The organism is Altererythrobacter sp. B11, from assembly GCF_003569745.1.
Classification (GTDB): Bacteria; Pseudomonadota; Alphaproteobacteria; order Sphingomonadales; family Sphingomonadaceae; genus Croceibacterium_C.
On the sequence record NZ_AP018498.1, the window covers coordinates 284784 to 342454 of the forward strand.

49 protein-coding genes and 1 tRNA gene (1 of these 50 only partly in view) are annotated in these 57671 nt (G+C 65.7%); 26 read left to right on the forward strand and 24 right to left on the reverse strand.

Features of this window, described 5'->3' with window-relative positions; genetic code table 11:
* Positions 1-55 precede the first annotated feature (55 nt).
* On the reverse strand, positions 56-403 hold the full coding sequence (locus AEB_RS01295; protein ID WP_172592969.1) for a hypothetical protein: 348 nt from the start codon (positions 401-403) through the stop codon (positions 56-58).
* Positions 404-599: 196 nt separating this feature from the next.
* Complete coding sequence (gene ppk2, locus AEB_RS01300) at positions 600-1376, reverse strand: polyphosphate kinase 2 (protein ID WP_119081488.1); 777 nt, start codon at positions 1374-1376, stop codon at positions 600-602.
* A 93-nt stretch (positions 1377-1469) separates the two neighbouring features.
* Here ppk2 and argB point away from each other — a divergent pair, with 93 nt between their 5' ends.
* From argB to AEB_RS01330, 6 genes are read left to right on the forward strand one after another with little or no spacing between them, the layout of a single operon-like run.
* Positions 1470-2390: an acetylglutamate kinase gene (gene argB / locus AEB_RS01305; RefSeq protein WP_119081489.1), complete on the forward strand. Its 921-nt coding sequence runs from the start codon at positions 1470-1472 to the stop codon at positions 2388-2390.
* A 56-nt stretch (positions 2391-2446) separates the two neighbouring features.
* A complete protein-coding gene (locus AEB_RS01310; protein WP_331851750.1) occupies positions 2447-2731 on the forward strand; it encodes a YggT family protein in 285 nt (94 codons plus the stop codon).
* A complete protein-coding gene (locus AEB_RS01315; RefSeq protein ID WP_145985250.1) occupies positions 2715-3425 on the forward strand; it encodes a hypothetical protein in 711 nt (236 codons plus the stop codon). The genes AEB_RS01310 and AEB_RS01315 overlap by 17 nt, the downstream gene beginning before the upstream one ends.
* A 3-nt stretch (positions 3426-3428) precedes the next feature.
* On the forward strand, positions 3429-4049 hold the full coding sequence (locus AEB_RS01320; RefSeq protein WP_119081494.1) for a MarC family protein: 621 nt from the start codon (positions 3429-3431) through the stop codon (positions 4047-4049).
* A 45-nt stretch (positions 4050-4094) separates the two neighbouring features.
* The gene (locus AEB_RS01325) at positions 4095-5171 is read left to right on the forward strand and encodes a PAS domain-containing protein (RefSeq protein WP_119081496.1); all 1077 of its coding nucleotides are present in this window, start codon (positions 4095-4097) and stop codon (positions 5169-5171) included.
* A gap of 11 nt (positions 5172-5182) precedes the next feature.
* The gene (locus AEB_RS01330) at positions 5183-5539 is read left to right on the forward strand and encodes a response regulator (protein WP_119081497.1); all 357 of its coding nucleotides are present in this window, start codon (positions 5183-5185) and stop codon (positions 5537-5539) included.
* Positions 5540-5567: 28 nt separating this feature from the next.
* Here AEB_RS01330 and AEB_RS01335 read toward each other — a convergent pair whose 3' ends face one another.
* On the reverse strand, positions 5568-6182 hold the full coding sequence (locus tag AEB_RS01335; RefSeq protein ID WP_119081499.1) for an LON peptidase substrate-binding domain-containing protein: 615 nt from the start codon (positions 6180-6182) through the stop codon (positions 5568-5570).
* A 2-nt stretch (positions 6183-6184) separates the two neighbouring features.
* Positions 6185-7093 (reverse strand): tetratricopeptide repeat protein, encoded by a 909-nt coding sequence (locus AEB_RS01340; protein WP_119081501.1) that lies wholly within the window; start codon positions 7091-7093, stop codon positions 6185-6187.
* Positions 7094-7276: 183 nt separating this feature from the next.
* Here AEB_RS01340 and AEB_RS01345 point away from each other — a divergent pair.
* Positions 7277-7351 (forward strand) — tRNA-Gly (locus AEB_RS01345).
* A gap of 143 nt (positions 7352-7494) precedes the next feature.
* On the opposite strand, the gene AEB_RS01350 is transcribed toward AEB_RS01345, so the two are convergent.
* From AEB_RS01350 to AEB_RS01370, 5 genes are all read right to left on the reverse strand, one after another.
* Positions 7495-10386: a TonB-dependent receptor domain-containing protein gene (locus AEB_RS01350; RefSeq protein ID WP_119081502.1), complete on the reverse strand. Its 2892-nt coding sequence runs from the start codon at positions 10384-10386 to the stop codon at positions 7495-7497.
* 40 nt (positions 10387-10426) lie between these two features.
* A complete protein-coding gene (locus AEB_RS01355) occupies positions 10427-11791 on the reverse strand; it encodes an MFS transporter (protein ID WP_172592970.1) in 1365 nt (454 codons plus the stop codon).
* Between the two features lie 268 nt (positions 11792-12059).
* Positions 12060-12983 carry a LysR family transcriptional regulator gene (locus AEB_RS01360; protein WP_119081506.1) on the reverse strand — a complete coding sequence of 308 codons (924 nt, stop codon included), beginning with the start codon at positions 12981-12983 and terminating at the stop codon, positions 12060-12062.
* A gap of 62 nt (positions 12984-13045) precedes the next feature.
* On the reverse strand, positions 13046-14125 hold the full coding sequence (locus AEB_RS01365) for an aromatic ring-hydroxylating dioxygenase subunit alpha (RefSeq protein WP_119081508.1): 1080 nt from the start codon (positions 14123-14125) through the stop codon (positions 13046-13048).
* A gap of 237 nt (positions 14126-14362) precedes the next feature.
* Complete coding sequence (locus AEB_RS01370) at positions 14363-15211, reverse strand: oxidoreductase (RefSeq protein WP_119081510.1); 849 nt, start codon at positions 15209-15211, stop codon at positions 14363-14365.
* A gap of 49 nt (positions 15212-15260) precedes the next feature.
* On the opposite strand from AEB_RS01370, the gene AEB_RS01375 reads away from it, so the two are divergent.
* Entirely contained in the window at positions 15261-15860 is a 600-nt protein-coding gene (locus AEB_RS01375) for a TetR/AcrR family transcriptional regulator (protein ID WP_119081511.1), read from the forward strand.
* 281 nt (positions 15861-16141) lie between these two features.
* Here the strand turns inward: AEB_RS01375 and guaA are convergent, their stop codons facing one another.
* Positions 16142-17716 (reverse strand): glutamine-hydrolyzing GMP synthase, encoded by a 1575-nt coding sequence (gene guaA, locus AEB_RS01380; RefSeq protein ID WP_119081513.1) that lies wholly within the window; start codon positions 17714-17716, stop codon positions 16142-16144.
* A 237-nt stretch (positions 17717-17953) separates the two neighbouring features.
* Here guaA and AEB_RS01385 point away from each other — a divergent pair, with 237 nt between their 5' ends.
* From AEB_RS01385 to AEB_RS01405, 5 genes are all read left to right on the forward strand, one after another.
* On the forward strand, positions 17954-18274 hold the full coding sequence (locus tag AEB_RS01385) for a UrcA family protein (protein WP_119081514.1): 321 nt from the start codon (positions 17954-17956) through the stop codon (positions 18272-18274).
* Positions 18275-18638: 364 nt separating this feature from the next.
* Positions 18639-18938 (forward strand): UrcA family protein, encoded by a 300-nt coding sequence (locus tag AEB_RS01390; RefSeq protein WP_172592971.1) that lies wholly within the window; start codon positions 18639-18641, stop codon positions 18936-18938.
* A 170-nt stretch (positions 18939-19108) separates the two neighbouring features.
* Positions 19109-21616, forward strand: a complete 2508-nt coding sequence (gyrB, locus tag AEB_RS01395; protein WP_119084382.1) for a DNA topoisomerase (ATP-hydrolyzing) subunit B — start codon at positions 19109-19111, stop codon at positions 21614-21616.
* A gap of 140 nt (positions 21617-21756) precedes the next feature.
* A complete protein-coding gene (locus AEB_RS01400; protein WP_119081517.1) occupies positions 21757-22275 on the forward strand; it encodes a MarR family winged helix-turn-helix transcriptional regulator in 519 nt (172 codons plus the stop codon).
* A gap of 88 nt (positions 22276-22363) precedes the next feature.
* Positions 22364-24019, forward strand: coding sequence for a dihydroxy-acid dehydratase domain-containing protein (locus tag AEB_RS01405; RefSeq protein ID WP_119081519.1), 1656 nt, complete (start codon positions 22364-22366; stop codon positions 24017-24019).
* Positions 24020-24238: 219 nt separating this feature from the next.
* On the opposite strand, the gene AEB_RS01410 is transcribed toward AEB_RS01405, so the two are convergent.
* Entirely contained in the window at positions 24239-25735 is a 1497-nt protein-coding gene (locus AEB_RS01410; protein WP_197714464.1) for an FAD-dependent oxidoreductase, read from the reverse strand.
* A 232-nt stretch (positions 25736-25967) separates the two neighbouring features.
* Between AEB_RS01410 and AEB_RS01415 the strand changes: the two genes are divergently transcribed.
* Both AEB_RS01415 and AEB_RS01420 read left to right on the forward strand, forming a co-directional pair.
* Positions 25968-29093, forward strand: a complete 3126-nt coding sequence (locus AEB_RS01415; RefSeq protein ID WP_231958844.1) for a TonB-dependent receptor domain-containing protein — start codon at positions 25968-25970, stop codon at positions 29091-29093.
* A gap of 110 nt (positions 29094-29203) precedes the next feature.
* Positions 29204-29758 (forward strand): hypothetical protein, encoded by a 555-nt coding sequence (locus tag AEB_RS01420; protein WP_119081522.1) that lies wholly within the window; start codon positions 29204-29206, stop codon positions 29756-29758.
* Between the two features lie 14 nt (positions 29759-29772).
* Here the strand turns inward: AEB_RS01420 and AEB_RS01425 are convergent, their stop codons facing one another.
* From AEB_RS01425 to AEB_RS01450, 6 genes are all read right to left on the reverse strand, one after another.
* Positions 29773-30393 carry a hypothetical protein gene (locus AEB_RS01425; RefSeq protein ID WP_119081523.1) on the reverse strand — a complete coding sequence of 207 codons (621 nt, stop codon included), beginning with the start codon at positions 30391-30393 and terminating at the stop codon, positions 29773-29775.
* A gap of 124 nt (positions 30394-30517) precedes the next feature.
* Positions 30518-31006 carry a hypothetical protein gene (locus AEB_RS01430; protein ID WP_119081525.1) on the reverse strand — a complete coding sequence of 163 codons (489 nt, stop codon included), beginning with the start codon at positions 31004-31006 and terminating at the stop codon, positions 30518-30520.
* A gap of 161 nt (positions 31007-31167) precedes the next feature.
* Positions 31168-32769, reverse strand: coding sequence for a carboxyl transferase domain-containing protein (locus AEB_RS01435; protein ID WP_119081526.1), 1602 nt, complete (start codon positions 32767-32769; stop codon positions 31168-31170).
* The gene (locus AEB_RS01440; RefSeq protein WP_119081528.1) at positions 32766-33803 is read right to left on the reverse strand and encodes an alpha/beta hydrolase; all 1038 of its coding nucleotides are present in this window, start codon (positions 33801-33803) and stop codon (positions 32766-32768) included. The genes AEB_RS01435 and AEB_RS01440 overlap by 4 nt, the downstream gene beginning before the upstream one ends.
* The gene (locus AEB_RS01445; protein ID WP_231958845.1) at positions 33803-34840 is read right to left on the reverse strand and encodes an alpha/beta hydrolase; all 1038 of its coding nucleotides are present in this window, start codon (positions 34838-34840) and stop codon (positions 33803-33805) included. Before AEB_RS01445 ends, AEB_RS01440 begins: the two co-directional genes overlap by 1 nt.
* Before the next feature lie 67 nt (positions 34841-34907).
* Entirely contained in the window at positions 34908-36071 is a 1164-nt protein-coding gene (locus tag AEB_RS01450; RefSeq protein ID WP_119081531.1) for an acyl-CoA dehydrogenase family protein, read from the reverse strand.
* A gap of 145 nt (positions 36072-36216) precedes the next feature.
* On the opposite strand from AEB_RS01450, the gene AEB_RS01455 reads away from it, so the two are divergent.
* Genes AEB_RS01455 through AEB_RS01465 form a run of 3 tightly spaced genes read left to right on the forward strand, consistent with a single transcriptional unit; the run spans position 36217 to position 40021 of the window.
* Entirely contained in the window at positions 36217-37728 is a 1512-nt protein-coding gene (locus tag AEB_RS01455; RefSeq protein WP_231958846.1) for a sensor histidine kinase, read from the forward strand.
* On the forward strand, positions 37725-38492 hold the full coding sequence (locus AEB_RS01460; RefSeq protein WP_119081535.1) for an ATP-binding cassette domain-containing protein: 768 nt from the start codon (positions 37725-37727) through the stop codon (positions 38490-38492). Before AEB_RS01455 ends, AEB_RS01460 begins: the two co-directional genes overlap by 4 nt.
* Complete coding sequence (locus AEB_RS01465; RefSeq protein WP_119081536.1) at positions 38489-40021, forward strand: ABC transporter permease/substrate-binding protein; 1533 nt, start codon at positions 38489-38491, stop codon at positions 40019-40021. Before AEB_RS01460 ends, AEB_RS01465 begins: the two co-directional genes overlap by 4 nt.
* Here the strand turns inward: AEB_RS01465 and AEB_RS01470 are convergent.
* Both AEB_RS01470 and lgt read right to left on the reverse strand, forming a co-directional pair.
* On the reverse strand, positions 40018-41097 hold the full coding sequence (locus tag AEB_RS01470; RefSeq protein ID WP_231958847.1) for a class I SAM-dependent methyltransferase: 1080 nt from the start codon (positions 41095-41097) through the stop codon (positions 40018-40020). The genes AEB_RS01465 and AEB_RS01470 overlap by 4 nt on opposite strands.
* Positions 41098-41104: 7 nt before the next feature.
* On the reverse strand, positions 41105-42028 hold the full coding sequence (gene lgt, locus AEB_RS01475; protein WP_172592973.1) for a prolipoprotein diacylglyceryl transferase: 924 nt from the start codon (positions 42026-42028) through the stop codon (positions 41105-41107).
* A gap of 98 nt (positions 42029-42126) precedes the next feature.
* Between lgt and AEB_RS01480 the strand changes: the two genes are divergently transcribed.
* Both AEB_RS01480 and AEB_RS01485 read left to right on the forward strand, forming a co-directional pair.
* A complete protein-coding gene (locus AEB_RS01480; RefSeq protein ID WP_231958848.1) occupies positions 42127-44910 on the forward strand; it encodes a [protein-PII] uridylyltransferase in 2784 nt (927 codons plus the stop codon).
* A gap of 172 nt (positions 44911-45082) precedes the next feature.
* Complete coding sequence (locus AEB_RS01485) at positions 45083-46129, forward strand: rod shape-determining protein (RefSeq protein WP_119081538.1); 1047 nt, start codon at positions 45083-45085, stop codon at positions 46127-46129.
* A 31-nt stretch (positions 46130-46160) separates the two neighbouring features.
* On the opposite strand, the gene AEB_RS01490 is transcribed toward AEB_RS01485, so the two are convergent.
* The 3 genes from AEB_RS01490 to AEB_RS01500 all read right to left on the reverse strand — a co-directional run bounded on the left by AEB_RS01490 (position 46161) and on the right by AEB_RS01500 (position 48022).
* A complete protein-coding gene (locus AEB_RS01490; protein WP_172592974.1) occupies positions 46161-46514 on the reverse strand; it encodes a PilZ domain-containing protein in 354 nt (117 codons plus the stop codon).
* Between the two features lie 168 nt (positions 46515-46682).
* Positions 46683-47258: a hypothetical protein gene (locus AEB_RS01495; RefSeq protein WP_145985251.1), complete on the reverse strand. Its 576-nt coding sequence runs from the start codon at positions 47256-47258 to the stop codon at positions 46683-46685.
* Between the two features lie 101 nt (positions 47259-47359).
* Positions 47360-48022, reverse strand: coding sequence for a YggS family pyridoxal phosphate-dependent enzyme (locus AEB_RS01500; RefSeq protein ID WP_119081543.1), 663 nt, complete (start codon positions 48020-48022; stop codon positions 47360-47362).
* On the opposite strand from AEB_RS01500, the gene AEB_RS01505 reads away from it, so the two are divergent.
* Together AEB_RS01505 and AEB_RS01510 are read left to right on the forward strand one after the other, a co-directional pair.
* On the forward strand, positions 48021-48689 hold the full coding sequence (locus AEB_RS01505) for a thiamine phosphate synthase (protein WP_119081545.1): 669 nt from the start codon (positions 48021-48023) through the stop codon (positions 48687-48689). The genes AEB_RS01500 and AEB_RS01505 overlap by 2 nt on opposite strands.
* Positions 48671-51016: a DNA translocase FtsK gene (locus AEB_RS01510; RefSeq protein WP_119081547.1), complete on the forward strand. Its 2346-nt coding sequence runs from the start codon at positions 48671-48673 to the stop codon at positions 51014-51016. Before AEB_RS01505 ends, AEB_RS01510 begins: the two co-directional genes overlap by 19 nt.
* Here AEB_RS01510 and AEB_RS01515 read toward each other — a convergent pair.
* Positions 51013-52317 (reverse strand): class I SAM-dependent methyltransferase, encoded by a 1305-nt coding sequence (locus tag AEB_RS01515; protein ID WP_119081548.1) that lies wholly within the window; start codon positions 52315-52317, stop codon positions 51013-51015. The genes AEB_RS01510 and AEB_RS01515 overlap by 4 nt on opposite strands.
* Positions 52318-52490: 173 nt before the next feature.
* Between AEB_RS01515 and AEB_RS01520 the strand changes: the two genes are divergently transcribed.
* Entirely contained in the window at positions 52491-53105 is a 615-nt protein-coding gene (locus AEB_RS01520) for a hypothetical protein (protein WP_119081550.1), read from the forward strand.
* A gap of 45 nt (positions 53106-53150) precedes the next feature.
* Here the strand turns inward: AEB_RS01520 and AEB_RS01525 are convergent, their stop codons facing one another.
* Positions 53151-55574: a TonB-dependent receptor gene (locus AEB_RS01525; protein ID WP_231958850.1), complete on the reverse strand. Its 2424-nt coding sequence runs from the start codon at positions 55572-55574 to the stop codon at positions 53151-53153.
* A gap of 124 nt (positions 55575-55698) precedes the next feature.
* Between AEB_RS01525 and AEB_RS01530 the strand changes: the two genes are divergently transcribed.
* The 3 genes from AEB_RS01530 to ald form a co-directional block, all read left to right on the forward strand.
* The gene (locus tag AEB_RS01530) at positions 55699-56205 is read left to right on the forward strand and encodes a MarR family winged helix-turn-helix transcriptional regulator (RefSeq protein WP_145985252.1); all 507 of its coding nucleotides are present in this window, start codon (positions 55699-55701) and stop codon (positions 56203-56205) included.
* A gap of 100 nt (positions 56206-56305) precedes the next feature.
* Positions 56306-57538 carry an SGNH/GDSL hydrolase family protein gene (locus AEB_RS01535; RefSeq protein WP_119081554.1) on the forward strand — a complete coding sequence of 411 codons (1233 nt, stop codon included), beginning with the start codon at positions 56306-56308 and terminating at the stop codon, positions 57536-57538.
* A gap of 93 nt (positions 57539-57631) precedes the next feature.
* Positions 57632-57671, forward strand: partial view of an alanine dehydrogenase gene (ald, locus tag AEB_RS01540; RefSeq protein ID WP_119081556.1) — the beginning only. Its footprint extends 1076 nt past the window's final position; 40 of the gene's 1116 nt are visible here — the first part of the coding sequence; the start codon lies at positions 57632-57634; its stop codon lies beyond the right edge, outside the window.

The window sequence follows — 57671 nt, forward strand, 5'->3', positions numbered from 1 at the left end:
ACCCTGAAGGGCTCGGCCGGGTTTGCCCCGGCGGCCTTCAGGCAAGATCCTTCCGTCAGATTGTCAGCGGATTTTCTTGTTCGGACTCGTCATCCGGGGCCTGCGGTGCGGGCGACGGAGGCAGGGAATCCTCGTCGTCCCCAGGCGTCCAGGTATCCCCGGGCTGCTCGTCGCCAGGAGGCGGCGGCAAATCATTGGGGTCGACCGGCTGGGCCGGCTCCGTGGTCGGCGGCGGCGTGGTGGGATCGGCAGGCGGCGGCGGAGCCGGGTCGGTGGGCGGCGATGCCGGCGGGGGCGGCGCCTCGGGTCCGGGCGGCGGCGCGGGCGGGCCTTGCTGCGCGGTGGCGGCCGAAGCGCCGGCCATCAGCGCGGCAGCGAGCGTGGTGGAGATCAACAGGCGCATGATCAGGGTTCCTCTCTTATCGTTGTACCCCATGGAACGCCCGGCGGCCGGCAAAGGCGATCGCCCTTGCGGCAGGCGGCCCGGCGAAAACGGCAGGAAGAGGCCTGTCGCGCCCGGTTCATGCAGGGTTTATCGCGCGTTAACCTTTTCCGCCCCCCCTTGTCTGACGGCGCAACGGCCGGCCGCTGACAGGGCTCTATCGGTCGGGAAGCGGATATGAACGAATCGGCTGCAGAGCGCCGAAATGCTCCTTGAGTGGAGGATGATCCAGCGTCGGCCAGTCGATCGGCGTTTCCGCCACATAGGTTTCCGGCAGCCGGTCCAGCAGGTCGCGGATCAGCGTGAGGCGGCCGTGCTTCTGATCGTTGTAGTCAACCACGGTCCATGGCGCATAGGGCGTGTGCGTGGCGGCAAACATCGCTTCCCGCGCGCGGGTGTAATCGGCGTAGTGACTGCGCGCACGGGCATCGATCGGGGAGAGCTTCCACCGCTTCAGCGGATCGTCCAGCCTTTCGGCGAAGCGTTCCTCCTGATGTTCCTGGTCGCAGGCGAGCCAGTATTTGAACAGGCGAATGCCGTCATCCACCAGCAGCTTCTCGAAAATCGGCGCCTGATGAAGGAAGGCGGTCACCTCCTCCTCGCTGGCGAAACCCATCACCCGCTCCACGCCGGCGCGGTTGTACCAGCTGCGGTCGAACAGCACGATTTCCCCCGCGGCAGGCAGGTGGGGGACATAGCGCTGGAAATACCACTGGCTGCGCTCGTGCTCGTTGGGCGCGGGAAGCGCCACGGTGCGCAACTGGCGCGGGTTCACGCGATCCGCGATGGCCTTGATCGTGCCGCCCTTGCCCGCAGTGTCCCGCCCCTCGAAGAGGACACAGATCCGTTCCCCCTTGGCCTTGGCCCAGCGCGCCATGGCCACGAGTTCAAGCTCCAGCGGTTCGAGCAAATCTTCGTACAGCGAACGCTTCATCGCTTCCTCCAACACCAGGGGCCGGCGCCCGGTTCCGCCTACAGTGCGACGCAGCCTAGGCAGGCGCGGGCCGAGCGGCTAAGGCGCGTCGCCATGAGCGCCTCGCAAGATAAACAGATGCTGGCCAAGGCGGAAACGCTGATCGAGGCCCTCCCCTATTTCCAGCGCTATGCCGGGCGCAGCTTCGTGGTGAAATATGGCGGCCACGCCATGGGTGACCCCAAGGCGGCGCGCGATTTCGCCGAAGATGTAGTGCTGCTGAAGGCGGTGGGCATCAATCCGGTGGTGGTGCATGGCGGCGGCCCGCAGATCGGCGCGATGCTGAAGAAGCTGGGCGTGGAAAGCCGCTTCATCGACGGGTTGCGGGTGACCGACAAGGCCACGGCCGAAGTGGCCGAGATGGTGCTGTCCGGCGCGATCAACAAGGAACTGGTCGGCTGGATCGCGCAGGCGGGCGGCAAGGCGCTGGGCATTTCGGGCAAGGACGCGGGGCTCGTCACCGCCACCAAGGTCGCCCGCACCACCAAGGATCCCGACAGCCAGATCGAACAGGCGGTCGATCTGGGCTTCGTGGGCGAGCCGGACGCGGTGGACACCACGATCCTGGAAACCGCCAGCAAGGCGGGCATCATTCCGGTGGTGGCGCCGATCGGCGCAGGGCGGGACGGGCATACGTATAATATCAACGCGGACACCATGGCCGGTGCCATCGCCGCAGCGCTGGGCGCCGCGCGCCTGTTCCTGCTGACGGACGTGCCCGGCGTGCTCGACAAACAGGGCGAACTGCTGACCGATCTCACGCCCGCGGACATTGCCCGGCTGCGCGCCGATGGCACCATCAGCGGCGGCATGATCCCCAAGCTGGAAACCTGCGTGGGCGCGGTGGAAGCCGGCTGCGAGGCGGCGGTGGTGCTCGATGGCCGGGTTAGCCATGCGATGCTGCTCGAATTCTTCACCTCGCGCGGGGCGGGAACGCTGGTGCGGGCGGAAGCTCCGCCTTCGCGAGCGGCTTGAAAGGCGCGCGTGGGGTGGGCTAGGCAGTTCCACTGGCTGATAAAGGAAACGGCATCTTGATTACCCTCATCGGCGTTTTGAGCATGATCGTGAATGCGATCATCATCCTGGTGATTATCCAGTTCGTGATCGGGCTGCTTCTTTCCTTCAACGTGATCAATTCCAGCAACCAGTTCCTGATGCAGATCTACAGCTCCATCAATGCGCTGATGGAGCCGCTGCTGCGGCCGATCCGCCGCATCCTGCCGGATACGGGCGCCATCGACTTTTCGCCGCTGGTGCTGATCATCGGCCTGCGCATCCTGATCTATGTGCTGGCCGACATTGCCTTCCGTTACTGATCTTCGCCGCCTTGCGCTGGCGGGCCTTGCCTGCCTTGCGCTGGCAGCCTGCGCCGCAGGGCCGGGCCCGCGGCGGGGCATGGGGCCGCATCTGCGCCAGCGCGCCGATCCCACGGCCGCGATCGCGGCGGATATCGCCTTCGCCCAACTGGCCCAGCGCGAGGGGCAGTGGAAGGCCTTCCGCAAGACAGCGGCGGACGATGCCGTGCTGTTCGCACCCGGCCCCGTCCCCGCAAAAGGCTGGCTGGAGAAGCAGCCGGAGCCGGCGCAGTCCGTCGCCTGGCAGCCGCACAGCGTGATCAGCTCCTGCGACGGCACGCTGGCTGCCACCTTTGGCGCCGCGCAATGGCCGGACGGGAAGCAGAGCGAATATGTCACCGTGTGGCAGCGCAAGCGGGAAAAGAGCCGCGACCGCGACAGCGAATACAAATGGGTGCTCGATTCCGGGGACTTCGTAGAGCAGGCGCCCAAGCGGCCCGAATTCGTGCAGACGCAGGTGGCCGATTGCAAGACGCCGCCGAAGGCCAGCGCCGCCCCGGCAGGCGGGATGCTCAGCCGTGCGGCGGACGATGGCACGCTGCGCTATGATTATGTCGCCGCGCCAGGGGGCGGCGTGCTCACGCTCTCCTGGTGGGACGGCACGGAATTTCGCGAAGCCTATCGCCAGCAACTCGCGCCCTCGGCCGGTCAATAGGGCATGCTGCAGGTCTTCCTGTCGGCGTTCATCACGCTGTTTCTGGTGATCGATCCGCCCGGTTGTGCGCCGATCTATGCCGGGCTGGTCAGCGAAGCCTCATCCGCCCAGCAGCGCCGCATGGCGGTGAAGGCGGTGCTGATTGCCGCGGCGATCCTGCTGGTCTTCGCGCTGTTCGGCGAGCAGCTGCTGGGCGCCCTGCACATCCAGCTCAATTCCTTCCGCATCGCCGGCGGCGTGATGCTGTTCCTGATCGCGCTGGAAATGGTGTTCGAAAAGCGCACCCAGCGGCGGGAGGAGCGCGCCGAGAAGATCCGCGCCACGCCCGAGATAGAGGATGTGTCCGTATTCCCCATGGCCATGCCGATGCTGGCGGGGCCGGGTGCGATCGCATCGATCATGCTGCTGATGGCCCGCGCCCACGGGACTGAAGCGACAATGGCGATCCTCGCCGCGCTTGCCGCCGTCATGGCGCTAACCCTAGTCGCCCTGCTCGCGGCGGTGCCGCTGATGAAGCTGTTCGGGCAGGATGTGGAGACAGTGGTGACCCGCCTGCTCGGCGTCTTGCTCGCCGCGCTGGCCATCCAGTTCGTGATAGATGGCATAAGGGGAAGTTTTCTCTAAGATATTTCGCGCCGTCATGTCACGGCAGCTGGATCGAGGTCGCGCATGGCAGATGGAAACGAGAACAGGGGGCGATTGCGATCGTCCCACCAGGCGCACCGCCCGATTTCGGGGGATGCCTCGTCGGGTCCGTTCGACGGCGCGACCGGCTTGCTGTTCGAACAGGCCATGGCGCAGACGCGGATGGCGGTGTGTCTCACCGATCCCAACCAGAAGGACGATCCGATCGTCTTCTGCAACGAGGCATTTCAGCAGCTGACAGGATACCGGGCGGACGAGATCGTCGGCCGCAATTGCCGCTTCCTGCAGGGGCCGGGCACCGATCAGGCGCAGGTCGGCAAGATCCGCGAAGCGATCAGCGCGGAAGAGGTCGCCGTGGTGGAGCTGCTGAACTACCGCAAGGACGGGACCAGCTTCTGGAACACGCTGCACCTCGGCCCGATCTATGATGAAGAGGGCCGCCTGAAATATTTCTTCGGCAGCCAGTGGGATGTCACCGACATCCACCAGTCCCGCGCGGAAGAACGGCACGCCAAGGCCATGGCGCGGGAGATTTCGCACCGCCTGAAGAATGTGTTCGCGGTGATCGGCGGCATCGTGACGATAACGGGCCGCTCGATGGATGCGCGCGCGGTGGCCGCCAAGATCAACGAACGGGTTCAGGCGCTCGGCCGCTCCTACGAACCGACGCTGGACGAGGCGGTGCTGGGCACGATCCATGTGGGCCAGGCAATCCGCTCCGTGCTGTCGCCCTACGACCCGGAAGAAAACCGCATCCTCCTGAACGGAAATGGCGTGCGCACGGAACCGAATGCCATTTCCGCGATTGGCCTCACGCTGCATGAACTTGCCACTAACGCCACGAAATATGGCGCGCTTTCGCAGGAAGGCGGCATGGTGGAGGTCTCCTGGCAGCATACAAGAGACAAGCTCGGCCGGTCGGCCTTGCAGATCGAGTGGAAGGAAAAGGGCGGCCCCGCTATCGACGGTCCGCCCCAATCAGAAGGCACGGGCTTCAATATCGCAGAGACGCTTCTGGCCCACTCACGGGGCGTCCTGGAAAAGGAATGGGAACGAGACGGCCTGAGAGCGCAGGTGACGATCCCCATCGCAAACGGATAGTCTGTTTTTTCATGAAAACCTTTCTCGTGCTCGAAGACGAGCCCTTCATTTCGATGGACCTCAAATTCGCGTTCGAGGATGCGGGGCACAACGCCGTCTGCGCAGTCGACAATGACGAAGCTCTCGCCTGCATAGAAGCGCATGACATTGCGGGCGCCGTGCTGGATGTGAGCCTGGGCGGCGGGCGAACCTGCGAACAGACGGCGACGCGGCTGAACGAACTGTCCATCCCCTTCGTGCTGCACACGGGAGATCTGGATCGGGCGGGCGAGCATCTGCGCGGGCTCGACGCGCCGGTGCTGGCAAAGCCGCGCCCGGCCGAGGACGTCGTCTCGCATCTCGTCAGGCTGACCCGTCAGCTGAGCTGAAGCCGCTTTCGCCGCGGCAAGGCGCGCTTTATTGCAGAGTTACCCGCTCTTCGTCGGGATCGCTCCGGCCGAAGAACTGCATCAGCTGCACCAGCAATTCGCACCGGCTCGCGAGATCCGGCGTTTCCAGCAGCGCCTGCTTGGCGGCAGCATCGAACGGCGCGATCTGGCTGACGCCGTTGATCAGCGAGAGGTCGTCGAGCCGCGACACGGAATCCCAATCGATCGAATAGCCCTGGAGATCGGCGAATTTGCGCGCCTCCTGCTCGAAGCCGGCCCTTTCGCCCAGGCTCAGGATTTCCCCTTTGGGATCTTCGATCAGCTCGCCTTCCACCTGGCGGAAGGGAGTCTTGACCTCCAGCTCGCGCAGCAGGCGGAAGCGGGATTCACCGTGCAGCACGATGTTGTAGCGCCCGTCCTCCGCCGCCTCGACATCCTCGATCCGGCCGACGCATCCCACTGTGAACAGCGGCGCTCGCTCCTCCGGCCCTTGCGGCTGGATCATCGCGATGCGCCGGTCCCGCGCCAGCGCATCGCCCACCAGAGCGCGATATCGCGGTTCGAAAATGTGCAGCGGCAATTGCAGCCCGGGAAACAGGATCGCCCCCGACAGCGGGAAAATCGAAAGCCGCGCGCTCGCCATGATCAGCCGAACAGCAGCAGCGAAAGGCGCCGGCGCTGGGCGGAGACCCAGGGATCCTCCAGCCCCACGGCTTCGAAGATCTGCAGCAGCTTGGCCTTGGCAGCCCCTTCGTTCCATTCCGGCTCGGCCTGGATCATCTTCAGCAGCGTATCGGCGGCCTCGTCACGTCCGCCGGCGGCGAACACGGCCTGTGCGAAGGCGAATTGCGCCTCCAAGTCGGCCGGGCGCTCCGCCGCGGCGGAGCGCAGCGCCTGCAACTCGCCGTCGTCCACGCCGCTTCCGGCGAGCTGCAGGGCATTGGCCGCCTGAGCAACGAGCGGATCGGCCTGCATGCCTTCCGGCAGGGCATCGAACGCCGCCTGCGCCTCATCCTTGCGCCCCGCCGCCAGCAGCGAACGAATAAGCCCGGACTGCACACCCGCATTGTCGGGCGCCATCTGCGCGATCTGCATGAAGATGCCGGCAGCGCGTTCCGCATCACCTTCCGCCAGCACCTGCTCGCCCATGCCGACCAGCTGCTCGAGATCGGGCTGGTCCTGCCCGCCTTCGCCGCCGGCCTTCACCGGCAACTGCGCCAGCAACTGGTCCAGCACCTGGCGCAGCTGAGATTCGCTGCGCGCATTGGTAAGGTCCGCCACCGGCTGGCCCTGGAACATCGCATAGACGGTGGGGATGGAGCGGACCTGGAACTGCGCCGCGATGAACTGCTCCTCGTCCACATTCAGCTTGGCCAGGATGACGCCCTTGTCGGCGTACTCCGCAGCGACCTTCTCGAGCATGGGCGCCAGCGCCTTGCACGGCCCGCACCACTCGGCCCAGAAATCGAGGATGACGAGCTTGTCGCGCGAGGGTTCGACCACGTCCTTGCGAAACCGATCGACTGCCTTCTGCTCGTCCAGATTGAGGCCCATGCTAGCCAATGAAGCGCTCCTTTTATCGCGAATGGATTCGCCCCAATGTGGACCTTCGGGCGCATTTGTGAAGGGCACGCTTTGGCTGGCGCGGAGGCTGCTTTTTTCCCTTGCAGCCCGTGAGACCCGATGCTAGTCGCGCGCCTCCCCACCCGGACCGGCTGGTTCGGGAACGCCAAGTGAGCGGGCGTAGCTCAGGGGTAGAGCACAACCTTGCCAAGGTTGGGGTCGAGAGTTCGAATCTCTTCGCCCGCTCCATTCTCCATATATCTCGAAGGGTCTGATCCCCCGCGACGTCTCGGTGGGCTTGGGTGCGCAAATGCAGCGCGCCTTGCCGCAGCCTCGCACGGAAAAGGCCGGGGTCTCTCCCGGCCTTTCCCTGACGTCCACCTTCAAACGCCTCAGTATTCGAAGCGCACGCCCAGGCGATACATGCGGCCGACCACGTCATACAGCACGGGGTTGGTTACGCCGTAGCTGGACGGGATGTTATTCGGCGGATCGCGATCGAAGAGGTTGTCGATCCGCATGAACACCTCCAGCTCCGGCCGTTCGATGATCGGGCGGAAGGCGAAGCGCGCGTCGAAATACCAGTAGTCCTCGATCGAATTGTCGCTGATGCTGTTTGGGAGAGTGGGGGCATAGCCATCCTCATCCGGGCCGATCTGCGTGACGTTGTACCGCCCGCCGGAGATATATTCCGCCTCCAGCCCCACTTCCCAGCTCTTCGTCTCATACTGCGCGAAGAAGCGCCCGGTGAAATCGGGCACGCCCGATTCCTGCGACACGGGCGAACCGTTCTGCCCTGCCCGGTCGGTTTCGCCGGCCTGATCGACCGTGATCAGTTCGAAGGCATAGGTGCCCAGTGCGCGGAGGGTCAGATTGCCCGGGCCGAGCGGCAGGCGATAGCTCGCCTCGATATCGATACCCTTGGTCTTCAACTGGTTGAGATTGAGCAGCGTATTGTTGATCGACACGAGGCTGCCGGTCGGCCCGCGCGTGACCAGGTCACACAGATCCGTGGCCCCCGATTCGCACCGATTGAGGATCGTCTGGCCGCCCAGCGTCGAAATCACGTCATCCAGCCTGATGTCGTAGTAATCGAGCGCGAGGTTGAAGCCGGCGAAGGGGGACACGACCACGCCGGCAGTCAGCGTATCGGCACGCTCCGGCCGCAGACCCGCATTGCCGCTGAGGGCGACTGATGTCAGCGAGCTGGCCCCGGTCGGATCTTGCGGATCGATCAGGAACTGGAAGCTGGCGACAGTCGGATTATAGAGCTCGAAGAAGTTCGGCGCGCGGATATCGCGAGAGCGCGTGGCGCGGAAGCGCAAGCCCGGCACAGGCTCCCATGTTCCGCCCACCTTCCATGTGTATTCGGTGCCGCTGGTGGAGTAGTCGGTCACGCGCACGGCGCCGTTCAGCTCCAGCAGCGAGGCAAAGGGGCGGTCCGCCAGCAGCGGCGCGGCCAGTTCCACATAGCCTTCCTTCACCTTGATCGCCGAGCCGGAGATCGCCGCGCCGGGGCTGGTGTAGAAGTTGTTGGCCGCCGAATCCGGATCGGTCGTGCCATCGGCATCCTCCACGCGATATTCGACGCCCGTGGCGAAACCGAATGCGCCGCCGGGCAGGTTGAAGAGATCGCCGCTGATATTGGCGGCCGCGACCTGCCGCTTCAGCGTGGTGTCCTGCCGCACCGTGCCATAGGCATAGTCGCGCGCGGCGGGATCGAAATTGTTCTCGCCGAACAGGTTCAACGGCCGGCAGCCGGCGGCGGCGGGATTGCCCAGCGCCACCTGGCGGCAGACGATATTGCCATTGGCGCTGCCGGTCAGCAGGCGCCCTTCGTCCACCGCATCGACCGCCCAGAAGAATTCGCGGTTCTTGCGCGTGTTGTATCCGCGCTGCGTGTAATCCGTCTGGCCGTACTGGTAGGAGAAATCCCAGCTGAACCCGTTGCCGAGATCGCCCTCGGCGCCGGCGGCGATGCCGAAGACCTCGCGCTTCACGGTGCCGATGGAATGGCCAAGATCGTTGCCGATGCGGCCGAACCGCACCACCGGGACGCCTGCCGTGGCGAGTTGCTGACGCAAGTCGTCCGACAGATAGGCGTTGTCCGCCGCGATGCCGATGTCGGTCGTGCTGAGGCCCAGGTTGCGCGACTGCGCGCCGACTGTGTCGCCTTCGATATGCGCGTAGCTGGCTTCGACGAAGGGTTTGAACGCCGGGCTGAATTCATAGCTCGCCCGCGCCAGCACATTGTACCGCTTCACCGGGGAGACCAGCGGGAATTCGAGGTAGAAGCCGTTGGCCGGGTCCATGCTGCCGCCCGACTGATAGATCGGCGCGCCGTAATATGTGCCGTAGTCGTGCGGCACCAGCGTACCGTCGGGCAGGATCTCGTTGCCGGCAAAGGGGCCGGAGTTGAACAGACCGTTGAAGCTGGCGGTGGAGGTACGCGCGCCCGGCAGGATGAGCTGGCGCGGCAGGCCGTTCACCTGCGGGATCGGATTGGACACCGGCCCATAGCTGACGGCGCACCAGCTGCGGGTGTAGCAATCCCCCACGCCCTTGCTGTCGGCATATTCACCGCCGATGATGAAGTGGCCCCGCCCTTCGCCGAAGGCGGTGCCATAGGCGGCGGAGACAAAATACTGCTCGTTGTCGCCCTCTTCGCTGATGCCGTATTGCGCCGTGCCGCGAATGCCCTGGAATTCATTGTCGAGGATGAGGTTGACCACGCCGGCCACCGCATCGGAGCCATAGGCGGCCGAAGCGCCGCCGGTCACCACATCGGTGCGCGCCACCAGCGCGGTGGGGATGGTGTTCAGGTCAACCACGAAACCCGGCGAATTGCCCGATCCGGCCACCGTGCCCGGCACGAACCGGCGCCCGTTGACGAGGACCAGCGTGCGCTGTGCACCAAGGCCGCGCAAATCCGCCAGGTTGGCACCGGCATTGCCGATGAAGATCGCGGTGGTGGCGGGCGTCGCCTGCGGGCGGAAGCTAGGCAGGTCGTTCAGCGCGTCGGCGATGTTGATTGCGGCCTGGTCCTGGATGGCATCCGCATCGATCACGGTGACGGGCGTCGCCGTCTTGAAAGTGTCGCGCGCGATGCGCGAGCCGGTGACGATGATCGGATTTTCGCTGACCGTGGCAGCCGCCTCGTTCACCGTGGTATCGTCGCCGGTGTCCTGCGCCAGCGCGGGGCTCGCCAGAAGCCCGCAGGCGATGGCGATGCCGCTCGCCATCCTGCGGCCCAGCGGCGTCGGAAGCCCTTCAGATATCCTCATGTTTTCCTCCCTTGTGTTGTTATGTCGTGAGCGCGGCAGGTCATGCCGCCTGTTCGGCAGGCCGGCGTCCGGCCGCTCCGGGCCGCGTCGAAATCCGCAGGATCAGCACGAGCGCCGCCACGCCCAGCGGAATTGCCGCCAGCAGCCGGAAGGTCGTGCCGAGATCGAGATGAGAGGCCAGCGCAAGCCCACCGAGGAAGGGGCTCACCACGCCGCCGATACGGCCCGCGCCGCCCGCCCAGCTGAATCCGGTGCCGCGGACGGCGGTGGGGTAGAACTGGGCAAGATATGCATTGAGGCCTGCCTGCCCGCCCGTCTGCGAAAACTGCCAGACGATCAGCACCGCGACGAACAGCAGCGACCCGAAGCCCACCGTGCCGAGGAGGACGATCAGCAGCGAGTTCAGCAGGTAAAATGCGATGAGCACGCCGGTTGCCGAGAACTTGTCGATAAACCAGCCCACGGTAAGCGAACCGAGAAAGCCGCCGAACACGCCGAGCACGGCCACCTTGGCGAAATCCTGGATCGGCACCCCGGCCATTTCGAAGAAGAAGCTGGGCATCCAGGATGCCATCAGCGCGATATTGCCCATGCTCAGGAAGGCGGCGGCCCACAGCAGCAGGGTGGCCGGCGCTCGTCCGCTGCGAAAGATATCGAACACGCCGCCGGTGTCATTCGCGCCCAGCCTGCTTTCCTCCAGGACGAAGCGCTCTTCACCCGTCAGCGGCACGGAGGGGTCCAGCCGCCGCAGCGTGGCGCAGATGCGGCCCCGCGAGTGCTGGCGCCGGACGCGGAAGGGGAGCGATTCCGGCAAGAGGAAATGCATCACCGGCAGCAACAGGATCGGCACGATGCCGCCGATCAGGAAGCCGCTTTCCCACCCCAGCCGGTCGATCAGCCATGCGGCCACCGCCGCGCCGGCGGCAGCACCCAGGCTATAGCCGGCCATGGCGATGGACAGGAAGGTCGCCCGCCGTGCCTTGGGCACCGTTTCGGCAATCAAGGCCAGCGCCACCGGCAGCAACCCGCCGAGGAACAGGCCGGATATGCCGCGCAGGACGGCGAAGAGGGCGAGCGAATTGACGAATGCGAGCGCCAGGGTGAGCGGGCCGAAGAATGCCGCCGCGACCATCAGCGTGGATCGGCGCCCCCAGCGGTCGGTAATCGGCCCGATGCCGAATGCCCCGATCGCCAGCCCCACCTGCTGCGCGACGAACACGGAGGTCATGCCTTCCACCGGTATGCCGAAATCCTCCGCCACCGCCGGTGCGATCTTGCCGAGGAGGAAGACGTCGAACCCGTCGATGAACAGGATCAAGGTGCACAGGGCCAGCACAGTGAAGTGGACCGGCCGCAGCGGCTGCCGGTCCACGAACTGCTGTATGTCGAACGTCTGCGCGGTCACTCTGCCTCCCCCTGACACGACATCGGCATCGGGTTGTTCGCAGTGACATGCAGGCAGGTGCCGGCGTGGTCGTTCTTTCGGCAGCAATGGCGCCTTGTGCCACGCTGCGCCTCCAAGCCCGGCAGGGCCTATCGTCTCTCCCGAACCCGCATTCTTTTGTTGTTGCCGATGCGGTCTTTATTCGGGGATGGTATTTCGCCGCGCCATCCCCGGCCATTGCATGTAGTTAATTCGTGATATTAGCAAAACTAATACGCGTTCCCACGCGTCACATGTGCAATTCGGAATGATGCAGGAAGCAGCTGCGCACGACCTCGCGCAACCAGCAGCTGAATGTGTCGTGGTGGAACTTGTCCGGCCAGTATTGGAAGATGTCCATCGCCAGGAAATCCTTGCCGACGTCGATGCGGCGATAGCGGCCTTCGGCCACCAGCTTGTCCACCAGGAAGCTGGGCACCGTGGCGACAAGCTCGGGATTCTCGTCCAGCAGATAGGGCAAGGTCAGCACATGCGGGGTGGTCAGCACGACCTGACGCTGCCAGCCGCGCCGCTTCAGCCAGTCATCAACGATCGAGCCGGTGCGCGCTGTGGAGGCTGAAACATGCTTCTGCCGGCAATATTGGTCGAGCTCGATCGAGGCGGGCAGCGTGTTCTCGCGGCTGGCCAGCACGGCGTAGCTGTGGCGATAGAGTTTCTGCTGGCGCAGCCCACCCATGCGGGGTTGCAGACCGGTGATAAGGAGGTCGATCTCCACCGCTTCGACGAGCTCGGCCAGCCGGTGCTGGCGGATCTGCTCCACCATCACGCGGCAATGGGGCGCCTCCTGCGCCATGCGCCGCAGCAGCGTCGGTAGCGTGGCCACCGCCCCCACGTCGCTCATCGCGATGGTGATGGTGCGTTCGGCCGACGGCGGATCGAAACCGGCCAGCCCGGTTAACAGGCTCTGGCTCAGGCCGACGATCTCGTCCACTTGCGCCGCCATCTGTTCCGCCTTGGTGGTCGGCACCAGCCCCGATGGAGAGCGCACGAACAGCGGATCGCCGAACAATTCGCGTAGTTTCTTCAACGAATGGCTGATCGCGCCCTGCGACAGGCGCATTTTTTCGGCCGTATGGGTGACGCTGCCGGTCTGGCTGAGGCTCTGGAACACCAGCAGCAGATGCATGTCGAGTTCGCGAAGCTGACTGATCACCGGCCCAAATCTCCCTGCCGGTATCTGCCAGATTCGCCGCCCGTGGTCCAATCAGCGCAGGATCAGCCGGTTCGCGCAGGCTCCGGCGCCGCCCCGCCAGCGGCGGTGCCGGCCGTCTGCTCGCGATCCATCATCTCCTGCAGCAGCCGGCGGCCCTGCACCGCCTGCGCATCGGCCTTCAGCAGCAGTTCGCGCGGGGGGCCTTCCATCCGGGACAGGATCCGCTCGATCTCTTCCGACGCGTGAATGTCCTCCGCAATGGGTTCTTTCAGCAGCTCGAACTTGCGGTCCAGCTCCTCTTCGGATCGCGCTCCGTTCGCGAAGAAGTAATAGGTCGTGTCGCGCGTGGCGGGGGTGACTGCGTGATACACGCGGCCCGCCGCCAGCAGTTCGCCGCCACGCTCGGGATCGCTGCTCGCGACCCGTGTCTCGTCTATGCCTGCGTGCAGACCCGGGGCGAAGAAATCCATGGCCGACACGCGGTCCACCTTCCCCTGGTGGCGCAACCGCGACGCGGGGGCGAGCGCAACGTCCTTCATTTCCCGCCGGCTGCTCAGCCGCCGCCCCGTCTGTTCGCGCACATCCGGGGTGGTGGAGTTCTCCCGCTGGCCAATGGTGCTCGCATGGAGAAAGGCCAGATGCGTGAGGTCCAGCAGGTTGTCGTTCAGCAGTTGATAGCGCGCCTTGATCTCGTGGAAATAGAATGGGCGGTAGACGAACCCCTCCTCATTCAGGCGGATTTCCTCGTCCGCGGGCAGCAGCGATGGGTCCGCCCGCTCGGGATCACCTGCCCAGACCCAGACCCATTCCCATTGCTGCACCACCGGATAGGACCGCGCGCGGTAGGCGCGCGGTACATGGCTCTGGCTGGGAATGTCGTCGCACTGGCCATCGGCGGCAAAGCGCAGTCCGTGGTAGGGGCACCGCAGGCTGTCGCCCTCCAGGCAGCCCTCCGCCAGCGGGTAGTGGCGATGGGGGCAATTGCCCGCGATGGCGGCGATCCCGCCGTCCAGCTTACGATACAGCGCCACCGGCTCCCCCAGCAGCCAGCGCTCCAGCGGCTGGCGCGTCACTTCAGAGCCCCACGCGAGCACATACCATGCGTTGCGCACGGCAAAGGACCCATCCCTGAACGGATACAAGCGATCTCTCCCATCTGCGGCGCTGATGCGCCCGGCGGGAGCTTAGCGGCGACCGCGCGGGGCCGACGATCTTTCCGCTAATGTTGTGCATTACCGGCGTTGATCCGCGGGGCCGCGAGTCAGCCCCCAAATAGCCTCTTTATGCCGCGTTACGAGAATTCGTCCTGGCCCATGATCTCGCCGGCTCTCCGCCAACAATGGAAGATCGCTCCAGAGGCCGAAGTAAAATCCGGAGCCTCAACTTTCACCAAAGCCAGTCGAGCGAGAAAGCGGCTCCCAACGAGCCATTTCTGCCCGCAGATCGTCGAGCTTCTGGTCTACCAGCCCAAGCGCATCTTCGCCCAGGAACAGCCGAACCGGCGGGTTCTCCTCCTCTACGATTGTCAGCAGCGCTTGCGCCGCTTTGGCCGGATCGTTCGGCTGGTTGCCGCTCTTGGCCTGTCGCGCAGCCCTTATGGGGTCCATCACCGCATCATAATCCGCGATGCTTCGCGGCGTCCGATCCATCGAGCGGCCAGCCCAGTCAGTGCGAAACTGCCCGGGCGCCAGCGTCGTTACTCTTATGCCAAACGCGGCGACCTCCTTGCCGAGCGCTTCGGAAATTCCCTCCAGCGCGAACTTGCTGCCGCAATAGAAGCTGATCCCCGGCATGGTGATGAACCCGCCCATGGACGTTACGTTGACGATATGCCCGCGGCGACGCTTACGCATGCCCGGCAGCACCGCCTGCATCATCGCCACCGGGCCGAACACGTTCGCGGCAAACTGCCGCTGGAGATCGTCCATAGACGATTCCTCGAGCACGCCTTCATGACCGTAACCCGCATTGTTCACCAACACATCGACCGGGCCGACATCGCGCTCGGCTGCGGTTATCGCGTGAGGAATGGAAGCGAAGTCAGTCACGTCCAGCAGCAGCGGCCTCGCTCGGTCTGGAGCGAGTGAAGCGAATGCGTTTGCGTCTTCCTGGCGCCGCACCGTCCCGATGACCCGGTGGCCGGCCGCCAAGGCGCCTTCAGCAAATGCTCGACCCAACCCAGAGCTGACGCCGCTGATGAGAAAGATTTTTTGGCAAGTGGCTGTCACGCGTACACTCCTGCAGGACAGTTTATTTATATCATGATATAGATGCGCGATGAGCGAAAGCAAGATGGGAACAGGTACGAAGCGTCGGGGCGAACCGGTGCGCCAGCGCGTGCTCGACGCGGCAGAGCGCCTTCTGCGTGACGGCAAGGCAGAGTTCTCGATGCGCGATCTCGCCTCGCAAGCCGGGGTCAGCTTCGCGACGCCATTCAATCAGTTCGGCAGCAAGCCCGCGATCATGCACGCATTGTCGGGGCGACGGATCGACGCGATGATGACGCGCTTCGATGCGGCACCGCAGCCGCCGCTTGCCGCCGATCGTGTAGCGCTCGCCATCGACATTGCGGTCGCGGTCATGCTCGACGAGCCGGTCGTGAACCGCGCAGTGATGGCCTGGATCGGGACTGGCAGCGCGACGTCGGGCGAAGTCAGATCGAATTCCACGGCCTTATGGGCGCACGCCCTGGGCGACGGAACAGGCCTGCCTTTGCCTCGACGAGATGAGGCATGCCGCGTCCTGCCTGCGCAACTCGCGCTCGCTTTTCGGGGCGCGCTGTCCTTCTGGACCGCTGGTGAACTCGCCGATGAGGAACTCGGCCCGGCCGCGCGGCAGATCGCCGGCACGCTCCTTCGAGCATATTCCGGCAATTAGAAAGCAGCAGCCGGAGCGCTGGAAGGACCAGTGGCGCCTGTCAGTCCATCCGAAGGCTCGACGCATTTGCTCGCAACATGCGCTTGCCGCTGTCGATCTCATAGCGGAAGCCGCCAAATTCGCCGCAAGGCTGCGTGTTGTGAAGATCGGGTCAGGAATATCGAGGCCAGCGAGAGCTGAATGCCGAGGTCGCTTCCGATCAGCCGACGCGGAGGACGGCGCGGGGCGGCCTTCTTCGCTCGTATAATGGCGTAACTATCGCCCTTCTGGAGGGCCTGAAATCATTCCCACTCGATCGTGCCCGGGGGCTTGGAGGTGTAGTCGTAAACCACGCGGTTGATCCCCTGCACCTCGTTCACCAGCCGGGTGGCGACGCGTGAGAGGAAGCCGGCGTCGAAGGGATAGATGTCCGCGGTCATGCCATCGGTGCTGGTGACGGCACGCAGGGCGCACACGCTGTCGTAGGTGCGATAGTCGCCCATCACGCCCACGGTGCGCACCGGCAGCAGCACGGCGAAGGCCTGCCAGATCGCGTCATACAGGCCGGCGTTGCGGATTTCTTCCAGATAGATGGCGTCTGCCTTGCGCAGGATGTCGCAGCGTTCGCGCGTCACTTCGCCGGGGATGCGGATCGCGAGGCCCGGCCCCGGGAAGGGATGGCGGCCCACGAACACTTCGGGCAGGCCGAGTTCACGGCCCAGTTCGCGCACCTCGTCCTTGAACAGTTCGCGCAGCGGTTCCACCAGTGCCATGTCCATCCGCTCGGGCAGGCCGCCGACATTGTGGTGGCTCTTGATGGTCACCGAAGGGCCGCCGGTGAAGCTGACGCTTTCGATCACATCGGGATAGAGCGTGCCCTGGGCGAGGAAATCGGCGCCGCCGATCTTGCGCGCCTCTTCCTCGAACACGTCGATGAAGGTCTTGCCGATGAATTTGCGCTTGGCTTCCGGGTCGGTCACTCCGGCCAGACCGCCAAGGAACAGCTCTTCTGCGTCCACATGCACCAGCGGGATGTTATAATGCCCGCGGAAGAGGGAGACGACCTGCTCCGCCTCGCCCATGCGCATCAGCCCGTGATCCACGAAGACGCAGGTCAGTTGCTCGCCGATCGCCTCATGGATCAGCACGGCGGCAACGGCACTGTCCACGCCGCCCGAAAGGCCGCAGATCACGCGCTTGTCACCCACCTGCTCGCGGATTTCGGCGATCTTGGTCTTGCGGAACTCCGCCATGGTCCAGTCGCCCGCGCAGCCGCAGACGTGGCGGACGAAATTGGCGAGCAGCTTTGCCCCGTCCGGCGTGTGCACCACTTCCGGGTGGAACTGCGTGCCGTAGAAGCGCCGCGCCTCGTCCGCGATCACCGCGAAGGGCGCGCCGTCGCTGACCGCCACGATGCGGAAGCCCTCGGCGAAGCGGGTCACCTTGTCGCCATGGCTCATCCACACCTGATGCCGCTCGCCGACGTGCCACAGCCCGTCGAACAGCGGGCATTCCTCGGTAACTGTCAGGAAGGCGCGGCCGAACTCCCCGCCTTCGCCCGTTTCGTGTCCCGGCCGCACTTCGCCGCCAAGCTGGTGCGTCATCACCTGCTGGCCATAGCAGATGCCCAGGATCGGCACGCCGGCTTCGAACAGCATCTGCGGGGCGCGCGGGCTGCCTTCATCGGGCACGCCGGCAGGTGAGCCGGAGAGGATGATGCCCTTGGGCTTCAGGCGGTGGAACGCCTCCTCCGCCTGGGTGAAGGGTGCGATCTCGGAATAGACGCCCGCCTCGCGCACGCGCCGCGCGATGAGCTGCGTCACCTGGCTGCCGAAATCGACGATAAGGATGGAATCGGGAAGGTGCTGGGGATCCATGGCCAGCCGTTAGTCGCTCCGCCCGCGCGCTGTCCAGCCGCCGGAGCGCACAGCCCCCTTCATGTCCCCACCAAGCGTAAAGAAAGGTCAAAAATGCGGTTGCAAAATGCGCAACACTTCTCGCGCATTTCGCATTTGCACAATGGCGGGCCGCAACGCAGATAGGCGCCAACGAAAAACGACAACGAGGGATGATCTGCGAAAGGCGGCCGAACCCAGTTTGAAGGAACCAACGCCATGCGCAAGACCATCATCACTGCCTTCGCCGCCCTGACCGTTGCCGGCGCTATCGCCAGCCCGGCTGCTGCGGCCGATGCCACTGCCCCCTCCGTGACTGTCAGCACTGCCGATCTCGACCTGTCGTCGAGCGCCGGCCGCGAGACGCTCGAAAGCCGTATCGATGCGGCGGTGAACAATGTGTGCCGCCGTCCCGATGTGCGCGACCTCCGCGCCAATATGGCCTGGGAAGAATGCAAGGCGGAAGCCCGGTCCTCCGCGCTGACCGAGACGGCCTTCGCCCGTCCCTTTGCCGGCGTGGAACTGGCCAGCTGGTTCTGACCCGACCCCATTCCGAAGGACGGCGTTACCGCCCGCTGCGGCGGCACGCCTCCTTCGCATAAATTCAAAGAGGAATTGAAATGATCCACCTGATGAAGCGTATATTCGAATCCTACGTCTCCCACGCGGGCCGCTATCCGGTCCCGATGATGTGGACGATCTGAGGATCGACTCAGCACGAAATTAAGTCACGGGCCGCCACTTGGCGGCCCGTTTCTTTTTAGACGCAAATCATTTCGTGCATTTTTAGCAATTCCACCCGCATATTTCGCATTTGCGCAGCCGCATGGACCCATGCACCTTGGCTGCAGAGGGAATTCACGATGTCGCCCCCGGGCGGCCGGACACTCGAAAGGACTGTTCCATGCGCCAGTATCTGAAGCCTGCCCTGCTCCCCGTCCTCGCCGCCACCTGCCTCGCCGGCCTTTCGGCCCCCGCGATGGCCGATGACGTGACGATCCGCATCGACCTTTCCGGCCTCGACGCCGCCAACCCGTCTGACGACGCCGCCATCCGCGACCGTATCAAGACGGCCGTGCCCCGCGCCTGCAATCGCGCCACCGGCTTCCACACCGGCCTCAGCTCCTGGCAGGAATGCCAGGCAGATGGCCAGGCCCGCGCGCTGGAAGTGCTGGAAGCCCGCCGCAACCCCGCCGAAGGCTGAACGGCCGCATTTCACGAAGGCCCGCTCCGCCCACCGGCGGGGCGGGCCTTCGCATATCCGGGGCATATCGGGCGCATCTCCGGCACAGGCGGGCCGGGCCGTCCGCAAAACCCTGTGGACGGCCGCAGGGCGAACTTCCCATGGGCGCCCGGGATTCCTATATAATGGGCATGGCAGAGAATCCCGGAAACGGCACGAACAGCAACAGCTACGGCGCGGAGAGCATCAAGGTTCTGAAGGGGCTGGACGCGGTCCGCAAGCGCCCCGGCATGTATATCGGCGATACGGATGACGGATCGGGCCTCCACCACATGGTGTTCGAGGTGTCCGACAATGCGATCGACGAAGCGCTGGCGGGCCATTGCGACCTCGTGCTGATCGAGCTCAATCCCGATGGATCGGTGAGCGTGGAGGACAATGGCCGCGGCATTCCCGTGGATATCCACCGCGAAGAAGGCGTGTCCGCCGCCGAAGTCATCATGACCCAGCTGCATGCCGGCGGGAAGTTCGAAAACACCAGTGAAGACAATGCCTATAAGGTGTCGGGCGGGCTCCATGGCGTGGGCGTCTCCGTCGTCAACGCGCTGTCCGAATGGCTCGAGCTGACGATCTGGCGCGACAACAAAGAACACTGGATGCGCTTTGAGCATGGCGACGCCGTCTCCCCGCTCGAGGTGAAGGGCCCCGCCGGGCGGGAACGCACCGGCACGCGGGTGACCTTCCTGCCCTCCACCGACACGTTCAAGAACGTGACCGAGTTCGATTTCGAGAAGCTGGAACACCGCTATCGCGAGCTGGCCTTCCTCAATTCCGGGGTGCGCATCCTGCTGCGCGACACGCGCAAGGAAGAGCCGGTAGAGCACGATCTCTATTATGAAGGCGGCATCGCGGCCTTCGTGAAATATCTCGACCGCAACAAGCAGCCCCTGATCCCCGAGCCTATTTCCGTCTCAGCGGAGAAGGACGGCATCGGTATCGACGTCGCTCTCGAATGGAACGATTCCTATTACGAGAACGTGCTGTGCTTCACCAACAACATCCCTCAGCGGGATGGCGGCACCCATCTGGCGGCATTCCGTGCCGCGCTCACCCGCACGCTGAACGGCTACGCCACCTCCTCCGGACTGCTCAAGAAGGAGAAGGTGCAGCTTTCGGGCGAGGATATGCGCGAAGGGCTGACCGCGATCGTCTCGGTCAAGCTGCCCGATCCCAAGTTCAGCAGCCAGACCAAGGACAAGCTGGTCAGCTCCGAAGTGCGCCAGCCGCTCGAAAGCCTGATGAGCGAGAAGATGACCGAATGGCTGGAGGAAAATCCTGCCGACGCCAAGGCCATCGTCCAGAAGATCATCGATGCCGCCGCCGCGCGCGAAGCGGCGCGCCGGGCGCGCGAGTTGACCCGGCGCAAGGGCGCGATGGATATCGCCAGCCTGCCCGGCAAGCTGGCCGACTGCCGCGAGCGCGATCCCTCCCTGTCCGAACTCTTCCTGGTGGAGGGTGATTCCGCCGGCGGTTCGGCCAAGAGCGGGCGCGACAGCCAGTATCAGGCGATCCTGCCCCTGCGCGGCAAGATCCTGAATGTGGAGCGGGCGCGGTTCGACCGGATCATCAGCTCCAAGGAAGTGGGCACGCTGATCCAGGCCATGGGCACGGGCCTGCGCGATGAATTCAACCTCGAGAAGCTGCGCTATCACAAGATCGTGATCATGACGGACGCCGATGTGGACGGCGCCCATATCCGCACGCTGCTGCTCACCTTCTTCCATCGCCAGATGCCGGACATCATCAAGGCCGGGCATCTGTTCATCGCCCAGCCGCCGCTGTTCAAGGTCAGCAAGGGGCGCAGCGAGGTCTATCTGAAGGATCAGGCCGCGCTGGATCGCTATCTGGTGGAAGCGGGGCTGCAGGGCCGCGTGCTGGAAACCCAGGGCGGTGCGCGCGGCGGGGCCGAGCTGGCCGGGCTGGTGGAACATGCGCTGCGGATGAAGAGCCTGATGGGCTTCGTGCCGCGCCGCTATTTCGCCCCGGCCGTGGAAGCCATGGCGATCGCCGGCGCGCTGGACCCGGCCCTGTCCCCTGAGGGGCGGCAGGACGCGCTGAACCGCGCGGCGGCTCAGCTCCACATGGGCGACCCCGAGGCGGACTGGTCCGCGGAATTGCGCCCCGACGGCACGATCCGCTTCAACCGCACCTGGCGCGGAGTGACCGACGCGCACCTGATCGATCCGGGCTTCGCGGGAAGCGCCGAAGCGCGCAAGCTGCATGCCCGGGCGATGGAGCAGGCCGACATCTACACCGCTCCTTCGCGCCTGGTGCGCGGCGGCGTGGCCGAGCCGGAGCCGGAAGCCGAAAATCTTGCAGGCGGCAGCGAGGGCGAGGACGCCCCGGCGCCGGTGGCCGTGGAAGGCTCGATCACGCGACCGAGCCAGCTGCTGGACGCCGTGCATGCCGCCGGCCGCAAGGGCCTGTCGGTGCAGCGCTACAAGGGGCTGGGCGAGATGAATGCGGAGCAGCTGTGGGAAACCACGCTGGATCCGGAAAACCGCGCCCTGCTGCAGGTGAAGGTCGAAGACGCCGATGTGACGGACGAGATCTTCACCCGCCTGATGGGCGACGTGGTGGAGCCGCGCCGCGAATTCATCCAGGACAACGCCCTCAACGTGGCCAATCTGGACATCTGATCGCATGCCGGAGCGCGGGGCCTGCCGCGCTCCGGCATGCGCGTTTCACGAGCGGGCTCGCCCCCACTGCAAAATTATGTATCATGCTACGCGGATAAGGCGCCGCGGCAGGGAAGCCGCGCGCAGCGAAGGGACCGGGCATGAGCTTCAAGGGCGAAAGCACATTCGATCATTGGGCCAAGCGTTTCCACGAGCAATATGAGGAAGATTCGCGGCTGGAGAAGGAGTTCAAGCTCACCCGCAAGCTTGTGCTCACGGCCCGCCGCTGGACTTCCTATGTCGATGATCTGGTGCGCAAGCGCACCGGCCATTCGCGGGCGCGGTGGCAAACGCTCTCCGCGCTCACCTTCATCGAGGGCCGCGTGGGCACGCTGGATCTTGCACGACACATGGCGGTGCGCTGGCCCACTCTGATCCGCACCCTCAACGAGATGGAAGCCGAAGGGTTGGTGAAGCGCGAGCCCGATCCCGATGACGGGCGGATGCGCCTGATCTCCATCACGCCGGAGGGCCGCCGCGTGATGAGCCGAGTGCGCGACGTGCTGGATCCCGCGCGCAGCAAGGTGCTTGCCTCCTTCAGCGACGAGGAACTGGTGGTGGCGGAGCAGGTGCTCGACCGGCTGTTCCAGCACCTGGTCGAGGAGTTCGACGACACATAATGGCAATACTTGCGTCGCTAACAAGTAGGATGCTACGCTCTTCATAATGATGGGAAGGCGCGCGGCGCCGCGATTTTGGGAGCTTTCAATGGTGCTACGCAGCCTCTCCGCCAACTCGCCCGGCCGCCGCGCCAATTGGAAGGCGCTGGGCCTCAGCCAGAAAGACATGGAAAAGCCCAAGATCGCGGTGGTCAATTCCTCCAGCGAATTGGCGATCTGCTACGCCCATCTCGACGGCATAGCGAAGTTGGTGAAGGAAGAGATCCGCGCTGCCGGCGGCGTTCCCTTCGAAGTGCGCACCGCCGCCCCTTCCGACTTCATCACCGGCGCGGCGAAGAGCGGCAGCTATATCCTGGCCGGCCGCGACATCATCGCCAATGACATCGAAGTGCAGGTGGAAGCTGCGCTGCTCGACGGCATGATCTGCCTGACGAGCTGTGACAAGACGCCGCCGGGCCATCTGATGGCCGCCGCGCGGCTGAACATCCCCACGATCCTGGTGATCGGCGGCTATCAGGCGGCGGGCCAGATCGACGGCCAATGGGTGGATGTGGAAGATGTCTGGTCCGGCGCGGTGGGCGAACGGTTCGGCGGCAAGCCGAAGTTCCCGGTGGACCAGATGGCGGAGAATGCGATCACCGGCCCCGGCGTCTGCGCCGGCATGGCCACCGCGAACACCATGCATTGCGTGGTCGAGGCGCTGGGCATGGCGCTGCCCGGCCATGCGCCGGTGCGCGGCAACAGCCCCAAGATGCAGGCCAATGCCCGCGCCGCCGCGCGCCGCATCGTGGACATGGTGGGGGAGGATCTGCGCCCGCGCCAGATCCTGACCGAGGGCGCCTTCCGCAATGCGGTGGCGACGGTGCTCGCCGTCTCCGGCTCGATCAACGCGATCAAGCACCTGCAGGCGGTGGCGGTGGAGGCCGAGACCGACATCGACATCTATGCCCTGTGGGAAGAGATGAGCGACGTGCCCGTGCTCTCCGCCGTGCGCCCCACAGGCGATGTGCGGATCGAGCAGTTCGAAGATGCCGGCGGCGCCCAGGCGATCCTCAAGCGGCTGGAAGACCGCATCGACACCGATGTGCTGACCTGCAACGGCAAGACGCTGGCGGAGAACCTGGCGGACTATGTCATCCCGGGGCCGGAGGTGATCCATGCGGTGGACGATCCGGTGGGCGAAGGCCCGGCGATCGCCATCCTGCGCGGCAATTTCGCCGAAACCGCCGTGGTGCGGCTGGGCATTCGCGACGGATCGCGGCCGGAGGAATTTTCCGGCCCGGCCCGCGTGTTCGAAGATAGCGGCGAATGCATGGACGCCATCGCCGCCGGCGTGGTGCAGGAAGGCGATGTGGTGATCGCGCGCAACCAGGGGCTGAAAGGCGGGCCGGCCATGGGCGGCGGCGCCAGCGCCATCCTGTTCGCGCTGGATGCGGCGGGCCTTGCCAAGACCACCGCCTTCGTCACCGACGGGCAGCTTTCGGGCCTGTGCCTGAAGGGCTTGACCGTGGCCGAGGTGTCCCCCGAAGCGGCGACCGACGGCGCGATCGGCAAGGTGCGCGATGGCGACATCGTGAGGATCAGCGTCGCCAATCGCAGCATCGACCTGGATGTGGCGGCGGATGAACTGGCCGCGCGGCAGGGTCCGGGGCTGCGCATGCCGGCCACCGGCTACCTCAGCAATTTCCGCGCGGCGGCGCGGCCGCTCTCCACCGGGGGCGTGCTGCTGCCCGAGAAGGGCTGACCCTGCGGGCGACGGCTGGCACTGCGCCGGCCGCGCCCTTTCCTACATAGACCGCGACGGGCGAAAGGGCGGCCATGGGGCCGGCCTATCCCCTTCGTTTTGCGCTATTTTCCATCCCCCATGCGGGCGTGGATTTTTCTGCGATGAACCCTGTTCTAAGGTGTTCCAGCGTGTTCCAGCCATGCCCCCGCAGCGCCGCCCGGCGGCGAGCGGCGGCGCCTATTGCGCCGCCGCTTCCGCGGCCGCCCCGGCGGCGGCCACGGCCACATCGTCGCTCAGATGCGCGCCCTGTTCGCGCAGCACGCCGCGAATTTCGCCCACATCCACCGCGCGGGGCTGCACGCCGCGATTGGCCGCCACCGCCGCCGCGGCACCCGCCGCGTGGCCGGTCAGCCAGCACTGCGGGATCTCGCGCATGAAGCCGTGGCTGTTGGCGTCGCAGGAGATGTGCCGTCCGCCCACCAGTAGCCCGTCCAGCTGGCGCGGCACGATCGCGCCATAGGGGACGGAGATGATCGGGAACTTGGGGCTGATCGAAGGGCTGATGCCCACCTCATCCGCCACGGGCGTGCCGTTGCCCCAGTCCTTCCGCTCGATCCGGCCCAGCCCGGCGAGGCGGCGGGTGTGCCGCACGCCCAGCTGGCTGGCGCTCTGCAGGCTGAACACATGCTCGAACCCCGGCGCATGGTCGCGGAAGAAGCGGCAGTGCCCTTCCATCAGCCGGTGGCTGCGAATCTCCACCTCGGTCATGTCGTCCACGTCGAGCGCCGAGAGGCCGGACTGGCGGGGGCCGAGGAACAGCGCAATGTCCTTGCGCCAGCTGACGTATGGCGTCTGGAAGAAGCCCAGCTCCTCCCGCCCGCGCTCCATGAACTGGCGCAGCTGGTCGGGATTGTGGACCTTCCAGTCGATCCAGCGGTCCATGTCCACGCCGCCCAGCACCCAGCCGGTGTTCATCGAATGGTGGACGTCGCCCTCCTCGATATCGGTATCGAACTGGGCGCCGGCGCGGGCGAACATGTCGCCATCGCCGGTGGTGTCCACCACCACCTTGGCGAGCAGGGCGTTGCGGCCGGCCTTGGATTCGAAGATCACACCCTTCGCCGCGCCATCTTCCACCAGCGGGCGCGCGGCCCAGGCGTGGAACACGATGCGCACGCCCGCCTGCAGCAGCATTTCCTGGTTGTTGAGCTTCATCCGCTCCGGATCGAGCGTGGGCGCCCATTGCACGATGCCGTGGAACGCCGTCGTGCGCTGGCCCCAATAGGCCGCCTTCGCCTCGTCACGGCTGCCCCAGTCCTCCCGCGGAGGGCCGGCGACGGCTTCGGGCGGCATGCGGTCGATGAAATGGCGAGCATAGCCCTGGATCACATGGTTGCCCTGCCAATCCGTCATCCGGTCGATCCACATGACGAGCCCGCCGGTGGAGAGCCCGCCGAGGCAGTTGTAGCGTTCGACCAGCGTGACATCCGCGCCCGCCTTGGCCGCCGCCCAGGCCGCCGCGCAGCCGGCGGGACCGCCGCCGATCACCGCCACGTCGCACTGGTGATAGATGTCGATGTCCCGCGCATCCTCGCGGATCGTGCCCCCGCCATTGGGCGGCGGCAGGTTGCGGCCGGAGCTTTCGAACACGTCGGAACCGAGGAAGCGATCCTCCCCATGCCCTTCGATTCGCTGCATGCGCGGCCGTTCGCCGCCGTTGTTCTGGTCCGCCATCGCGCCTTCGCCTTCCCGTTCAGATGCTCACAAGTTTGCGTAACTACCTACTGGTATTCATATCGTCCACGCGTTCAAACCCCCAATCTGCGCGCCGGAACGAAATCTTCTCCGTTGATCCGCGTCTCCAACTACGTATGATGCTACTATCTTTGGGCGTCGGAACAGGTGTTCCGCCGGCAGGGATTCGAAGGGCATGGCCGAAAAAGGCCAGCTCACTGGGGAGAGACAAATGGGAAAAGTGATTCGGCCCCGCGGCCATAAGTCCGTCCTTGCATGTTCCACCGCCATGCTCCTGCTCGTGCCCGCCGCGGCCCGGGCGCAGGACGCCGGAGCCAACGATCCTCCCCCCGCCCCTGCTGCCGCCCCCGCGAATACAGACGCGGCCGAACCCGCCGGCCAGCCCATCGTCGTCACCGGATCGCGCATCCAGCGGCGCGATTTCAACTCCGAAAGCCCGATCGTCACCCTGTCCGACACCTTGCTGGAAAACACTGGCGAAGTCGGGCTGGACCAGGCGCTGAACGAATTGCCGCAATTCGGCGGGGGCGCCAACCAGATCACCAGCGCCACCGATATTCAGGCCACCCCCACCAGCTCGCCCGGTATCGCCACGGTCAATCTCCGCGGTCTTGGCGCCAATCGCACGCTGGTCCTGCTCGACGGCCGCCGCACGCAGCCGGCCAACGCCAGCCTGGTGGTGGACCTCAACACCATCCCCGTGGCCGCACTGGACGGGGTGGAGATCATCACCGGCGGCGCAGCTGCCACCTATGGTGCGGACGCGGTGGCCGGCGTGGTCAATTTCCGGCTCAAGCGCAATTTCCAGGGCGTGGAGCTGGACGGCCAGTGGGGCCAGAGCTTCCGCGGCGACGGCGCGCAATACAAGTTCAGCGCGCTGCTCGGTTCCGACTTCGCCGATGGGCGCGGCAATGCCATGATCGGCCTCACCTATCAGAAGCGCGGCGGCGTCTATCTGCGCGACCGGCCGTTCTACGAAGCCGCCTTCACCGATCCCAACACGCCCGGCCGCAACGTATGGCCCAATTTCGGCGGCTTCAACGGCACCTCCACCCAGGCGGCCTATGATTCCGTGTTCGTGCCCAAAGGCTATGCCCCGGGGGACGTACCCAACGGCACGCAGCTGTTCTTCAACACCGCACCCACGGTGGGAGAGGCAACGCTGTTCTCCGTCGCCCCCGGCTCCGTCAGCGGCGCACCCGCGCCCGGGTTCGAAGGAACGCTTTATCCGGACAACAAATTGCTGGCGGACGGCACGCTGTCGCCCAATTCCTATCCGGGCCTGCTGTCCAGCCCGATGGAACGCTATTCCATGTTCGCCACCGGCTATTACGAAGTGGCCGACAACATCGAATTCTACGTGCAGGGGAATTTCGACCAGAACGAGACGATGACCGAGATCATCGGCTATTCCCCCGCCTTCAACCAATGGTCCGTCACCGTGCCGCGGGACGGCGCGCATGCGGTGCCGGATGAATTCGCCACCATCCTCAACAACCGCGCGAACCCGAATGCCCCCTGGTCGCTCTACAAGCAGATGGACTATCTCGGGCCGCGGCAGATCAGCACCAACACCTACACCTATGAAGTGCTGGCGGGCTTCCGGGGCGACATCGATTTTCGCGACTGGACCTTCGACATCTTCGCCTCTCACGGGCGAACCAATGCCACCACGCATTATCACGGCTTTGCCGACCTGGCGCGGTATCAGGATCTGATCAACCGGCCAAATTACGGCGCCGGGGCCAGCTTCAACAACGGCCGCACCGGTCTGCTGGCCACTTGCACCAGCGGGCTCAATCCCTTCCTCAACACGCCGGTGTCGCAAGACTGCATCGACATCATCGGTGCGCCGATCAAGACGGTGTCGGACCTCAAGCAGAACCAGGCCGAGCTGAATTTGCAGGGCTCGCTGACGGAGATTCCCGCTGGCGATCTGCGCTTTGCCGCGGGCGCCGCCTATCGCGAGAACAGCTTCTCCTACGAACCCGATCCGGCCATCTCCACCACCAACACCACGTCGCTGACCGTCGGCCTGTTCGACACCTCGGCCACGGAAGGCAAGACCACGGTGAAGGAGGTCTATGGCGAACTGCTGATCCCGGTGCTGGCCGATCTGCCCTTCGTCCAGTCGCTGACGATCAACGCGGGCGCCCGCTATTCGGATTACAACACGGCCGGCGGAGTCACCACCTGGAAGGTGAACGGCGATTGGTCGATCAATGACTGGCTGCAGGTTCGCGGCGGCTATCAGCGGGCCAACCGTGCGCCCAATGTGGCGGAGCTGTTCCAGCCTGCAGTGTTCCAGACCGTACAATGGCCGGATCACGATCCATGTTCCATGTTCACCCGCGCCGATTACGGCAATGTCGCCAGCAATCCCAACCGGGCGCAGGTTCAGGCGCTGTGCACCGCGCTGGCCGGCGGCTTCCCCATTGGCGACAATTTCGCCGGCAACGTGCCCACCTATTTCCCCCTCGGGCGCGATCTGCAGCGGGGCAATGAGAACCTGAAGTCGGAAAAGGCATCCACCTGGACGGCGGGCGTCGTGATCCGTTCGCCGCTGGAAACCCCGGCGCTGCGCAACCTCCAGCTCTCGGTCGACTATTACAACATCAAGATCGACGGGGCGATCGCGCCGGCCTCCACCCAGGTCGTGTATCAGGAATGCTTCAACGCACTGGGCAACAACCCCACCTACGATCCCAATTTCGATTATTGCCAGCGGATCTCGCGCAGCGATGTGAACGGCTTCTGGATCGCCACCGAAGCCTCGTTCGAGAACCTCGGCATGATCGCCACCTCGGGCGTGGACGTGCAACTGGACTGGAGCGTGGATGCCCCCGGCATCGGCGGCGATACCGGCGCCTTCTTTGCCAATGTGCTGTTCAATTACCTCGAGAAGTACGAAGTGCAGAACAACCCCGGCGGGCCGGTGTTCGACTATGCCGACACGATCGGGGCCACCATCTTCAACCCGCCCTATGGGGCGCAGTTCAAGTGGAAGCTCAACACCACTGTCGGCTATGATTTCGGGCCAGGTTCGCTTAGCCTCAACTGGCGCCACACGCCCAGCGTGCGGCATTTCGCCAAGGCCACGAACCCGACTGCGGCGCAAAACGACATCAAGGCTTACGACATCTTCGATCTGGCAGCGAATTACCGCCTGAATGACAAGCTGCAGTTCCGCGCGGGGGTCGATAATCTGTTCGACCGCGACCCCAATATCTATGGCGCCATTCCCGGCACCACTGACGCGGTGGGCGAGCCGGAGCCGGGCGGCTCTTTCGACGTGCTCGGTCGCCGCTTCTACATCGGCGCGAAGGTGAGCTTCTGACCCGGCGGAGGAACCCCCCGATCTCCGCCGCTGCAGGCCGGGCCGCAAGGGCCCGGCCTGTTCGCGGTGGCACCGGCGTGCCATTCGAAAGGCGTGAAGGAGTCCCGCTGATGCGCCCTGCCCTGCTGTTCACCGCAATTGTGCTATCCGCCATGCCGGGCGCCGCCCCGGCGCAGGAGGCAAGCGCTCAGGATGCTCTCGCGCCCTTTGCCGCCTGTGCGAAGATCGCCGGCGATCGGGAGCGGCATCGCTGCCTCGATGCGGCGCTGCGCAGCACCGGAATTATCGACGAAAAGCAGGCGGAGGCGCGCCGGCAGGAGAATTTCGGCCGCACCCCGGCACAGGTGGAGGCTCGCAGCGAAAGTGCTGTCCCGCCTGCCCCTGTCGCTCCCGATCCGAGCCGCACGGCAGCGGCCGAACCCACACGGACGGCCGATCCGGAGCGCCAGCCGTTGCAGGCCACGGTGGCCTCTGCCCGCCTGATCGGCCGCGACCGGATGGTGGTCCGCACAGCGGAGGCGGGGGAATGGGCGTCCGTCGAGCGCGAAACCTTCCGCCGCACGCCGCGGGCGGGGGATCCGTTCGAGATCATTCCGGGAAGCCTTGGCGGCTATCGCTGCCGGATAGAGCGCACCACGCTGTTCGCCTGCCGCCGGATCGATTGAGCGCCAGGCCGCCCTCAGCTGCGAGCGGCGGCCTGCCGCGGCGAAAAACCGCGTTGCGACCTGTCGCCCTTCGGTGCCGGAACGGAAGGAGCAGCGCGCACGTCGGCGCGCAGCAGTTCGTCCACCACGCGCTCGTAATGCTGCATGGCGCGGCGCATATCGTCCTGCGACGCAGCGCCCCGCTCAAGCCGCAGAACGACATCATGGGCTGCACGATAAAGCTGTGCCGCGACGCCGTGATCGACGGTCAAATCTTCGTACCGCTGCCGGGAATCGCCCGTCGAAAAGCCGCGCATGGTCATGATCCGGCCGATCAGCTGGTCGGCGCGACGCAGGGCCTCTTCCGGGTGATGGGAAAAGTGATTCGTGATCTCGGCCCATTCCCGCTGGATGCTTGCGGCTTCCGTGGGCACCACGGGCCGGATGCGCACGGCAGAGGGGTGGGAATTGCGCATGCTCGCCGCTGGCTCGCCCCGTGACCGGCTTGCAGCAGCCGCGAGCACGCGGGCGTATTCCTCGCCATAGCGGCGGCGCAGCTGTTCGGTGTGTTGGCGGCGGAAGCTGCGCCAGATCGCCGCAGCGGTCAGCAGGATCAAGCCGGCAGCGATAACAAGCAAGGCTTCGCCGAGCGGCATTGGGTTTCTCCAGCGACCATGCGGCGATTCAAGTCCGCCGCATGGAAGGGAAACCCGTGACTCGCGGGCGAGTTCCGCCCGGCTTCCAACATAGGTTAAAACCGTGGGAGCCGGGCGGAGAAGGTCAGGCCGACTTCTCGGTCGCCGGCGCCGTGCTGGCGGATGCCGCTTCCACCGGCGCATCGTCGCGCCGATACATGTTGGAGATCAGCACCTTGTCCACACCGGTGTCTGCATCGGGCAGGTAGTAGATGGCGCCGTCGGCGATGGCGAAATAGCCCGGCTTGCCGTCCAGATCGTCGATCATGATGCGGTTGCCGTCCACCCGGCTGAACTTGCCTTCGCTCTCCTTGCCGTTGGCGGCGACATATTTGTAGCTGGTGTCTTCGGGGTTCAGCGTCACCTTGGCCTGCGAGCCGTTGATGCGCGTGAGGGCATAGGTGCCGGCGTAATTCACCGAATCCAGAGCGTCAGCCGGAACTTCGGGCATGGCGGGCGCAGCCGGGGCGGCGGCCACCTCGGTCTGTGCCTCTTCCGCCGGCTTGCTGTCACCGCAGGCAGCAAGCAGCGCGAGCGGGGCAAGGAGGATGGCGGCGGCAAGCGGGTTACGCATGAAGATCTCCTGGGGGAAGTCGTAGGTCGATAGCCCTCTAGCCACCCCATTGCGCGCTGCACAATACGCTAATCGCCCCGTATTGTGCGGTTTGCCGCGGCTCAGCACGGATTCGTCTCAGCGGAAATGCCGCACCTGCGGCCAAGCCGGTCAGGTGTCGGTCACATCCTGAACACACCGAAGCGCGGCGCGGGCGGAATGGGCGCTTCCAGGCAGGCGGAAAGAGCGAGCGCAAGCACGTCGCGCGTCTGGGCCGGATCGATCACGCCATCGTCCCACAGCCGCGCGGTGGCGTAATAGGGATTGCCCTCGCGTTCGTATTTCTCGCGGATCGGCGCCTTGAACGCCTCTTCCTCCGCGTCAGACCAGCGATCGGAGTCGCGATGCACGGTGGCCAGCACGCTCGCCGCCTGCTCCCCGCCCATCACGGAAATGCGGGCATTGGGCCAGGTGAACAGGAAGCGAGGGGAATAGGCGCGGCCGCACATGCCGTAATTGCCCGCGCCGAAGCTGCCGCCGATTACCACCGTGATCTTGGGCACCTGCGCGGTGGCGACGGCCGTCACCAGCTTTGCACCGTGCTTAGCGATCCCCTCCGCCTCGTATTTCCCGCCGACCATGAAGCCGGAGATGTTCTGCAGGAACAGCAGCGGAATGCCGCGCTGGCACGCCAGCTCGATAAAATGCGCGCCCTTCTGCGCGCTTTCGGAAAACAGCACGCCATTGTTGGCCAGGATCGCCACCGGCATGCCTGCCAGATGCGCGAAGCCGCACACCAGCGTGCTGCCATACTGCGCCTTGAACTCGTGAAACTCCGACCCGTCCACCAGCCGGGCGATCACCTCATGCACATCATAGGGTGCGCGGACATCTTCCGGAACGATCGCGTAGAGATCCTCCGCGTCGAATCTCGGCGCGCGAGGTTCACACAATTGCACCGGCGTTGCGTGGTGCATGCCAAGCTGGCTGACGATGTCCCGCAGGATGGTCAGCGCGTGCTCGTCATTCTCCGCAAGGTGGTCCACCACGCCCGATCTGCGAGCGTGCAGATCGCCCCCGCCCAGGTCCTCGGCGCTGATCTCCTCCCCCGTGGCGGCCTTCACCAGCGGCGGCCCGGCCAAGAAAATCGTCCCCTGCTCGCGCACGATCACGGTCTCGTCGCTCATCGCCGGCACATAGGCGCCGCCGGCGGTGCAGCTGCCCATGACGCAGGCAATCTGCGGAATGCCCAAGGCGGACATATTGGCTTGGTTGTAGAAGATGCGCCCGAAGTGATCGCGATCGGGGAACACCTCCGCCTGGTGCGGCAGGTTGGCGCCGCCGCTGTCCACCAGATAGAGGCAGGGAAGCCGGTTCTCCTGCGCGATTTCCTGCGCGCGGAGGTGCTTCTTCACCGTCATCGGATAATAGGTGCCGCCCTTCACCGTGGCATCGTTGCACAGGATCATGCACTGCCGGCCCGAGACGCGCCCGATCCCGGCGATCAGACCCGCGCCCGGCACCTCATCGGAATAGAGGCCGTTGGCCGCAAGCTGGCCGATCTCGAGGAAGGGAGAACCTGGATCGAGCAGACGCTCCACCCGATCGCGCGGCAGCAGCTTGCCCCGGGCCACATGCCGTTCCCGGCTTCCTGCCAATCCGCCAAGCGCCGCCTGAGCTACCTTGTTGCGCAGGTCCTGCGCCAGCGCGCGATTATGCGCGGCGCGCGCCCTCGCCTCCCCGCTGTCGAGGTCGAGCCGGGAGACGAGGGCGGGCGCACTCACTTCTTGTCGAGGTGCTTGGCGAAGAAGGGCAGCACGACCTCGTCGAAACGCTGACCGATCTTGTCGGTATGCGTGCCTTCATAGGTCGCCCAGTCGTGCTTGATGCCGAACTGCTCCAGCTCTTCATGGATCATCGTATCATCCTTTATGAGCCCGTCCTTCGTGCCCACGTCTGCCCCGATCGCGCGGAAGCTGCTCAGTGCCGGGATATGCGAAGGCACCATGGCGAGCGGCGAATTGTTGGCCCATTTCGCGATCACCAGATTGTCCACCTTTCCGTCAGAGATCGGAAAATCGACATAGTAAGGCGGCTTCTTCGGATTAGGCGCCCAGGCCACTGCCGAAGCCAGGCCAGCGCGCATGCCGAAGCCGGCCTGGTCCACATCGGCATAGGGCACATTCGCCATCGCCTGCGCCGATTCCACCGTTTCCGTCCGCGGTGACACGCAGCAGGCGCTCTGCGCATAGATCGCCGCGAAGGTCTCGGGATAGGTCATCCCGACCACCCAGGTGCCGTACCCGCCCATCGAATGGCCCGCGAGGCCCCGCCCGCCGCGATTGGCGATCGTGCGATAATGGCTGTCGATATAGGAGACGAGGTCCTTTGCCACGAAGGCGCGGAAGTCGCCCGTGGTGACCGATGAGGAATACATGCTGCCGCCCATCTTGGTGAGCGTGTCGGGGATCACGACGATGAATTCCTCGCCGCGTTCCGCCGAGTGGGCGACGGCTTCGGGCACATGCATGAAGTTGTAGAAATTGCGCCCGCTGATGGCGAAGCCGTGAAGGTAATAGACCACGCGGTAGCGCTTGTTCTTGTCCTTGGCATAGCTGGGCGGCAGCACAACCATCACTTCACGCTTGGTGGAATTGCCTTCCAGATTGCCGGCCAGCGAAGGGCCGGGCACCATCGGCGCTTCCACGGTGATGCCGGCGGGCACTGGCGGTTCCGGCGCAGTGATGTTCTGCGCGGCGGCGGGTACCGCCAGCAGCGCGAGCGCGGCGATGGCCAGGCTCCTCGAAAACATCTTCATCAATTCCCCTCCTTGTTCACATTGTTCTGGCCGGACAGGTGCTTGCCGAAAAAGGGCAGCACCTCTTCGCGGATACGGTCGGCAATCCGGTTGCCGTGGTCGCCTTCATACAGTTCGAACTCATAGTTTACGCCGAAGCGGTCCAGCTCCTGGCGGAACAGGCGATTGCCTTCGATGAGAAAGTCCTTGTCGCCAATATCCATGGCGAAAGCATCGAGCGCCTTCAGCGCGGGAAGATACTGGGGCACCAGCACGATCGGCGCATTCGCCGCCAGCCGCTGGTTGACCAGCGTATCGATCGTGCCGTCCTCCTTCAGTCCGGTATAGACATGCAGGATGCCGTCGTCCGATGGGTCCGGGGACCAGGTGGCAAGGGTCGAGACAGGCGCCAGATCGCCGAATTGCGCCTTGGCAATGTCATCCTCGCCCATGCCCTCGATCCGGCGGGCGATCTCCGGCGTCATTTGCATGGGATCGAGGCAGCAGGCGCTCATCATATAGATGCTGGAGAAGGTATCGGGATATTTCATCGCCAGGCGGATCGTGCCGTAGCCGCCCATGGAATGGCCGGCGAGCCCACGCGAGGCGCGCTCCGGCAGCGTGCGGTAACTGGCATCCACCCACTGCACGAGATCACGCGCAACGAAGCGCTCATAATCACCGACAGTGGGCGAGCTGGAGTAGAAGCCGCCCTTCAGCCGGGACGAGCCATCGGGGATGACCATAATCAGTTCGTTGCCGGCTTCCGCCGCAGCCTGAACGGCGGCATCGAACTTCATGCCTTCCTGATACATTTGCGGCGTGGCCCAGTAGCCGTGAAGGAAATAGACCACCGGATAACGCTTGTCGGGATGTTCGTCATACCCGGGCGGAGTCACAACATAGGCGCCGCGATCCGCGCTGTTGCCTTCCAGGTTGCCTTCCATGGCCGGGCTGTGCAGCACCTTCCATTCGATGCGCGCCTTGTCCTGCGCCGCGGCCGGTAGCGATATGATCGCTGCAAGCGCGGCCGCACCGGCCCATCCGATCCGTCTCATCATCCCCGCTCCTCTCCCACTTTTCTTTTCACGATGACGCAGAAAGGGCTGACTGTCACGGACATTGTCAACTTGCGCCGATCAGCTCCCGCCCGATCAGCATGCGCCGGATTTCGTTGGTACCGGCCCCGATATCGAGCAGTTTCGCATCGCGCAGATAGCGTTCCACGGGCCAGTCGGTGGTGTAGCCCGCCCCGCCTAGCGCCTGCACCGCTTCCCCCGCCACGCGGAAGGCATTCTCGCTAGAAAGCAGGATCGCCCCGGCAGCGTCGAAGCGGGTGGTGCGCCCGGCCGAACAGGCGCGGGCCACGGCATAGGTGTAGGCCCGGGCCGACTGGAGCGCGACATACATGTCAGCCACCTTGGCCTGCATCAGCTGAAAGCTGCCGATCGGCCGGCCGAACTGCTCGCGTTCGCGCACATAAGGGATCACCGTGTCGAGACAGGCCTGCATGATCCCCAGTTGCACGCCCGCAAGCACCGTCCGTTCGTAATCGAGGCCGCTCATCAGCACTTTCACGCCCTGGCCCACCTCACCCAGCACATGGCTGTCCGGCACCACGCAGCCGTCGAACACCAGTTCGCTGGTGGGCGAGCCGCGCATCCCGAGCTTGTCGATCTTCTGCGCAGGGGCGAAACCGGCGAAATCCCGCTCCACGAGGAAGGCCGTGATGCCCTTGCTGCCCGCGGCCGGATCAGTCTTCGCATAGACCACCAGCACGTCTGCCTCGTGCCCGTTGGTGATCCAGAACTTGCTGCCGGTCAGCGACCAGCCACCATCCACCCGCTCCGCTCGCAGCTTCATGGAAACGACATCGGAACCGGCCCCCGCCTCGCTCATCGCCAGTGCGCCGACGTGCTCGCCGGAAATGAGGCGGGGCAGGTGCCGCGCCTTCTGTTCCGCCGTGCCCCAGCGCGCGATCTGGTTGATGCACAGATTGGAATGGGCGCCATAGGAGAGTCCCACCGAAGCGCTGGCCCGGCTGACCTCCTCGATCGCCACGACATGCTCCAGATAGCCGAGTCCGAGTCCGCCATCCGCCTCCGCCACGGTGATGCCGTGCAGACCAAGTTCGCCCATCAGGGGCCACAACTCGCGCGGGAAGCGATCTTCCCGATCCACCTTCTCGGCGAGGGAGGCGATTTGCTCGTCTGCGAAGCGGGCGACGCTCTCGCGGATCATTCCCGCCTCGTCGCCCAGGCCAAAGTCGAAATCCGGGGTCGCGCGCATAGTCAATTCCTCTCCGGCCAGAGCCATAGCAAGGCAGCGTCCACAGGCAAACTCGTTACGGGTGAAATCAACCTTACGCCTGCTTCATGCACTGAAAGGATTTGGAGGGTGGCAAATCTCGTCCAAACAGCCGAAAAGGGGCCAAGTGACCATACAATCCAATCTCATGTGGCCCGTCGGCAGCCCGCCGGCTCCGAGCTTCACTCACGAGCAGCAGCGCCTGCAGGTGCTCGAATCCTACGTTCTCGATTCGCTGGTCGATGATCCAGAGCTACGCACAATCACCGAATTCGCCGCCCGGCTCTGCGACGCTCCGGTAGCCCTGATCAGCCTGGTGGAGGAGGAACGTCAGCTGTTCCTCGCGCGCGAAGGCCTGGATGCGCGCGAAACGCCCCGCGACGTCTCCTTCTGTGCCCATGCCATGCTGCACGACAGTGTGATGCTGGTCCCGGACGCGACGCAGGATGACCGCTTCGCCGATAATCCCCTCGTCACCGGGGCGCCACATATCCGCTTCTATGCCGGACAGCCGCTGATCTCCCAGGAAGGGGCTCCGCTGGGCACGCTGTGCGTGATCGACAGCCACCCTCGGCCACAGGGGCTCACGAGTTTGCAGCGGCAGGGCCTGGTGGTGCTCGGCCAGTCGGTGATGCGCCGCCTGCGATCCCGCCGCGGACAGATCGAAAGTATTCGCCGATTGCAGCGCAGCGAGGAGCAGTTACGCGCGCTGGCGGATTCCATGCCCGACATCGCGTGGTCCGCCGATGCGAATGGCAAGCTGGACTATTTCAACAGCCGCTGGTTCGAATACACCGGCGTGAAGGACGCGGAATACAAGCGCGACCTTGTCCACCCCGAGGATTACGAGCGCGCGTCCGCCGCCTGGAAGCAGGCGGTGCGCGATGGCACGCCCTACGAGGCGGAAAGCCGATTGCGCAGCGCGAATGGCGAATGGCGCTGGATGCTGGTGCGGGCCGAGCCGGTAATGGACGATGAAGGCCGGGCGCACCGCTGGTTCGGCACGATGACCGACGTGGACGAGGCGCACCGCCTGTCCGAGACGCGGGAGCTGCTGGCGCGCGAATTGTCGCACCGGATCAAGAACATCTTTGCCGTGGTGGCAGGTCTTATCTCTCTGGCGGTGCGCAAGAAGCCGGAGCATCGCGAGTTTGCCGAGGAATTGACTGGCACGATTCGCGCGCTGGGGCGCGCACATGATTATGTCCGGCCATCGGGCGGGCAGCGCCAGGGCACTCTGCTGGGCATGCTGGGGGATCTGTTCCAACCCTATGCCGATTCGTCCGGCCCCCGCGTTCATGTGCAGGGCGACGATGCACCGATCGCGGCCCGCGCAGCCACGCCCGTGGCTCTGGTGTTCCACGAGCTGGCGACCAATTCCGCCAAATATGGCGCCCTTTCCAACGATACCGGCGTGGTGGAGCTGGCGATCGAGGATCGGGGCGAGATGCTGAAGCTGCGCTGGGTGGAGCAGGGCGGCCCGCCGCCCGGCAGCGAGATGAACGAAGGCTTCGGTTCGCGCCTCGTCGATATGAGCGTGAAGGGCCAGCTCGGTGGCAGCTGGGAACGGCGCTTCACCGAGGAGGGGCTGGTGGTCGAACTGAAGCTCTCCAGGCAGGCGATCTCTCCGGATCCGTGACGGGGGGCCGCGCCCCGTTCCTGCGGTTCGAGCAGGTGTGCAAGAGCTTCGGCGGAACCCGCGCGGTTGCGGGCGTGACGCTGGATGTGCCGAAGAACGCCTTCGTGGCGCTCGTCGGCGCTTCCGGCTCGGGCAAATCCACCCTCTTAAAGACAGTCAATCGCCTGGCCGAGCCGGACACAGGCCGCGTGCTGCTGGAGGGGGAGGACGTCTCCGCCGCCCCGCCCGTGCAGCTGCGCCGACGGATCGGCTATGTCTTCCAGGGCATCGGCTTGTTCCCGCATCTGACGGTGGCCGAAAACATCGGCATCGGTCCGCGCATCCGCGGGCAGCGCGCTTCACGCGAACGGATCGCCGAACTGCTGCGACTGGTCGATCTGGACCCCGGCGTGGCAGAGCGTGCGCCTGCGGCGCTGTCGGGCGGGCAGCGCCAGCGGGTGGGCGTGGCCCGCGCGCTGGCCGCCGGGCCTCACCTGCTGCTGATGGATGAACCGTTCGGCGCGCTCGACCCCGTGACCCGCGACGCGATCGGGCGGCGCGTGCGCGATTTGCACGATCGGCTGGGCCTCACCACGATCATGGTGACCCATGACATGGCCGAAGCACTGCTTCTGGCCGACCGCGTGGTGGTGCTGGATGCCGGGCGGATCGCCGCCGACGCCACGCCCGCCGAACTGCTGGGCGGCGCCGGGGGAGACGTGGCGCAGGCGCTCGTCGCCGTGCCACGCGAGCAGGCCCGTGCCCTCGCGGGACTGGGCGGGTGAGCGCTCTCCTCGCTGCCTTCGCCGGGTTGGCACAGCCGCTGGCCGAACATGTGCTGCTGAGCGCCGCCGCGCTCGCCCTCGGCATCGTGGTGGCACTGCCGCTGGCGGTGTGGGCCAGCCGATCCCCGGTGGTGGCACGGCTTTCGCTCGGCTTCGCAGGGCTGGTGCAGACGATTCCGGCGCTGGCGCTGCTGGCGCTGTTCTTCCCGATCCTGCTCGCACTGCGCGCGGTGTTTGGCGAGGGGCTGCCGGCCCTGGGCTTCCTGCCCGCGCTGCTGGCGTTGGCCCTCTATGCCCTGCTGCCCATCCTGCGCAATGCCGTGGCGGCGCAGGCGGGGCTGGACCCCGGCGTGCTCCAGGCCGCCGATGCGATGGGGATGACCGCGTGGCAGAAGCTGCGGCTGGTGGAAGCACCGCTCGCCGCGCCGATCGTGATGGCCGGCGTGCGCACTGCGGCCGTGTGGGTCATCGGGGCCGCCACGCTCGCCACCACAATCGGGCAACCCAGCCTGGGTGATCCGATCTTCGCCGGCTTGCAGACGCAGAACTGGACACTGGTGCTGGCCGGCTGCATCGCATCCGCCGGGCTGGCGCTGGTGGCCGATGGACTGCTCGGCATGGTCGAGCGCGGCTTCGCCACCCGCAATCGCCCGCTGGCGCTGGGCGGAGCGGCGCTAGCCCTTGCGGGTATCGCCGCAGCCGCCCTCGCTGGCGCAGGCGGGCCGCGCGAACAGGTGGTGATCGGCGCCAAGACCTTTACCGAGCAATATATCCTCGCCCGGCTGATCGGAGACCGGCTGGAGCGCGCCGGTTACGACGTCACCTATCGCGAGGGCCTTGGCTCGGCCGTGATCCATAGTGCCCTCACCAGCGGCGCGATCGACGTCTATGTCGAATATTCCGGCACGATCTGGACCAACGAAATGCACCGGGACGGCAATCCGCCGCCCGAGGAGATGATCCGCCAAATCGCGCAATGGGAACGCGACGGCAGCGGCACGCTGGTGCTGGGCGCGCTCGGTTTTGAGAACGCCTATGCGCTGGCGATGAAGGAAGATCGGGCCAGGGCGCTGGGGATCGCCTCGCTGGCGGATCTCACGCCCATCGCCGCCACGCTGACCATCGGCAGCGATGTGGAGTTCTTCGAGCGGCCAGAATGGCACGCGGTGCGCAGCGCCTATGGGCTGGAGGCGGCGCGAACGCGCACCTTCGCACCCACCTTCATGTATAATGCGCTTGGAAGCGGCGGGGCGGACGTAATCAGCGCCTACACCTCCGACGGGCGGATTGCCGCCGATCGCCTGCGCGTGCTGGACGACCCGAAGAACGCCTTGCCCAATTACGACGCGCTGCTGATGATCGCCCCCGGCCGGGCGGATGAAGCGCGCTTCGTGGAGGCGCTGCGTCCGCTGGTGGGCGCCATCCCGGTAGAAGCAATGCGCGAGGCGAACTACGCCGTCGATCGGGAGCAGGACAAGCGCACGCCCGCACAGGCCGCGCAAATGCTCGGCAAGGCGATCGGCCGCTAGCCGCTGCCCGGCGCCCGGGGAGCAGGCGGAAAACCGGCGCCATCGGGCCAGCCCGGTGCTGCAAGCGCCATCACCTTGAACAACTCGCCCATTTGCTCCGGCGCGATCAGCCGATCCTTCGCCAGCAGCAGGCTTTGACGCTCTTCCGGCGCGACGCGCCCGAGCGCCTGCGCTCTTTGTTCGATCCCCAGCGCGCGGAGGAAATCCCCCTGCGTCACCGTGCCCAGCCAGCGCGCATCGCGTGACAGGGTGACATCCCGGAGGATCGAAAAATCGACCAGCGCGGTCAGATCCGCCTCCCCCGGCTCTGCGAAGGGATCGACCTTCCGATGTGCCCGCACCGCCTGCAGCGTCGAGCCGAAGCGCGGTTCCGCATAGCCATAATCCACGAACAGCGCCGCCCCGCCCTGTTGCTTCAGCCGCCCCGCGATCTCGAAAGTGATCGCCGCAGCCGCCGGGCAGGTTTCCAGAATCGTGCCGATTTCTGCCGTGCGGCGCGCCTCGGGCACGGCGGCATCCATCGGCTGGCGCCCGGCAGTGAACACGAACTCTCCATCGCGTGCCGCCACCATGCGCTCGCGCCAGCCCTCTTCGGTGTAGACCAGCTGCCTGATCGGGAGCGCGTCGAAGAACTCGTTGGCGACGACGAGGATCGGCCCATCGCTGGGCACGCGCGACAAATCTTCATAGAAGCGCGCCTCGGGCACGGCTTCCAGCGCCAGCGCCTTCAGCCGCTGCGAGGCTTCCACGAAATGCACCGACGGCGCGGCACCATGCTGGCGCATCGCCCGCAGGGCGTCGCGCGCCAAGGTTCCGCGCCCCGGACCAAGCTCCACGTAATGGAGCGGTGCCGCGGCGCCTGAGCGCAGCCACATATCCGCCAGCCACAGGCCGATCAGTTCGCCGAACATCTGGCTGATCTCAGGCGCGGTGATGAAGTCCCCACCTGCACCGAACGGATCGCGGGACGTATAGTAGCGGGCGTTCGCCTCGCCCATGAAGTGCTGCACGCTGATCGGCCCGGTGGCCCCGATCAGCCGCCGGAAACTCTCACCGAGCGACGCAGGTTCGCTCACGCCCTTCTCATGTGCCGGGAGACGGTGCCATGCTTGCGCCGGACCGGCGGCCGCCCGCCAGTTCCGGCCGCGACAGCGCCCAGCCGACCAACCCCAGCCCGGCGAGGAACAGCGGAATGGTAAGCCACTGGCCCATGCTCAATCCCGTGCGCAGGGCAAATTCCGCCAGTTGGGCATCCGGCTCACGAAAGAACTCCACGATGAAGCGTGCAGCGGAAATGGTGCAGACAAAGGTGCCCACCAGCAGGCCGGTACGATAGCGAGCGCGCGTTTTCCAGAACAGCGGCAGCATGATTGCGATCACCAGCGCACCTTCCAGCAGCGCTTCATAAAGCTGGCTGGGGTGGCGGGGCAGCGGCCCTGCGTGGGGAAACACCATGGCCCAGGGCACGCTGGCGTCCGTCACCCGGCCCCACAATTCACCGTTCACGAAATTGGCCAGCCGACCGAACAACATGCCGAAGCCCACATTCACCGAGATGTAGTCGCAAACGCGAATGAAGGAGAGATGCCCGCGCCAGGAGACGAAGGCGATCGCGATCGTGGTACCGATCAAGCCGCCGTGGAAGCTCATCCCGCCATCCCACAGGCGCAGCAGATCCCAGCTGATCGTTTGCCCCGGAGTGAAATGGGTGAAGAGGCTGGGCGTGCCTGTATCTCCCCCGGTGTAGAAGGCGGCATACCCCAGCCGCCCGCCGAAGATGATGCCGAGCGTGCAATAGAAGAACAAATCGTCGGCATGCTTCTGCGCCATTGGCGCGCCGGGTGCCTTCACCATCTTCGAGAGGTGCCAATATCCCAGCAGAATCCCGCATAGATAGGCGAGCGAATAGAAGCGCAGGGTAAAGGGGCCGATCGGAATGCCAGGGCGCAGGCCGAGATCTTCCCAGTGAAGCGGGGCACTCGCAGCCGCGCTGAGCAGGTCCAACATCTGAATCGCGTCCTCCTTGCCCGGCCTTTGCCACCAATCGCGCCGCCGCGCAAAGCCCGCGCCGGCTTTGCCGCCGGGCACGCGTCACCTCGCGTTGCATGCGCCGCGCCAGCCTCTATGTGAAGGGTGTGAGCACGCTAAAGATTCCCAACCAGCGCGCGGTGGTCGATCGCCGCCGGCTCGCAGCCGCCATTGCCGATGCCGTGGCCGAGGACGGGGCGCAGAAGGCCCGCCCGCGCGTGCTGGAGCTGCTGCGCACCGCGCTCGCCGAAGGGCGTGATGAGCTGGCGCGCCGTCTGGCCGAGCGCCCCTCCGCCGGGCACGACGCGACGCATGGCTATGCCTTCCTGATCGACCAGTTGATCCGCGTGCTGCACGATCATGTGATCGAGCATGTCTATCCCAACGCCAACCGCAGCAGCGGCGAACGGCTCGCCCTGCTGGCGGTGGGCGGGTATGGCCGCGGCGAGATGGCGCCGCATTCGGATGTGGACATCGGCTTCATCACTCCGATCAAGACGCCCGCCTGGTGCGAGCAGGTGATCGAGGCGATGCTCTATTTCCTGTGGGATCTCGGCCTGCATGTGGGCCATTCCAGCCGGTCGCTGGACGAAATGGTGCGCATGGCGCGCAGCGACCTGACGATCCGCACCGCCCTGCTGGAAGGCCGCTTCCTGTGGGGCGACCAGGATCTGTATGACGAGGCCAGCCGCCGCTTCTGGAGCGAGGTGGTGCCCGGCTCCGAAGCGCAGTTCGTTGCAGAAAAGCTGGAAGAGCGCAACGCCCGGCACAAGCGAATGGGCGACAGCCGCTATGTGGTCGAACCCAATGTGAAGGACGGCAAGGGCGGGCTGCGCGATCTGCAAACGCTCTACTGGATCGGCAAGTATATCCACCGCGTGAAGAGCGCGGCCGAGCTGGTCGACGTGGGCCTGTTTACCCAGAAAGAATATCGCAGCTTCCGCCGCGCGGAAAACTTCCTGATGGCGGTGCGCTGCCATCTCCACACGCTGGCGAAACGGGCGGAGGACCGGCTGACCTTCGACGTACAGCGTGAAGTGGCCCGGCGGATGAACTTCGCCGACCGGCCGGGCAAGAGCTCGGTCGAGCGCTTCATGCAGTATTATTTTCTGCAGGCCCAGCACGTGGGCAATCTGACCGGCGTGTTCCTTGCCCACATCGACACGCAGATGGAGATGCGCAAGCGGACGCGCGGGCTGTTCCCGACGCGGCGCAAGCGCGCCCGCCGGCTCAAGGGCTATGCGGTCGAGGATGGACGCATCAGTGCTCCGAGTGACGACTGGTTCCGTGAAGATCCCGTCCGGCTGCTGGAAATCTTCAGGCTGGCCGAGGAACAGGGGCTGGAAGTCCACCCGGAAACGATGCGCAGCGCCCGCCGGGATGCGGAGCTGATCAAGGCCCCGATCCGCCGCGACAAGCGCGCCAATGCCCTGTTCATGGATGTGCTGACGGGTCGCAACGACCCCGAAACGGTACTGCGCTGGATGAACGAGGCGGGTGTATTCGGTCGCTTCGTGCCGGATTTCGGCAAGGTCAACGCGCAGATGCAGTATGACATGTACCACCACTATACGGTGGACGAGCATACGATCCGCGCCATCGGCCTGCTCGCGCGGATCGAGCGCGGCGAACTCAACCAGGACCACCCGCTCGCGAGCGCCATTATCGCGCGGATCACCCACCGCAGGGTGCTCTATGTCGCCACCATGCTGCATGACATCGCCAAGGGGCGTGGGGGCGACCACTCGCTGCTCGGCGCGGAGCTGGCACTCAAGCTGTGCCCGCGGCTGGGCCTCGACAAGGATGAGACGGAGCTGGTCAGCTGGCTGGTGCGCTGGCACCTGCTGATGAGTGCCACCGCCTTCAAGCGCGATCTCTCCGATCCGAAGACTATCGATGATTTCGTGGGCGAAGTGCATACGCTGGAACGACTGCGCCTGCTGACGCTGCTCACCATCGTCGATATCCGCGCAGTAGGCCCTGGCATCTGGAACAGCTGGAAACGGCAGCTTCTGGGTGAGCTCTACGAGCTGGCCGAGGAGCGGATGCGGCTGGGGAAGGCGACGCACTACCGCGCCGAGCGTGTGGGCGCCAAGAAGGAGCGCGTGGCCGAAATCCTGGGCGAGAAGGCCGCCCTCATCGGCGAGCTGGAAGACCGCTTCGACGATGCCTACTGGATTGCCGAGCCCGCGGACATCATCGCGCGCAACCTGCTGCACTATGACGCCGCCAAGCGGGTGAACGACAAACTCTCCATCTATGCCGAATATTATCCTGCACGCGGCGCCACGCTGGTGACCTTCGTGGGAGACGATCATCCTGGCCTGTTCTACCGCATCGCAGGGGCCATCCATCTCGCCGGCGGCAATATCATCGACGCGCGCATCCATACCAATCGTCTGGGCAAGGCGGTGGACAATTTCCTGGTGCAGGATCCGCTCGGCAAGCCATTCAGCGAGGAGAGCCAGATCGAGCGGCTGCAGACCGCGATGAAGGATGCGCTGGCCGACAAGATCGAGCTCGTCCCGCAGCTGGCCAAGCGCCCGCTGGCGCGGCCCCGCGCCGACGCCTTCACCGTGCGCCCGCAGGTGTTCTTCGACAATGATGCGTCGGAGCGTTTCACCGTGATCGAAGTCAACGCCACCGATCGCCCGGCATTGCTGAACCGGCTGGCGCGCGCGCTGTTCGAAGCACAGCTGATCATCAATTCCGCGCATATCACGCAATATGGCGAGCGGGCGGTGGACACGTTCTACGTCACCGATCTGCTGGGCCACAAGATTACCAGCAAGGAACGCCAGCGGAAGGTGGAAAAAGCGCTGCTGGCAGCCGCTGGCGAATCCGCAGCGGTTGCGGCATAGAGCGGATCAGCGGCGATCCCGATCGCTGGAGGACAGGCGCTGCTCGGCCGGCCGGAGATTGCGCACCACCTGTCGCTTCGCGGACTGAAACCGAGCTTAGTTAACATAGCAGACAGGAAAGCCCACCGATCCACGGCAGGCGCATCAGCGTGGGGCAGGACGAATCAAATATATGTCTTTCATGAATTTTTTGCCGTTTCGCGCGGCTGACCTGGCGATCGACCTCGGCACGGCGAATACCGTCGTGTTCCTGAAGGGGCACGGCATCGTGCTGGCGGAACCATCGGTGGTGACGCTTGAGACGATCGGCGGCATCAAGCAGGTCCGCGCCGTAGGCGACGATGCCAAGCTGATGCTGGGCAAGACGCCCGACAATGTCGAGACGATCCGCCCGCTGCGCAATGGCGTGATCGCCGATCTCGAAATCGCCGAGCAGATGATCAAGCACTTCATTGCCAAGGCGAAGTCCAACGCCGGCGTGCGTCTTCGCGGCAGCCCGGAGATCGTGCTCTGCGTGCCCTCCGGCTCGACCGTGGTGGAGCGGCGCGCCATCCGCGATGCCGCAAGCAATGCCGGCGCGCGCAAGGTGTGGCTGATCGACGAGCCGATGGCCGCCGCCATCGGTGCGGATCTGCCGGTCACACGCCCGATCGGCTCGATGGTCGTGGATATCGGCGGCGGCTCGACCGAGGTGGGCGTGCTCTCCGTGGGCGGCTTGGCCGTCACCCTCTCCATTCGCATCGGCGGCGATCACATGGACGAGGCGATCGCTGCCCATGTCCGCCGGGCGCATAATCTGGTGATCGGCGAAGCCACCTCCGAACGGGTGAAGATGGACATCGGCGCCGCCACCGTGGCCGACGGTCCCGATCCGGTCGACGCGCGCATCCGCGGGCGCGACGTGGTGCGCGGGGTGCCGACCGAAAAGATCATCACCCAGGCCGAGATCGTCGATGCGCTGTCCGAAACCGTGGGGCAGATCGTGGGTGCGGTGCGCGGCGCGCTGGAAGCCACTCCGCCCGAAATCGCCGCCGACATCATCGAAGGCGGCATTGTCATGACCGGCGGCGGCTGCCTGCTGCAGGGTCTGGACACGGTGCTGACCGAGGCTACCGGCCTGCCGGTCGTGCGGGCGGAGGATCCGCTCTATTGCGTGGCTCGCGGTGCCGGCCGTGCGCTGGAGGATCTGGAATATCGTGCGGTGCTGCACCCCGTCTGAGCGGGGCAGCGCCAGGCCGACACGCGGCGGATCAGAAGCGCGGCGCGCCCGTGGCGCGCTGACGCGGCAGCAGCCGGCCGAAGCGGTCATAGAGCAGATGCGCGTCGCCATCGCTCTCGGGGCGGAAGCCCATCTTGCGCACGATCGCCTCATGCAGCGGTTCAAGGAAGGCCACGCCGCCGATCTGGCGTCGCATCCAGACCATCCGACCGGAGACATCCGCCCAGGGGGTGAAATGCAGCAGGATGCGATCGCCGGGGATGATCTCGTTCTCCCCCACATCCACCATGCAGCCGCTAGTGGACAGATCGGTCACGCTGACGCGGCACAGGCGCTCCTTGATGACCGCGTCGATTTCGACATCGACCACGACGCGTCTGGCCAAGCGTTCATCCATTGCCCGATCCCCCGATCGTTGCTGCCGCACAAGCGCGGCCTCCTGCGGATAAACCCGCGTGTGGAAGGGATTTTGTATCGATAGTATTGATAGCACCGGGTGAAGATCAGTGCTTAACGGGCGCTTCATCAATTCGCCCGCGCGCGCTCCTGCCGGTTAATCGCTCACGATCGACGCGATGTCGTTATCACGCCAGGGTTCGGGCAGGCTCGATTGAGGGCAGTGCTTCACGGTCTGCTCGCCGCCATCGCCGATGATCGTGAAGCGCGTTTCACTATCAACGCGGTAGGTCGAAATGTTGGTATATACATGCTCCTCTGTTCCCCAGGCTTCACCGCCCTCGGAACAGCTTTCGCTGACGCGATAGCGATCCGGCCCCGTCTTTTCGATGCGAGTGAAATCGCACGGCACGCGGGAGGTATTGAGGCCCCCCTTGCGGAGCAGCATCAGCGTGGCGTTGGAAGCATTGCCGCAGCTTGTATCGTCGGCGATATAGAAGCCGAGCTTGAGCGGCAGGCTGGCTTTTGCGCCTTCGGCGTGCGGCGCTGCTTCTCCGCTCGCCTGCCCCGGCGCCTCCGCAGGAACGGCAGGGGCTGACGAGGGCTCCTCGGCATCGTCGTCCGCTACAGTCCCGGGATCGGCGGCCGAGCCGGCCTCAGCCACTGCTGAGACGCCGCTTTCCTCCGCATCGGCGCCGCCACAGGCTGCCAGAACGCCGCACAAAGCCATCACGATCGTTTTCCGCACAGGCACCCCCCGCCAGCGAGAATCCGCTAGAGAAGATTCCATCGCTCGGTCCCGCTGTAAAGCGTTAACCTTCGTGAGCGACGGAATCAGCCGCGATCGCCGAACAGCGCCGTGCCCACGCGCACATGGGTGGCGCCCAGCATGATCGCAGTCTCGTAATCCCCGCTCATGCCCATGCTGCGGCCCGCCAGCCCGTGATCCCCCGCGAGCTTGTCCAGAAGGGCGAAGAACGGCGCCGGCTCCACGTCCAGCGGCGGCACGCACATCAGCCCCGCAAGCGGCAGATCGGCGGCGCGCGCCTGATCCAGCAGCGCGGGCAGTTCCGCGATGGCGCAGCCGCCCTTCTGCTCTTCCGCGCCGATGTTCACCTGCACGAACAGCGGAACGCGCCGACCGGCCTTGTCCATGGCCTTCGCCAGTGCCTTGACCAGGCTGGGCCGGTCGAGCGAATGGATGGCATCGAATAGCGCCACTGCCTCTTCCGCCTTGTTCGATTGCAGCTGGCCCACAAGATGCAGCGCCACATCCGGGAAGGATTCGCGCAACTGCGGCCACTTGCCCTGCGCCTCCTGAACCCGGTTTTCGCCAAAGACGCGTTGCCCCGCTTCCAGCAGCGGGAGGATTTCAGGTGCATCATGCGTCTTGCTGACAGCGATCAGTTCCACGTCCCGTCGTGGCCGCCCGGCGATCCCGCAGGCATGCAGGATGCGACTTTCCACTTGGGCGAGACGATGGGCTGCGCTTTCCATGGGCGCGGCCTATAGCAAGGTCATGCCCCCGCACCAGACCCTGCCGGATCGCTGGCTGCTGTCCGACGCGCGCAACGATGCCGCGCTCGAACGCGCTCTGTCGCGCCTGCCGCGCGGCTCGGGCTTCATCTATCGCCACTATCACCTACCGGACGAGCAGCGCTTCGCCCGCTTCCGCGTTCTGGCGCGCCTTGCCCGCGCGCGCGGACACTGCGTGATCCTGGCGGACAGTGCGCTGACGGCGAAGGAATGGCGCGCCGATGGCTATTACGGCGCGCCCCGTGCGCTGCTGCCGCGCCGCAGCGGCCTGCTGACGCTGGCGACGGTGCATAATCTGCGCGAGATCGCCCTTGCCAACCGCCTCGGGGCTGCGGCGGTGCTGCTCTCGCCCGCCTTCGCCACCCGCTCGCATCCGGGCGCCAGCACGCTCGGCCCAATGCGCTTTCATCGCCTGGCCGCCCGGTCGAACGTGCCGGTGATCGCACTGGGGGGCATGGACCAGCAGGCGGCTCGTCGCCTTCGCCACCCCCGCTGGGCGGCGATCGACGGGCTTTCGGGGCGCCGGCGGATCGGTGCCACCGAGGCGGCAATTCTTGACGGCGAGTCCGCCGGAGGCGATGATGCGCATCGCGAACACAGGGAGTACACATGGCAAGCCGCGCGATAGCCCGATCGCAGCCGACGGATTGGCGCGCCGCCTTCCGCCGCTCGCTGGCGCGCGCCATGCAGCTGGCCGGCGGCGCGCTGCTGTTCGCCGGGATGATCTTCCTCGCCGTATCGCTGATCACCTACACGCAGACGGACCCCTCCCCCTCCACCGCCGCCGGGGGCGAGATCGGCAATTGGATGGGTCGCCCCGGCGCCTGGCTGGCGGACCGGGCGCTGGTAAGCTTTGGCCTCGTCTCCGCGCTGTTCCTGCCGCTGCTCTATGCCTTCGCCAGCAAGCTGTGGCGGGACGCGGCGGAAGAAGAAAGCCTGGACGGGGATCGCTGGTGGCGCACGGTGGCCCTGCTGCTGATCGCCATGGCGCTGCTGTCCACGGTGCTATCGCTCGCCACCGATCCGCATGAATGGCACCTGCCCGCGTCTGCCGGCGGGATGGCCGGCCTGCTGGGCGAAGGGGCCGTGCATGCACTGGCCGGCCTGCTGCCAGAGGCGGCGCAGTTCTGGGCCACGCTGGGGGCAGCGGTACTATGCCTGCTTGGCGGCGCGGCGTTGGCCGGGCGGGTCTTCACGCTCGACTGGGCGCGGCTGCTGACCTTACCCGCAGCCTTGCGCCGGGCATCCACACGGCCGGACCGCGAAGCCGTGACCGCCCGGCCTCGCCGTCAGGCACCGCCGCCTGAGGATGCCGTCGATGAGATGGACGACGGGCCGGCGGCGGAGGATCGGCCTCCACGCCGACCAACGGAGATCAGCGATCCTTCGCGCCCGCCACGCCCGGCGCAGCCCGCCAATGCGCGGCAGAAGGATCTGTTCGCCGATTTCGAGTTGCCGAGCCTCGACCTTCTCACCGATCCCCCGGTCGAAACCGCACCGAAGCTCGACAAGCTGGCGCTGGAGCGCAACGCGCGCCTGCTCGAAAACGTGCTCGACGATTTCAACGTGAAGGGCGAGATCACGGCCGTGCGCACCGGCCCGGTGGTCACGATGTACGAGCTGGAACCGGCGCCCGGCATCAAGGCCAGCCGCGTGATCGGCCTGGCGGAAGACATCGCCCGCAACATGAGCGCGATCAGCGCCCGCGTCTCGCCCATTCCCGGGCGCACGGTGATGGGCATCGAACTGCCGAACAAGGACCGGCAGATGGTCAGCTTCAAGGAGCTGGCGGCCTGTGCCGATTTCGTCGATCACAAGGGTGGCCTGCCGATCATCCTGGGCAAGGACATCGCGGGCGAACCGGTCGTGGCCGATCTCGCCGCCATGCCGCATCTGCTGGTGGCGGGCACCACCGGATCGGGCAAATCCGTGGGCCTCAACACGATCCTGCTGTCGCTGCTCTACCGCTTCACGCCCGCCGAATGCCGGCTGATCCTGGTCGATCCCAAGGTGCTGGAGCTCAAGAGCTACGACGATATTCCCCACCTGCTCTCCCCCGTGGTCACCGAGCCGCACAAGTCGGTGCGGGCGCTGAAATGGGCGGTGGAGGAGATGGAGCGGCGCTATCGCATGATGAGCGACATCGGTGCCCGCAACATCAACGGCTTCAACGAGCGCATTCGCGCCGCCGCCGCCAAGGGGAAGCCGCTGGGCCGCCGCGTACAGACCGGCTTCGATCCGGAGACGGGCGAGGAACTGATCGAGGAAGAGCAGCTCGATTATCAGGTGCTGCCGCTGATCGTGCTGATCGTGGACGAGCTGGCGGACCTGATGGTTACCGTGGGCAAGGAGATCGAAGTCCTGATCCAGCGGCTCAGCCAGAAGAGCCGCGCGGCCGGCATTCACCTGATCATGGCGACGCAGCGCCCCTCCGTCGACGTCATCACCGGCGTCATTAAGGCGAACCTGCCTACCCGCGTCAGCTTCCACGTCACCAGCCGCATCGACAGCCGCACCATCCTGGGCGAGCAGGGGGCCGAGCAGCTGCTGGGCAAGGGCGACATGCTCTACAAGCCTTCCAGCGGGCCACTGAAGCGCGTGCATGGTCCGTTCGTTTCCGACGAGGAGGTGGAATCGGTCGCCAATCACTGGCGTGCGCAGGGCGAACCTGCCTACATCGATTCGGTCACCGAAGAACCGGAAGATGGCGGCTTCAATTTCGAGGACGACTTTACCGCTTCAGACAATCCGGAAGAGCGGAAATATCGCCAGGCGTGCCAGGTGGTGTTCGAAAACCAGAAGGCTTCGGGCAGCTGGCTGCAGCGCCAAATGGGCGTTGGCTACAACACCGCCGCCAAATGGATCGAGCGGATGGAAGGGGATGGGCTGGTGGGCCCCGCCAACCATGTCGGCCGGCGCGAAATCTATCGCGACCGGGACGGCAACCCGCTTTAGCTCCGGGCCGGCTGCCCGGCGAGTTCGGAAGCCAGCGCCAGCACCCGCTCGGACGCCAGTTCGCCCGTTAGCGCATAGGCCATCGAGCCTTCTTCCCAATAGGCCATGGATCGGCGCTCCCGCCGTTCCAGCAGCGGCAGCTTTTCCGCCGGCGTTTCCGCCCGGGTGGCAAAGAGCGAAACCTCGTCGCCCGATTCCGTCACGATCATCAAGGCCACCGAAATGCCGAGATCTGAGGGGAAGACCTGCACATCCTTCAGCTCCCAGTCGCGCGGCAGATCGGGCAGGCGCAGGCCTGTCGCGCGCGCGATCTCCGCGCGGTCAAGGCTGGTGCTCTCAAGCTGCGAGACCATCCGCTGCCGGGCCTGGCTGGCATCGTAGGACGCCGCGGCTTCATCGAAGAAGGAAGCGGCGTGGGCCGGCGGCGCGACATCGCCCACCACATCATGCGCCAGCCATCCGCTGACAAGCAACGCCGCCATGGCCGCCGCGCGCCGCCAGTGGGATGGCCTGCGCTCCGCACGCGCCCGATGCGGCATGGGAATGACTTGCCCCGAGCGGAGCTTGCGGCCGATCAACGTGCCCTTGGTGCTGCCCGCCAGGCGTTCGAAACGGATCTCCGGCCAAGCCTTGCGCCAGCGCCGCGCGACGATCCGTTCCCCGGGCCGCGCCGCATCGTCCAGCAGGACGATGCCCCCCGGTGAAAGGCGGTCGAACAGGCACTCCGCCCCTCCGCGAACGAACGGATGGATCGCCCATGGGGGGCCATCGATGATCAGCAGGTCGATCGTGTCGGGCAGATCGCGCAACGCATACCAGCGGCCGGGCCAGCCGCGCACCTGCGCGGTGAGCGGGGCGTGGCGCAGAGCGGCCGTGCCGCCTTCCTTTTCCACCCATTCCGCCGTGGCGGCGACGAAGCCGCGATGCTGGTCATAGCTGAACAACCGCCCGCCACCGTTGTGCTGCAAGGCCCGGGCACACACGAGCGTGGTCGCGCCCGCGCCCAGTTCCACCACGTTCCGTGGGCGAATTTCCTCCACGGCATCGACGATGCGATGCAGGAAGCCGGTATCGGCCTTCCAGCTGCCGAGGTGGGGCAAGGCATCCTCGCCCAGGCCGACGCGCGCCAGCAATTCGCGCTTGGAGGCCTTCGTTCCACCCCACAGGCTGTAGAGCAGCCAGGGCCAGCCGATCGCACCAAAGGCAATTCGATAGGCGCGGTCCGACCAGGTGGAATCGCTGCGCTCGTCCGCATCCTCGTCCGGCAAGGCCAGCAGTCCGGTAACATTTCTAGAGGTCATGGGGGAATCCGTCAGGGGAGATGGACCGCCCTACTGCGCCTGCGCCGCCCTTGCCAGCCCGTGTTCGGCTGTCCGCCGCGCTTCGCCTCAGTCCCGATACGCTGCGCCTCACTCCTAGCCGAGGGCAAGGGCGACGTGCGATGCTCCGGCAAAACTGTTGGAGAAGGATCGAAATGGCCAGCAAATACGAAGCTCAGGTCTATCACTGCATGGACCCCGCGCTCGAACTCTACGAGCGCACTGCAACACCACTACACAAGGCTATCCTACTCAATTACTGCCGCCACGTTCATCTGGAGGGCGCGGCCATGTTCGCGGAGATCACCGCGCCCGACATGATGGCCGACGATCCGGTCTATCACGTGAGCTGGGGGGAGAACCCGGTGGTGGTGAAGGGGCGGCAGGGCGTGGCCGATTTCTACTCCGCAATCGGCGACATCGTGCTGTGGAACACCGGGGACCAGATCGCCGTGGCGGACTGGGGCATCGCGGACGAGATGTGGTTCCACCAGATGTCCACCGGGGCGGAGCTGCGCAAGATCGGGCATCGGGTGGAGAAGGAGGACGGGCTCTACCTCGTGTCCAGCCGCCAGGCCTTCATCTGGCCCTATGACGAGCGCGCGCTGCTGAAGGGAGAGCATCTGTATGAGGACAAATCGACCCTGCGGATCGAGGAGATCGACCCCGCCGATGCGATGACGCCGGAGCGCGTGCGGCAGATCCACCGCGAGTGCCTGGAAGAGCTCGAGGCCCGCTTCGGCGCCCGCTACTGGGTGTGGCAGGGCTGAGGGGGTGTCCGGGGGTAGCGGCAGCCGCCGCCCCCGGATCACACCTTAGAAGTCGGCGGAGAGCTGGATGTACCAGTTCCGCGGACGGGCGTAGATCTTCTCCGCATAGCCCAGCGTGCCGAGCGAGGCGTTGCCCTGGATCAGATAGTCCTTGTCGAACAAATTGATCACGCCGGCCTGCAGCCGATAGCGATCCTTCGCCGCCAGCTCGATCGAGGCGTTGGCCACGAAATAGCCGTCCTGCTCGATCTCCGGCACGCTGCCGGTGATGAAGGTGAGGCTCGAAGTGTAGCTGCCATCGAACCGCGGCGTCAGCGTGAAGTCGCTGTTCAGCTCGAACTCGTAGCCGATCGCGAAATTGCCCTGGAAGGACGGCGTCAGCGGCAAATCGTCCCCCGGCTGCACCGTCGCCGTGGTGCCGGGCACGGGCGTGATCGTCTTGATCTTGTCGTCCAGCACGCTCATCCCCGCGTCGAAACGCAGGCCGGTGCCATAGGGATGCCAGCTCGTCTCCGCCTCGAAGCCGCGGATGCGTGCCTTGCCGGCGTTGAACAGCAGCGGCACCGCACCCTGGCGGAACACCAGTTGGATGTCACCATACTCGGCCTGGAAGGCAGCAAGGTTGAGGCGGAAATCGCCCACCTGCATCTTCGCGCCGATCTCGTAGCTGTCCACCTTCTCCTCACCGAAAGGCGAGGGGACATTGCCCGGGGGCGGCGCGTTGTAGCGCGTGTTGAAGCCGCCGGACTTGAAGCTGCGGGCATAGGAGATGTAGGTGTTGAGCCAGTCACTGACCTTGTAGGCCGCGCTGGCCGAACCGGTGAGCGCAGTGAACGTCTTCCGATTGGGCGTGTTGTAGATATACAGCGGGCCGCCCTGCGGGATCGCCAGCGTCGGCAGCGGATCGGGATCGGGCAGCGTCCACGGGAACAGGTTGAACACCGTGCCCTGGTAGGTCTTGCGATCGGCCGTGTAGCGCAGGCCGCCGGTCAGTTCGAGCCGGTCGGTCACTTCCACGGACACTTCACCGAAGGCCGCCAGCGAGCGCGTCTCCAGATCGGAGAACTGCAGGTCGCGCGAACCAGGGCCGCCCGCCAGCAGCGAGCCGATGACTGGCGGAGACGGCGGGAAGGAGAGCGGCACGGTCGCCCGCTCCGTCGTATCCTCGTCAAAATAATAGCCGCCGAGGATACCGCTCACGGGTCCCGAGTCATATTGCAACTGCAGTTCCTGGCTGAACTGCTTGGACTTGCCGCCCACGTCGGTGGTGATGATCACGAAGGGCGTGTTGTCCGCATCGCGAATGCCGCGCGAGTCGGTGGAGCGATAGGCGGTGATGCTCTTCAGCGTGAGGCTGTCGGACAGTTCGAGCGCGGCGGTGCCCGAGACACCCCAGACTTCGGAGGTGCTGAGAACGTCGGCCGTGCCGCCGTTCACATACTTGCCCTTGGCCTGGAAGTCGTTCGCACAGCGCGGATCGTCGATGTTGGGCACGAAGGGCGCGCCGAAGCGCGGATCGCCAGGTGTCAGCGGGGCGAAGGGGATGGTCGCCCCCGGGCAGCCTGCCGCGACGCTGACAATTGCCGGCACCGGCGCCGTTTCATTGATGCCGGCGAAGACGAAGGGCGCACCATTTTCCTTACGCTTGGTGTAATCGCCGCGCAGCGAGATCTTCAGGGTCGGCGTCGGCTCCCACCGCAGCGCGCCATTGAAGGTATTGCTGTTTTCATTGCCCAGATCCAGCCCGTCGAAGGAGCGGATCACATAGCCGTCGCGGTTGCGGAAGCCGGCCGATACCCGCGCCGCCAGCGTATCGCCCAGCGGGATGTTGAGCGCGGCGAAGCCCTCATAAAGGTCGTAATCGCCGACACGGAACCGTGCACGGCCGGAAAGCTCGCCAAACTCCGGTTCCTTCGTGCGGACCAGGATGGCGCCACCGATCGTGTTACGGCCGAACAGCGTGCCCTGCGGGCCGCGCAGCACTTCCACGCTGGCGATGTCGCCGAATTCCAGCGTGCCGCCCACCGAGCGGCCGACATAGACCTCGTCGATATAGATGCCCACGCCCGGGTCCACCGCTGCGGTGGGATCGAGCTGGCCGATGCCGCGGATGAAAACCACGGAGGCCGCGCTGTTGCCGGAAAGCTGGCCGGCGGGCTTGAACTGCAGGCTTGGCGTGATCTTTTCGAGATCCTGCGTCTGCTGGATCTGCCGGTCCTCCAGCGTCTGCGCGGTAAAGGCCGAAATGGCGACCGGTGTTTCCTGGAGCGATTCCTCGCGCCGGCGGGCGGTCACCACGATTGCTTCCCCCTGCGGCGCGGGCTGAGCCACGGCGTCGGGCTGAGCCTGACCGGCGGTATCCTGCGCTACGGCGGGGGCAAAGGTGGAAAAGGAGGCGGCAGCGGCAAAGCTCAACAGCGCAGATCCGCGCAGCATCTTCGCCTTGTGACCAAGGGCACGCTCAAACATCGATATCTCCCCGACATTCCGGGCATTAGGTACCCGGCTAGTTATGTGTTCTGTTAATGGGTATAACAGATATGTTCAATAACAACCCGTTGCCAGCATCGGAACGAAAGCGCACACGCAAGCGGTGAGCAACCCGGCCAAAGCCCCAGCGGAGCAGAAAATCTCCATTGATTCCGTGCGGTTACGCGCGCCAAAACTCCAGGACACGGAAGTGGACTATGGCGTGCTGGGCGAGGTCACGGGTTTTTCTGTCAAGCTGGTGTGGATTCTCGGCTACAGTCTGCTGGCCCGCCACATCGGCGATTCCGCCATCACGCCGCAGCGCTTTTCCATGCTGGAGCTGGTCGGCAGCAACCCCGGCCTGCCGCAGACGCAGCTGGCCGCTGCACTGGGACTTTCGCGCCCGGCCGCCACGGTATGCATCGATTTCTGGCAACAGCGCGGCTGCGTGCAGCGGCGAACCGAGCCGGGTGACCGCCGGTCCTTCGGCATTTACCTGACCCCCGCCGGAGAGCGCGAACTGGCCCGGCTGCGCGAATGCGTGCGAGCATCGGATCAGGAACTGACCGGGGCGCTGGAGCCGGCCGAGCTGGCCGAGCTGCGTCGGCTGCTGGCGAAGATTCACCAATAGACCGGCGCCCGCCAGAGCCGCCTTTGCGGGGCTGGCACGGTGGGGTACGCGCCGCTAATCTGCCGGCCAAAGACAAAGCGAGTCCGGGGGAGATCGGGATATGGTTCGGATCAGGCAATTGGCCATTGCGGTGGCGGGGCTCACGCTGGCCGTGGCAGCGCCAGCGCAGGCTGAATGGGTGGCAAGCTGGGCGGCATCCCCTCACGCACCGCTGACGACCGAAGGGCCCTTCGCCGCGGCCTCCTTCCGCAATGTCACCATCAGCCAGATCCTGCGGGTGAGCGAAGGCGGCGATCGCGTGCGGCTGCGCTTCTCCAACCGCTATGGGCCCCATCCGCTGGTGATCGGCAAGGCGCGCGTGGTGCGGATCGATGAACGGGGGGCCGAAGTCCCCGGCACCGCCGCGCTGCTGACCTTCGGCGGCGAGCCCGGGGCGGTGATCCCGCGCGGGGCGCCCTTTGTGAGCGACGCGATAAAAATGGCGCTGCCTGATCTCGCGCGGCTGAAGGTGGAAATCTACCTCCCCGAAGAAACCGGCCCCTGCACCTGCCATCTCACCGGCATGGACGAGCTCGCCGTATCCCCGCCGGGCGACTTCGTAGGCAAGCGGTTCGAGCCCGCGGCGCGCGCGCAATACCGCGCCTTCCTGAGCGCGGTGGAGGTCGATTCACCGGATTCCCCCGGTACGATCGTGGCCTTCGGGGATTCGATCACCGATGGGGTGGGATCGACCCCCGGTGCGAACCGCCGCTGGCCGGATATCTTGGCGGATCGGCTGCACGCGGCGGGCAGGAACTGGGCCGTCGCCAATGCCGCCATCAGCGGCAACCGCCTTTTGAGCCCCGGCATGGGCGAGGCGGCGCTGGCGCGGTTCGACGAGGATGTGCTGAGCCTGCCCAACGCGAAATACCTGATCCTGTTCGAAGGCGTGAACGACATCGGCAATCGCTATGGGCCCGTGCAGGGGGGCATAGGCGGCCTGTCGCTGGACCAGCCGAAGATCGACGCGGAGCAGATGATCGCCGGATATCGCCAGCTGATCGCCCGCGCGCATGAAAAGGGCATCAAGGTAATCGGATCGCCCATCGGCCCTTACAAGGGCGCCAGCTATTGGTCGGAAGAAGGGGAAGCCGCCCGGCGCCGCATCAACGACTGGATCGTCAACGGCGGCGCCTTCGATGCCGTGGTGCGGCTGGACAGCGCCTTTGCCGATCCGCGCGATCCGGCGGCAATGCGCGAAGGCTATCACATGGGCGATCACCTGCACGGCAGCGACGCGGGGCTCAAGGCCGCGGCAGAAGCCATCGACCTTTCGCTGTTCAAGCCGGGCTGAGGGCAAGCTGCCCGCCCGGGGGCCTGGGCGGCGGGGCCGATTGCGCTATTCCGGTTTCACCTGTAACCACTCCGCCGCAAAAGGAGAGTGCCAATGCTGATCGGTTGCCCGCGCGAGATCAAGAACCGCGAAT

Coding starts and splice junctions, on each gene's coding strand:
- AEB_RS01295 (WP_172592969.1), bottom strand. CDS start 403: ATGCGCCTGTTGATCTCCACCACGCTCGCTGCCGCGCTGATGGCCGGC.
- ppk2 (WP_119081488.1), bottom strand. CDS start 1,376: ATGAAGCGTTCGCTGTACGAAGATTTGCTCGAACCGCTGGAGCTTGAA.
- argB (WP_119081489.1), top strand. CDS start 1,470: ATGAGCGCCTCGCAAGATAAACAGATGCTGGCCAAGGCGGAAACGCTG.
- AEB_RS01320 (WP_119081494.1), top strand. CDS start 3,429: ATGCTGCAGGTCTTCCTGTCGGCGTTCATCACGCTGTTTCTGGTGATC.
- AEB_RS01325 (WP_119081496.1), top strand. CDS start 4,095: ATGGCAGATGGAAACGAGAACAGGGGGCGATTGCGATCGTCCCACCAG.
- AEB_RS01330 (WP_119081497.1), top strand. CDS start 5,183: ATGAAAACCTTTCTCGTGCTCGAAGACGAGCCCTTCATTTCGATGGAC.
- AEB_RS01335 (WP_119081499.1), bottom strand. CDS start 6,182: ATGGCGAGCGCGCGGCTTTCGATTTTCCCGCTGTCGGGGGCGATCCTG.
- AEB_RS01340 (WP_119081501.1), bottom strand. CDS start 7,093: ATGGGCCTCAATCTGGACGAGCAGAAGGCAGTCGATCGGTTTCGCAAG.
- AEB_RS01350 (WP_119081502.1), bottom strand. CDS start 10,386: ATGAGGATATCTGAAGGGCTTCCGACGCCGCTGGGCCGCAGGATGGCG.
- AEB_RS01375 (WP_119081511.1), top strand. CDS start 15,261: ATGAGCGAAAGCAAGATGGGAACAGGTACGAAGCGTCGGGGCGAACCG.
- guaA (WP_119081513.1), bottom strand. CDS start 17,716: ATGGATCCCCAGCACCTTCCCGATTCCATCCTTATCGTCGATTTCGGC.
- AEB_RS01385 (WP_119081514.1), top strand. CDS start 17,954: ATGCGCAAGACCATCATCACTGCCTTCGCCGCCCTGACCGTTGCCGGC.
- AEB_RS01390 (WP_172592971.1), top strand. CDS start 18,639: ATGCGCCAGTATCTGAAGCCTGCCCTGCTCCCCGTCCTCGCCGCCACC.
- gyrB (WP_119084382.1), top strand. CDS start 19,109: ATGGCAGAGAATCCCGGAAACGGCACGAACAGCAACAGCTACGGCGCG.
- AEB_RS01400 (WP_119081517.1), top strand. CDS start 21,757: ATGAGCTTCAAGGGCGAAAGCACATTCGATCATTGGGCCAAGCGTTTC.
- AEB_RS01405 (WP_119081519.1), top strand. CDS start 22,364: ATGGTGCTACGCAGCCTCTCCGCCAACTCGCCCGGCCGCCGCGCCAAT.
- AEB_RS01410 (WP_197714464.1), bottom strand. CDS start 25,735: ATGGCGGACCAGAACAACGGCGGCGAACGGCCGCGCATGCAGCGAATC.
- AEB_RS01415 (WP_231958844.1), top strand. CDS start 25,968: ATGGGAAAAGTGATTCGGCCCCGCGGCCATAAGTCCGTCCTTGCATGT.
- AEB_RS01420 (WP_119081522.1), top strand. CDS start 29,204: ATGCGCCCTGCCCTGCTGTTCACCGCAATTGTGCTATCCGCCATGCCG.
- AEB_RS01425 (WP_119081523.1), bottom strand. CDS start 30,393: ATGCCGCTCGGCGAAGCCTTGCTTGTTATCGCTGCCGGCTTGATCCTG.
- AEB_RS01430 (WP_119081525.1), bottom strand. CDS start 31,006: ATGCGTAACCCGCTTGCCGCCGCCATCCTCCTTGCCCCGCTCGCGCTG.
- AEB_RS01440 (WP_119081528.1), bottom strand. CDS start 33,803: ATGAAGATGTTTTCGAGGAGCCTGGCCATCGCCGCGCTCGCGCTGCTG.
- AEB_RS01445 (WP_231958845.1), bottom strand. CDS start 34,840: ATGAGACGGATCGGATGGGCCGGTGCGGCCGCGCTTGCAGCGATCATA.
- AEB_RS01450 (WP_119081531.1), bottom strand. CDS start 36,071: ATGCGCGCGACCCCGGATTTCGACTTTGGCCTGGGCGACGAGGCGGGA.
- lgt (WP_172592973.1), bottom strand. CDS start 42,028: ATGTTGGACCTGCTCAGCGCGGCTGCGAGTGCCCCGCTTCACTGGGAA.
- AEB_RS01480 (WP_231958848.1), top strand. CDS start 42,127: ATGCGCCGCGCCAGCCTCTATGTGAAGGGTGTGAGCACGCTAAAGATT.
- AEB_RS01485 (WP_119081538.1), top strand. CDS start 45,083: ATGTCTTTCATGAATTTTTTGCCGTTTCGCGCGGCTGACCTGGCGATC.
- AEB_RS01505 (WP_119081545.1), top strand. CDS start 48,021: ATGGGCGCGGCCTATAGCAAGGTCATGCCCCCGCACCAGACCCTGCCG.
- AEB_RS01500 (WP_119081543.1), bottom strand. CDS start 48,022: ATGGAAAGCGCAGCCCATCGTCTCGCCCAAGTGGAAAGTCGCATCCTG.
- AEB_RS01510 (WP_119081547.1), top strand. CDS start 48,671: ATGGCAAGCCGCGCGATAGCCCGATCGCAGCCGACGGATTGGCGCGCC.
- AEB_RS01515 (WP_119081548.1), bottom strand. CDS start 52,317: ATGACCTCTAGAAATGTTACCGGACTGCTGGCCTTGCCGGACGAGGAT.
- AEB_RS01520 (WP_119081550.1), top strand. CDS start 52,491: ATGGCCAGCAAATACGAAGCTCAGGTCTATCACTGCATGGACCCCGCG.
- AEB_RS01525 (WP_231958850.1), bottom strand. CDS start 55,574: ATGTTTGAGCGTGCCCTTGGTCACAAGGCGAAGATGCTGCGCGGATCT.
- AEB_RS01535 (WP_119081554.1), top strand. CDS start 56,306: ATGGTTCGGATCAGGCAATTGGCCATTGCGGTGGCGGGGCTCACGCTG.